Origin of the sequence: Muricoprocola aceti (assembly GCF_025567005.1) — a bacterium.
In the GTDB taxonomy this organism is placed as follows: Bacteria; Bacillota; Clostridia; order Lachnospirales; family Lachnospiraceae; genus Marvinbryantia; species Marvinbryantia aceti.
Map to the genome: position 1 here is coordinate 173,014 of NZ_JAOQKE010000004.1, position 57,011 is coordinate 230,024.

The window sequence follows — 57,011 nt, forward strand, 5'->3', positions numbered from 1 at the left end:
TATTTTTAAAATGTCTTATTTATCTCTCCAGATAATACGTCCTTTGGATAAATCATATGGAGACAGTTCAATCGTTACTTTGTCTCCTGGAAGGATACGGATAAAGTTCATTCTCAGCTTACCGCTGATATGAGCCAGTACCACATGCTTGTTTTCCAGTTCTACTTTAAACATTGCATTTGGTAATTTTTCCAATACTGTTCCTTCTACTTCAATAACATCTGCCTTAGACATTTGAAAACCTCCTGATTACTTTTCTGATCTCTTCATTTTTAATTGTTTCCTCGGTCAAACTGCACAGTTCTTCCGGTATTGTTTTTCTGACCTGAATATGTTTCCATTTCTTTTTTTTCGGACGCTCTACTGGTTTCAGGCGGCCATCAGAAAGATATACATATTCACCTTCTGTTTTTATGATTACATAAAGTTTGTCTTTATCATGCCCTGCCATGGACCAGGCGAGCATTCCAAATTCATAATCCATCTTTACCTCCCGGCATTGTCACTATATCTGACCTAATGTCAGGATCTCAGGTTCTCCATCTGTGATCAGTACGGTGTTCTCGTAATGAGCTGACAAAGATCCATCTTCTGTTACAACTGTCCAGTCATCATCCAGCCAGCAGACATTATAGCTTCCGGCATTGATCATTGGTTCAATCGCAAGTGTCATTCCTGAAACAAGGCGAATACCGCGCCCTCTCTGTGCAAAATTCGGAATCTGAGGATCCTCATGCAAATGAGTCCCTATTCCATGTCCAACTAGATCTCTGACTACTCCGTAGCCAAAGCTCTCAGCATAAGCGCCGATCGCTGCAGATATCTGATACAGGTGATTACCTTCTCTGGCATACTCTATTCCTTTAAAGAAACTGTCCTTTGTGACCTGAATCAGCTGCTGAGCTTCTTTGGATATCTTTCCTACTGCATGAGTTCTTGCCGCATCTGAATGATACCCTTCATAAATAAGTCCGGCATCCAGACTGACAATATCTCCCTCCATCAGAATATGTTCATTATTCGGGATTCCATGCACCACTTCATCATTTACCGATACACATATGGATGCAGGATAACCGTTATAATTCAGGAAATTCGGAATACATCCCATATCTCTGATCAGTTTTTCCCCATACCGGTCAATGTCTTTGGTAGAAATTCCCGGTTTTACATATTCTTCCAGTTTGGCATGAACAAGTTCAAGACGTTTTCCAGCTTCTCGCATAAGCTGTATTTCTTTCGCAGACTTTATTGATACCGACATATTATTCTCCTAATATCTGCACAATGCTCTGGAAGACATCTTCCATGTCCACTGTACCATCCACTTCTTTTAAGATACCAGCTTTTGTATAGTAATCAATCAGTGGCTGAGTCTGTTCGTGATATACGCCAAGACGCTTCTGAACAGTTTCTGGCTTATCATCATCTCTCAGGATCAGCTTTTCTCCGCATGCATCGCAGATTCCTTCTACTTTGGTTGGATTGTAAACGATATGGTAAGTCGCACCGCATCCTACACAGGCTCTTCTTCCTCCCATACGTGTTACAATGTTCTCATCCGGTACATTGACATCAATGGCATATTCCATCTTTTCGCCATTTTTTGCAAGAGCTGCATCCAGACACTCTGCCTGAGGAATGGTTCTTGGGAAGCCGTCTAATACATACCCTTTTTTGCAGTCATCCTGCTGTAATCTGTCTACTACCAGATCCACAACCAGCTCGTCTGGGACCAGAAGTCCCTGATCCATATAAGTCTTAGCTTTTTTACCAAGTTCTGTACCTTCTTTAATGTTCGCACGGAAAATATCTCCTGTGGAAATGTGTGGAATACCATATTTTGCTGCAATCTTCTTTGCCTGTGTACCCTTACCAGCTCCAGGTGCGCCTAACATAATAATCTTCATAATGAAACCTGCCTCATTTTATATTTTTTACCATTAAACACATATAGTGCACCATCTCATCCGGTACAGATGAAACGGTACACTCTATCTTTGTCTACTCGCTTAAAAAGCCTTTATAATTGCGAACTACCATCTGAGATTCGATCTGTTTGATTGTCTCCAGCACTACTCCAACGATAATGATAATGGAAGTTCCTCCAAATGATACATATGCTCCGAAAACTCCATTAAAGAAGATTGGAATCAATACCACAATCGTAAGACCAAGTGCACCAATCAGTACAATGTAATTTAAAATCTTATTTAAGTAATCGCTGGTTGGTTTACCTGGACGAATACCTGGAATGAAACCACCCTGCTTTTTCATATTATCCGCGACCTCAATTGGATTGAAAGTAATGGATGTATAGAAATATGCAAATGCGATAATTAATGCGACATAAATGATCAATCCGATGGAATAGATTGGCTTGGATGGACTAAACCAGTTGTTCTGACTTAAAGAAGCAATGATCTTTCCGCCTAAACCTTCTTCAGAAATCCCCGCAAACGCTGCAATCATACTTGGCATACTAAGCAGAGAAGAAGCAAAGATAACAGGGATAACACCTGCTGTATTTACTTTCAATGGAATAAATGTGGACTGACCACCAACCATTTTTCTGCCCTGCATTTTTTTTGCATACTGGACAGGAATTCTTCTTGTTGCATCGCTTAATAAGATAACCAGTACAATCGTAACAATAATAACAGCCAGAATAATAACACCGGCCAGAACACCTTTGGCGAGTGTCGTTCCTTTGATGAATGACTCGTACAGAGAAGCCATATCAGACGGTACTCTGGACAGAATGTTAATCATCAGGACAATGGAAATACCATTTCCAACACCATGCTCTGTGATCTGTTCACCGATCCACATCAGGAATGTGGATCCAGCTGTCATTGCAGCAATTACAGTCAGACCTGCCAGGAAGTTCATGTTCGGAATCAATCCCTGTCTTCCAAAACCAATGGTCATGGCAAGAGATTCTGCCAGAGCCAGTCCAACTGTCACATAACGGGTAATGGCAGTAATCTTCTTTCTGCCTTCTTCTCCATCTCTATGCATTTCTTCCAGTGCCGGAATGGCAATGGTAAGAAGCTGCATAATAATAGATGAAGTAATGTATGGTGTGATATTCAAAGCAAAGATAGACATTTTCTCAAATGATCCGCCTGTAAATGCACTAAAGAAATTAAATGCATCACCGGTCTGATTTGCAAACCAGTTTGCCAGGTAGTTACGGTCCACACCCGGAACCGGGAGCTGTGAACCGAATCTGACAACAAGGAGCATCAGAAATGTATATAACATTCTTTCTCTGATATCTTTAACCTTAAACGCATCACGAAGTGTCTTTAACATTAGATCACCTCAGCTTTTCCACCAACTGCTTCTATTTTAGCTTTTGCGCCTTCACTGAAAGCATTTGCTTTAACAGTAAGCTTCTTGGTAAGTTCACCGTTTCCAAGAATCTTAACACCGTCTTTGGCACTCTTAATGATACCAGTCTCAATCAGAGTATCGATTGTTACTTCTGTATCATTATCAAATCTTTCCAGTACGCTTACATTGATTGCTTCGATATCAAGAGTATTTCTGTTTGTGAAACCTCTCTTAGGAAGACGTCTGTACAGTGGCATCTGACCACCTTCGAAACCTGGTCTAGTAGCGCCTGAACGTGCTTTCTGTCCTTTATGTCCCTTACCGGCAGTTTTGCCGTTTCCTGAACCATGTCCGCGACCTCTTCTGAAGTTATCGCTCTGTCTGGAACCTTCAGCAGGTTTTAAGTTTGATAAATCCATCATGGCACCTCCTTATTCTAATATCAATCTAAATTAAACTTCTTCTACTTTTACTAAATGCTGAACCTGTTTTACCATTCCCATTGTTGCTGCATTGTTTGGAAGCTCAACAGATTTGTTCAGTTTCTTCAGTCCAAGTGCTGCAACAGTAGCACGATGCTTTGGAATAGCTCCGATTGGAGATTTAACAAGTGTAACTTTTACTTTATCTGCCATTTTTTACCTCCTGTGCAAATTACGCACGAACTTCTTCAACAGATTTTCCACGAAGTCTTGCAACTTCTTCAGGGGACTTCAGCTGTTTCAGTCCTTCCAGTGTAGCAAGTACAACGTTCTGTTTGTTTCTGGATCCCAGACATTTTGTACGGATGTTGCGAATACCAGCAAGTTCCAGTACGTTACGTGCAGGACCACCAGCGATGATACCAGTACCTTCCGGAGCTCTCTTCAGAACGATCTGAGATCCACCGAATTTACCGTCAAAGTTGTGTGGAATACTTGCATTTTCATCTAATGCAACAGTGATAAGTTTCTTTGTAGCATCTTCTTTACCTTTACGGATAGCTTCTGGAATTTCAGCAGCCTTTCCAAGTCCGGCACCAACGTGTCCGTTGCCATCACCAACAACTACCAGGGCTGTAAAACGCATATTACGACCACCTTTTACAACTTTGGTAACACGCTTAATTGACACTACTTTTTCTGTTAATTCTAACTGATTAGCATCAATAATTTCACGTTTCATGTGTCTACCTCCTAAAATTCCAGACCAGCTTCTCTGGCTGCATCTGCTAATGCTTTGATTTTACCCTGATATATAAAGCCGCCTCTATCAAAAACAACTTCTTTAATGCCTTTTTCCAGAGCTCTCTCTGCGATTACTTTTCCAAGGTATGCTGCTGCATCAACGTTATTAGTCTTCTCAACTTCTGCTTTTACTTCTTTCTGAAGTGTGCTTGCAGAAACCAGAGTATTTCCGACTGTATCGTCAATAATTTGAGCATACATATGATTATTGCTTCTGAATACTGCGAGACGTGGTCTCTGTGCAGTACCTGCAAAACGATTACGAAGTCTTCTGTGCTTCTTTACACGAACTTCTGTTCTAGATTCTTTACTAACCATTTTCACACTCTCCTTACTTATTTCTTACCAGTCTTACCAACTTTACGTCTGATAACTTCATCAGCATACTTAATACCTTTACCTTTATAAGGTTCCGGAGCTCTCTTTTCTCTGATTTCAGCTGCGTACTGGCCAACTTTTTCTTTGTCAATACCCTTAACAGTGATTACGTTTCCGTCAACAACTGCTTCCAGGCCTTCTGGATCGATCATCTCTACTGGATGAGAATATCCAAGAGATAATACCAGTTTCTTACCCTGCTTAGCTGCTTTGTAACCTACACCATTTACTTCCAGCTTCTTTTCGAATCCTTCGCTGACACCAACTACCATGTTGTGGATCAGTGTTCTTGTCAGACCGTGCAGAGATTTCATTTTCTTCAGATCGTTTGGTCTGCTTACTACTACATGACCATCTTCTACTTTGATATCCATTTCAGCAGGCAGTACTCTTACCAGAGTTCCTTTGCTGCCTTTTACTGTAACTTTGTTGCCTTCCGCAACTTCAACGGTAACGCCTGCAGGAATTGCTACAGGCAGTCTTCCTATACGTGACATTCAAATGTCCTCCTTACTTAGATTTTCGGAGAGAGAGCATTGTCTCTCTCTGTTTTCAGTAACTTTTACGGGGTATCCTACCAAACAAATGCCAGAACTTCTCCACCAACTCCAAGCTTACGAGCTTCTCTGTCAGTGATAACACCTTTGTTTGTAGAAAGAATAGCTACACCAAGACCACCAAGAACTCTTGGAATATCTTCTTTGCCTGCATGCACACGAAGACCTGGTTTAGAAATTCTCTTAATACCTGTAATGACTCTCTCATTTTTATCAGCACCGTATTTCAGTGTGATGCGGATAACTGGGAAACCGCCTTCTTCAACGATGTCATATTTTGCAATATAACCTTCATCTACCAGAATGTTTGCAATAGCAAGTTTCATTTTGGATGATGGAACATCTACTGTATCGTGTTTTGCAGTATTTGCATTACGGATTCTTGTAAGCATATCTGCAATAGGATCACTCATTGTCATCTGGATTTTCCTCCTTATATTCTCAGATCATTGCTGACCAATCAAGTTGTATCGGCTTACCAGGAAGCTTTCTTAACTCCCGGAATTTCACCTTTGTAAGCCAGTTCACGGAAGCAGATTCTGCAGATTCCGTATTTTCTCAAATATGCATGTGGACGACCACAAATTCTGCAGCGGTTGTATTCTCTTGTGGAGAATTTCTGTGGACGCTGCTGTTTAATCTTCATTGCTGTCTTAGCCATGAAATTTCCTCCTATATTCAATCACATTGACTGTTAACAATTCAATTATTTAGAGAATGGCATGTTGAACTGTGTTAAAAGTTCACGTGCTTCTTCGTCAGTCTTTGCTGTTGTAACAAAGATAACGTCCATACCTCTTACCTTGTCAACCTTATCATATTCGATTTCAGGGAAAATTAACTGTTCTTTGATACCAAGAGCGTAGTTACCTCTTCCATCAAACGCATTCGGGTTAACACCTCTAAAGTCACGTACTCGAGGTAATGCAAGGTTAACCAGACGGTCAACGAATTCATACATTTTTTCTCCACGAAGTGTAACTTTACATCCGATTGCCATACCTTCTCTGATCTTGAAGTTAGCAACAGAATTCTTTGCTCTGGTCAGAACCGCTTTCTGGCCTGTAATAGTTTCCATATCCTTAACAGCTGCTTCCAGTAACTTAGCGTTTTCTTTTGCTTCGCCAACGCCCATGTTTACTACAACTTTGTCCAGCTTCGGAACTTCCATAATATTCTTATATCCAAACTTTTTGATCATAGCATCTACGATCTCGTTCTGATACTGTTCTTTCAGTCTACTCAACTTCTAGTGCCTCCTCTCTTACGATTATTTATCGATAACTTCGCCTGTAGCTTTTGCTACACGAACTTTTTTGTCTCCGTCCATCTTGAAGCCAACTCTTGTTGCCTTTCCATTATGGAGAAGCATTACGTTAGAAGCATCAATGAAAGCTTCTTTGTTTACAATACCGCCCTGCTGATTAGCAGCTGATGGTTTTGCATGTTTCACAACCATGTTGATGCCTTCAACGAGCACTTTATGGTTCTTCACATCTACTTTGAGGACTTTGCCCTCTTTATCTTTATCTTTACCAGCGATAACTTTTACTGTATCGCCTGTCTTGATTTTTAATGCTGACATTCGGGTACCTCCTTATAATACTTCCGGAGCCAGTGAAACAATTTTCATAAACTGTTTATCACGAAGCTCTCTTGCTACTGGTCCAAAAATACGAGTTCCTCTTGGATTCTTGTCATCTTTGATGATGACTGCAGCATTTTCATCAAATCTAATATAAGAACCATCTTTACGACGGGTTTTGTTTACTGTACGAACTACGACAGCCTTTACAACATCACCTTTTTTTACAACGCCGCCTGGTGTTGCATCTTTAACCGTAGCAACGATTACATCACCGATAGCTGCATATCTTCTGGTAGATCCGCCCATAACTCTGATGCAAAGTAATTCTTTTGCTCCAGTGTTATCAGCAACTTTCAGTCTACTCTCCTGCTGTATCATGCTGATTACCTCCTATACTATTTCACTCTTTCAGTGATTTCCACAAGTCTCCATCTCTTATCTTTGGATAAAGGTCTTGTTTCCATTACTTTTACTGTATCACCGATGTTACATTCGTTGTTTTCATCGTGTGCTTTTAATTTATAAGTACTCTTTACGACTTTTTTGTAAAGAGGATGTTTCACATGGTTCTCAACTGCAACAACGATTGTCTTATCCATCTTGTTGCTGACAACTTTACCAACACGGGTTTTTCTAAGATTTCTTTCCACGTCTATTTGCTCCTTTCGTGGTAATTCACTTACGCATTAGCTTTCTCAGTGATAACGGTCTGAATTCTTGCGATGTTCTTACGAACTTCTTTGATTCTGCTTGTGTTATCCAGCTGATTGGTTGCATTCTGGAATCTTAAATTGAAAAGTTCCTTTTTAGCAGCTACTAATTCTTCGTTTAATTCTGCAGCTGATTTGCTTTTTAAATCTTCTACATACTTATTAATTTTCACTGTTATCACCGCCTTCTAAATCTGCACGAGATACGATTTTGCATTTGCACGGTAATTTGTGCATAGCAAGACGTAACGCTTCACGGGCTACTTCTTCCGGAACTCCTGCCAGTTCAAACATAACACGTCCCGGTTTTACAACTGCTACCCAGTATTCCAGTGTTCCTTTACCGGAACCCATACGGGTTTCAGCTGGTTTTGCTGTTACAGGTTTGTCTGGGAAAATCTTGATCCAAACTTTACCACCACGTTTGATATAACGAGTCATAGCAACACGGGCAGCTTCGATCTGGTTTGATTTAATCCAGCATGGTTCAGTTGCAACAAGTCCATATTCACCATTGGAAATTGTATTTCCTCTTAACGCCTTTCCAGCCATGCTTCCACGGAACTGTTTACGACGTTTTACTCTCTTAGGCATTAACATTATTTATCGCTCCCTTCCTTTACATTTTTGGTTGGAAGGATTTCGCCGTTGTAAATCCATACCTTTACGCCCATTTTGCCGTAAGTGGTATCTGCTTCTGCGAATCCATAGTCAATATCTGCACGAAGTGTCTGAAGTGGAATAGTTCCTTCACTGTAGAACTCTGTACGAGCCATATCAGCTCCGCCAAGACGTCCTGAAACAGCAGTCTTAATTCCCTTTGCTCCTGTTTTCATGGTTCTTCCCATTGTAGATTTCATAGCACGACGGAAGGAAACACGGTTTTCCAGCTGCTGAGCAATGTTTTCAGCTACTAACTGAGCATCTCTGTCCGGTCTCTTAACTTCTTTGATATCTACAAGAAGTTTTCCTGTAACGAACTTCTGAACTTCAGCTTTTACTTTTTCGATCTCTGAACCGCCTTTACCGATTACAACACCCGGTTTAGCTGTGTAGATGATCACTTTTACTCTTCCTGATGCTCTTTCGATTTCGATTTTTGAAACACCAGCGCTATATAACTTCTTCTTCAGGTATGTTCTGATCTTGTTGTCTTCGATCAGGTAATCAGCAAATTCTGACTCAGCATACCACTTGGAGTCCCAGTCTTTAATAACACCGACTCTTAAGCCGTGTGGATTAACTTTCTGTCCCATGCTTTACCTCCTATCTTTCATTCAGCACGATTGTGATGTGGCTCATTCTCTTTTCGATACGATAAGCTCTACCCTGTGCTCTTGGTCTGATTCTCTTCATTGTAGGTCCTTTGTTAGCGTAGCATTCTTCTACGTAAAGGTTCTCTACACTCATTCCGTTATTGTTTTCAGCATTTGCAATTGCTGACTCTAATAATTTTTTAATTAATGTAGAAGCGTATCTTGGGTTGTAAGTTACAATACCAAGTGCTGTCTGCACATCTTTGCCTCTAATAGCATCTAAAACGAAGCATGCCTTCTGAACTGAGACTCTCGCATAAGATAACTTTGCGGATGGTCTTGTGTCCTTCTGAGCATTTCTTTCTCTCTTGATTTGGGATCTATGTCCTTTTGCCATGGATGAAGCCTCCTTTCAAATATTATCCTTAACGAGATTTCTTCTCGTCTTTACCATGTCCTCTGTATGTTCTGGTTGCAACGAACTCTCCAAGTTTATGTCCAACCATATCTTCTGTTACATATACAGGCACATGTCTTCTTCCATCATGAACTGCAATTGTATGTCCAACCATCTGTGGGAAAATTGTAGAACGGCGGGACCAGGTCTTGATAACCTGTTTAGATCCTGCTGCGTTCATTTCGTCAACTTTTTTCAGTAAGCTTGCGTCCGCAAACGGTCCTTTTTTAAGTGAGCGAGCCATAGGTTCTAACCTCCTTATATTTCTCGATTAATATTGTTATTAGTTGATTGCTTTACCATCGCGTCTTCTTACGATGAGCTTGTTAGAAGCTTTCTTCTTGCTTCTGGTCTTAAGACCCAGTGCAGGTTTGCCCCAAGGTGTACATGGACCTGGACGACCGATACCGGTCTTACCTTCACCACCACCGTGTGGATGGTCATTCGGGTTCATAACAGATCCGCGAACGGTAGGTCTGATACCCATGTGACGTTTTCTACCAGCTTTACCAATATTAATCAGGTTGTGATCACCATTTCCTACAACACCGACTGTTGCGCGGCAGATGATCGGAACCATTCTCATTTCTCCTGAAGGGAGACGAAGTGTTGCATATTTTCCTTCTTTAGCCATCAGCTGTGCGCCGTTACCAGCTGCACGAACAAGCTGACCACCTTTTCCAGGATAAAGTTCAATATTGTGAACCATTGTACCAACCGGGATCTTGGATAATGGCAGGCAGTTACCGATTCTTACTTCGGCTTCCTCACCGCTCATAACCTTCATTCCATCTTTCAGTCCCTGTGGTGCAAGGATGTAAGCTTTTTCTCCATCAGCATAAGTAATCAGAGCAATGTTAGCTGTTCTGTTTGGATCGTATTCGATACCAGTTACTACTGCTGGGATACCATCTTTTTTATTTCTCTTGAAATCGATGATTCTGTATTTTCTTCTGCTTCCGCCTCCGCGGTGTCTTACAGTAATTTTTCCCTGATTGTTACGTCCGGAGTTTTTCTTAAGAGATACAACAAGGCTCTTTTCCGGAGTAGTCTTTGTAATTTCAGAGAAATCAGATCCCGTCATGTTTCTTCTTGACGGTGTATATGGTTTATAGGTTTTAATTCCCATTTTTGTTTCTCCTTTCAATATATTTCGCATGCATCCTGCGATGCATATACCTTATATATCGTCCGCCCATATTCTGAATCAGAACTGACGGAGCTCATCTGCCAATCTTATAATCCCTGGAAGATCTCAATATCTTTGCTGTCTTCTGTCAGAGTTACGATTGCTTTCTTTGTCTTAGCTGTTTTTCCAACGGTCATTCCACGACGTCTGGTTTTTCCATCCAGGTTCATTGTGTTAACGCGTTTTACTTTTGTTCCTTCGAACATCTTTTCTACAGCTTCTTTGATCTGAGATTTGGTTGCCTCAGTGTGTACCTGGAAAGTGTATTTCTTTTCTGCCATAGCATTCATACTCTTTTCAGTTACGATTGGTTTAAGGATTACATCATAATACTGAATTGCTGCCATTATGCGTACACCTCCTCGATTGCCTGTACGGCTTCTTTTGTCATAACCAGTGTGTTATGTTTCAGAATGTCGTATACATTGATGGTATTTACCAGAGATGTCTGAACATCAGCAATGTTTCTTGCAGAAAGCACTACCTTTTCATCATTCTCTTTCAGAACAACGATTGCCTTTTCAGCTTTTACATTGTTCAGTACATTTACCATAGCTTTTGTCTTAATCTCATCAAATTTCAGTTCATCAAGAATTACCACCTTGTTTTCCTGAACTTTTGCAGTTAATACAGACTTAAGAGCTGCTCTCTTTTCTTTCTTGTTCATCTTGAAAGAATAGTCCCTTGGAACTGGTGCGAATACAACTCCGCCGCCTGTCCACTGTGGAGCTCTTGTTGAACCCTGTCTTGCATGACCGGTTCCTTTCTGTCTCCAAGGTTTTCTTCCGCCTCCGGAAACTTCAGAACGTGTTTTTGCTTTCTGTGTTCCCTGACGATTGTTTGCCAGCTGCTGAAGCACTGCCATGTGTACCAGATGTTCGTTTACTTCTACACCAAACACAGCATCGTTAAGCTCCATTGTGCCAACTTCTTTGCCTTCCATATTGTAAACAGATACGTTTGCCATCTGTGTGTTCCTCCTTTCCTACAAGGCCTATTTGCCAGATTTTACTGTTTCTTTGATAGTAACCAGAGATTTCTTTGGTCCAGGAACTGCTCCCTTAACCAGAATCAGATTGTTCTCTGCGTCAACTCTTACTACTTCCAGGTTCTGGATTGTTACACGTTTGCTTCCCATATGTCCTGGCATTCCTTTTCCTTTGAATACCTTACTTGGGTCAGAACAAGCACCGTTAGAACCCTGATGACGATGGAACTTAGAACCATGAGCCATAGGACCTCTGTGTTGACCGAATCTCTTAATCGCACCCTGGAATCCTTTACCTTTGGAAATTGCTGTAGCATCGATCTTGTCGCCAGCTGCAAAAATATCAGCTTTGATTTCCTGTGCTACTGTAAATTCCTCAGCATTTTCAAATTTGAACTCTCTGACAAATCTCTTGCAAGAAACTCCTGCTTTGTCAAACTGACCTTTCATTGGTTTGTTAACCAGATTTTCTCTCTTGTCAGCAAAACCAACCTGTACTGCGCTGTAACCATCATTCTCAACTGTCTTGATCTGTGTCACTACACAAGGGCCAGCCTGAAGAACGGTTACCGGAGTTAATACTCCATCTTCGTTGAAGATCTGTGTCATTCCGACTTTTGTTGCTAAAATCGCTTTCTTCATCCTTTTTACCTCCTGTTTTTCTACAGCGGATTACACTGTGTTGTGCAATCATCCTAGTCAAACAGTCAATATAAGTGGAACTTTGGCTTTCGCCACTGTTGCTTCTATATCAACCCGTAGGATAATTAACTCTCAACTCAAGAACTTATTTGTTCTTCATCTTGATATCGATATTTACACCTGCTGGCATTTCCAGTCTGGACAGTGCATCAACTGTCTTCTGTGTTGGTGCAATGATATCGATCAGTCTTTTATGAGTTCTCTGTTCGAACTGTTCTCTGGAATCTTTGTATTTGTGAACGGCACGAAGAATTGTAACAACTTCCTTCTTAGTAGGAAGAGGTACCGGTCCACTTACCTGAGCTCCATTCTTTTTTACAGTTTCGATGATTTTCTTAGCAGATGCATCAACCAGCTGATGATCATATGCCTTTAATGTGATTCTCATTACTTGACTTGCCATAAAAAAAGTCGCCTCCTTTTCGCACTTTTATTGCTAAGTACGACAAGCGGTGACTGTACACGCTCCCGTGTGTATCTCAGAGCATGCTCCGTTTCTCCACACGTTGTTTCCGGTCATAGCCGGACAGTTAATTTGTACAGTGACTTGTCGCCAGTTTTCTAACTTGACATTCGCTCCACGGAAAACCTGTAGAATTTCTACAGCAACCTCACGCTTCAACGCTATCAAGGTCACAACGATTGAATTATAAATGATATTTTCTTATTTTGCAAGGGTTTTTTGATTTTTTTTGTATTTTTTCTTATACACTATTTTTCAATATCGAAATGGGTATTGCATTCCACAGTCCCCATCCCATATAATGAATACAGCAGATGCACAAAACGTCTATATTCTTACCTTATTATATAGGAAGAAACACAAATTACAATACCAAATATGATGCTATTATGAAAGGAATATTTATGTGGATTGCTGATCATTGGAAAGATTACGAAGTATTAGATACGTCCAAAGGAGAAAAACTGGAACGCTGGGGCAGGTACATCCTGGTTCGTCCTGATCCTCAGGTCATCTGGGATACCCCAAAGGTTCTTCCTGAATGGAAGCACATGAACGGGCATTATCACCGCAGTAAAAAAGGCGGCGGCGAATGGGAATTTTTTAATCTCCCTGAGCAGTGGACGATTCATTATCATTCCCTCACTTTTAATTTGAAACCTTTTAGTTTTAAGCATACCGGTCTTTTCCCGGAGCAGGCTGCCAACTGGGACTGGTTTTCCCGTAAAATCACAGAAGCAGGGCGCCCTGTTAAGGTTCTGAACCTGTTTGCATACACCGGTGGCGCTACTCTCGCCGCTGCCGCTGCAGGTGCTTCAGTAACCCATGTAGATGCTTCCAAGGGTATGGTCACCTGGGCAAAAGAAAATGCCCGTTCCTCCGGCCTGGAAAACGCACCAATCCGTTGGATCGTTGATGACTGTGTAAAGTTTGTAGAACGCGAAATCCGCCGGGGCAATCATTACGATGCCATTATTATGGATCCCCCATCATACGGCCGTGGTCCAAAAGGTGAGATCTGGAAGATTGAGGATGCCATCCATCCGCTGGTAAAACTCTGTGCTCAGTTACTAAGTGATCAGCCGCTCTTTTTCCTGATCAATTCCTATACAACAGGTCTGGCACCTGCGGTTCTGACTTATATGCTGGCTACTGAATTAAAACCATTTCACGGTCATGTAGATTCCCAGGAGATTGGTCTTCCGGTATCTTCCAATGGACTGGTACTGCCATGTGGTGCTTCCGGGCGTTGGGAGGCATAAAAGCCAAAGGGACTGAACTTATATTTCTCATTAGTTCAGTCCCCTTTTATTCACCTCAAATTTTCTCTCAATGTATTTTCATCTGCCTCATATTCAAATATGCATCTTTCATAGGCGTTGATAATATTTGTCTCATGATACTTATCATATCTCTTATGCTGTCTTCCATAACTCATATGTACATGCCCATGAATAAAAAATTTGGGGCTATACTTTTCCATCAGTTTCACAAATATGCGAAACCCCTGATGTGGCAAATCTCTGCCATCGTTAATTTCATATGCCGGTGCATGCGTGAGTAAAATATCAAACCCTCTGTGTCGAAACAACTTCCATCTCATTTTTCGTACACGCTTGTTCATCTGTGCATCCGTATACTGATGCTCTCCTGCATGATACCGCATAGAACCGCCAAGCCCCATAATACGTACACCCTGATAGACATATATATCATCCTCGATGCAAATACATCCTTCCGGTGGCTTATACTTATATTTATCATCATGATTGCCATGTACATACAGAACCGGCGCTGATGACATTGTAACCAGAAAAGACAAATAATCCGGTGACAGATCCCCTGCTGAAAGAATCAGATCTATTCCTTCCAGCTTTTCTTTTTCATAGAAATCCCATAAATACCTGGATTCTTCATCCGCAATAGCAAGTATCTTCATCTTGTTGCCTTTCCAGTACCTCTATTCTATCTCACCGCTGATTCCCTGTTCCATAACAACCGGTATCGCGTGTTCTGTCAGTTCTGACATCTTTGGAATTCTACCGATAACGTTCTCACACAACCAGTCCATTGTAATAATTTTCTCCGGAGTCAGTGTTTCTTCTTTATCTTCCTGTACTACTCCGTTCTGCGAATATAGCACTCCGGAAAATGGATTAAATTCTCCTGCGCAAATCGTCTTACGCAACAAGGCAATCAGCCGTTCTGTACCAGCTGGCAGGCTGTTGGAACAAATCACATCCACGATTCCCGCAGACATTCCCCACCAGTAATTCAGCGATTTCTGCCCACTGCTTTCTGCATTTTTCCAATCGCCTTCCATAATATTCTGAATCATCTGTTCATAGAATTTACCCCAGTGCAGAATCGGCATGGCGATATTATGATGAGTTTCGTCCCCTAGTTCAAATAGCCCAAAATGCCTGGATCCCATATTCTTATTTGGAATGATTATGTTCCTTCCACATACATAAGATACCCCATGTTCCTGAAAACGCTCTACATAATCAATGTCTTTTTCTGACTCCCATTCTACGTATACTTTTGCCCGTGGGTTAATCATCTGTGCACCCAGCGCAAATGCATTAATATTAGATACCGTTCCATAGATCGGATAATCAGCAAGATACCCCAGTTTATCGTTCGTGGTCATCGCTCCGGCTATCGCTCCAAGAATGAACTTGGCTTCATAAATGCGCGCATTATAATTCCGAATGACACCCTTATCAGACATGAGAGAACAATTTAATATCTTCACATCTTTATAATCCAGTGCCACCTTCAGACTTGCATTATAAAGAACCGGTGATGTTGTAAAAATAATGGAATTTCCATCCTTTACAGCCTGGCGCACACTATCCTCCAGACTTGGATACTGTTCTGCGATATAGACACTCACTTTAACCTGATCCGGGAATGCCTGTTCCAGATGCATCCTTCCCAGATCATGAATATAAGTCCATCCCGACTTATGCGGATCTACTTCGTGAACGAATGCGATATTCTGAACCGGTGCACTGGTTGGGATCAGGCGCTGCAGTAACGGCTTTTTCACCACTTCCGGATTCATCCGGATGTCCAGGCTTTCTTCATTCCCCTGTGTTTCGAAAACTTTGGCACTTCTCGCAATCCTCATCTGCATCTCAGATGCGGTCATCTTTCTCACTTCATCATATCCATAGATCTCTATAAAGGTCAACAGAGCGTCTCCGACTGTCCGTTCTTCGTTCTCTTTCACCAGGGTACGGAACACACTCTCAAAACAGGAATAGATGGAACTAAAGTTCATCCTGTCTTCATCCGTCCACTTCTCATCTGGCTTTTTTCCAATCAGGCTCTGCAACTTTGCAAAACGCCCTTCCTCTGAAAAATAAATATAATTGATAGAAGACAGTTCATAAAAATCCATAAATTCATAATAAATCTTGTTCTTCTTCTCTTCTGTACGATAAGGTACGATTCTGGTAACTGTTCCCGCAATAGACACGGCATCAAAGAACTTCAGTACACTGACTCTCTTGTTTCCTTCCAAGACATAGAATTCATTCATATATTCGTAAGCCTTGATCGCATCATGAATTCCCTCTTTCAGATGCGACTCACAGAGCGTTGACCACTTCATTGCAAATTCTGTATGATCATCCAAGACTGGCATAAAGTTGCACGCAAATGCCTGCGCTCTTCCGGCAGTCTTAGTTCCTACAATTCGTTCTGCAGGAATCTGTACCAGTCCAAGTGGATATTCCATCACTGAATTAGCAGCTTCCGGTATCTCATCCAATACTTTCAGATGCGGGTTCCCCTTTTTCGCATACTGCGCCATCATTGCCCTTTTTCCAGATTTTACTGCTTTCAGATAAAGCTCCATTCCTTCTTTTCCCATGCTTGTACTCCCCCTTTGCCAGGTCAATTTGTGATACAAAAAAATTATATCCTGTCTTTCGCCCTTTTTCAACTGTCCGTCATAAATTCTGTCATATGCTTTCGATAACGCAGAGGCAGCATCGTTCGCTGGCATTTTGGATTCTCCCTTTCTCTGATCCCCACTGTAGTAAAAAACTCTTTCCAGAGATCGGTATACAAGTCCCTCACTTTTTCCGTCTCTCTCAGGAGCTGCCACTCCCCGTCTGATAATTCCGTATAATAAGCGTTCTCATTCTTTGGGTGAATCAGTGCTTTTTTCCGACCATCATCGATGATCACCCAATATTCTGATGGCATACGATTGGTAAACTGTTCTTCCAGCATCAGCAAAATATCATTCTCCGGCTCTATATGGCATACATAGACCTGATTCCTATGGCAGGTAAACCGCGCAATCTCTTTGAAATAATGCGCTTCATTTCCTACCTTCCTGGATAATTCAAACAGACTCATCACAACCGGATCCGTCATCATATCTGTTACCCGCTTTCCAAAATGAAATCCATAAATCAGGAAGCGGTATATACTGTCCAGTTTCTTTCTGTCTTTACTGTGTGCTGCATAAAATACCCATTGCCATGCCTGCCAGGATATCTTCTTTCGGATAGATGCTGTAACTTTCGCTGCTTTTTCCGGTTCTCCATCTATATGAACATAATTACAAAATAATTCCTGCTGCAGCACCGGTTCCAGTTCCAGTCGGATATTCCGATGCCCAAGCCCACTCTCCCAAGCTCTGTATATACAGGTCATCATAGCCTCCCATTCATCACTGCATGTAAAAACTGTCATATTCTCTCCTTTCTTTTTATGTACCTGTTATGCAAGATGAAAATCATCAAACAAGGACATCTGTTGATAATCCTGCTGATGTTGAATCTGCCAGTTATCCTTCCGATTCATATCTGTTAATTGTCTCATAATATAGGTTTCTTCCAATGGAATAGCATACATCATCTTTCCTTTACAGGTGATAAAGAAATGAGCCCGCTTCAGCACTACGCCCATTCTTTTCAGATGTTCAAATTCAATTGTTCCACTCCTTCTTGCCTGCATAATTCTGAGTGCTGACTTAGGTCCGATCCCCGGAATTCTCAGCAGCATATCATAAGGAGCTCTGTTCACCTCTACCGGGAAAAACTCCATATGGCGCAACGCCCAGTCACACTTGGGATCTAGCTGTTCATGAAAGCCTGGATGCTGCTCACTGAGCAGTTCCTCTGCCTGGAAGCCATAGTAACGCATCAGCCAGTCGGCCTGGTACAGACGATGCTCCCGTAACAATGGTACCTCAGTCCCCGGCTGTGGCAATGCAGAATCCTCATTCAGTGGAATATAAGCCGAGTAAAAAACTCTTTTCAAATCATACTTCTGGTACAGGTACTGGGTAGTCTTCACCAGCTGATAATCAGTTTCCCCGGCAGCACCGATGATCATCTGCGTACTCTGTCCTGCTGCCGCAAAAGAACGCATCTCCAGTCCCTTTCTCTGTTCAGAAGGCAGTAATAGTATGCGCTTCAACTCTTCTACGTTTTCCTCGCCCGTAGTTCTGGTAATTCGCCCTCTCTCTTTTTCTGAGAAAATACTGTGTTCCAGATAGCGATTTCCCATACTGCGTTCCATCTGTCCGCTTTTTCCAAGTGCAAGCCGACTGACCGCTATCGTTCTGGCTACCATACTCATTGGCTTCAGAATCGCTCTGTGATTCTTATTCGGTGCCAGCTTCCGCATTCCCTCTTCTGTAGGAAGTTCCAGATTAATACTCATGCGATCTGCCAGGTAACCTGCTTCTGCCAGCAATTCCTCCGGCGCTCCAGGTACCGCTTTCATATGTACATACCCCCGAAACCGATACTTTGTACGCAGAATTCTGACCGTACGACACATCTGCTCCATAGTATATGCCGGACTGCGGTCCACTGCCGAACTCAGGAACAGTCCCTCAATATAATTTCTCTTATAAAATTCCATAGTCAGCTCACAGAGTTCTTCCGGTGTAAAAGAGGTACGTGGCACATCATTCGATACTCTGCTGAGACAATACTTACAGTCGTAAATGCAATGATTCGTCTGCAATACCTTTAGCAAAGAGATACATCTTCCATCTGCAGCAAAACTATGACAGATTCCATCCGCACAGGCATTCCCCAGGTACCCTTTTTTTCCGTTTCTTTTTGCACCACTGGATGTACACGCCACATCAAATTTGGCTGCATCTGCAAGAATATGAAGTTTTTCCTGTAAATTTAATTCTTTATCTATCTTCATCTTCTCCCCTTCTTTCGAACATGTGTTCTGTATTTAAGATATCATGTTTCTTTTCCGGTTGCAAGAAAAAGATGTTTTTGTGCTGAAATTCTGATATAAATATGCTATACTGGGTAACATAGAAATGAAATCGGGAGGTTATATCATGGCAGAAAAAACTATAGACGTAACTGCACTTGGTGAGTTATTAATCGATTTTACCGAAAATGGCACAAGTGCTCAGGGCAATCCTATTCTGGAGGTCAATCCCGGCGGTGCACCATGTAATGTACTTGCAATGCTGCAGAAGCTAGGTAAACAGACTGCATTTATCGGGAAGGTCGGAGATGATATGTTCGGTCGTCAGCTGACAGAAGCGGTCTCTTCCGTAGGCGTTGATACCCGTGCTCTTCTGGTCGATAAAGAAGTTCATACTACACTGGCTTTTGTCCATACCTATCCGGACGGAGACCGTGATTTTTCTTTTTACCGGAACCCAGGAGCAGATATGATGCTGACAAAAGAGGATGTAGATGAAGACCTGATTCGTTCTTCCAGGATTTTCCATTTCGGCACCCTTTCCTCTACGCATAAAGGAGTAAAAGAAGCCACCAGATATGCTATCGATGTGGCAAAAGAAGCCGGAGATCTGATCAGTTTTGATCCAAACTTACGACCACCACTCTGGTCTTCACTGGATGACGCTAAAAAAGAGATCGAATATGGCCTTGGGAAATGCGATATTCTGAAGATTTCCGACAATGAAGTGGAATTCCTTTTTGGTACCACAGATTACGATCTTGGTGCAAAACTGTTAAAGGAGAAATACAACATCCCTCTGATTCTCATTACTTTGGGACCGGATGGCAGCCGTGCTTATTACAAAGATATGCGTGTAGAAGTGGCTCCTTTTTTACAGGACAACACCATCGAGACTACCGGTGCAGGCGATACATTCTGTGCAAGTTCTCTGAATTATGTGCTGGAGCATGGACTGGATCATCTGACGGAAGAAAATCTGAAGGAACTTCTTACCTTTGCCAATGCTGCCGCATCACTGATTACCACCAAAAAAGGTGCCTTAAAGGTTATGCCTGAAAAAGAAGAAGTTCTTGCCTTTATCGCTTCCCGTTCATAAATATTAGGAGGAATTCTATTCTATGAAATTTATTTATCCAGCCATCTTTTCCAAAGATGCAGATGGTGTATTCCATGGTTATTTTCCAGATCTGGAAGACTGTCTCTCCACTGGTGAGACTCTGGATGAAGCCATCGAAAATGCCAATGAAGCAGCCTGCAACTGGCTTTCCGTCGAACTGGAAGAAGACGGACATCTTCCACCTGTTTCCGATCCTGCCGACCTGGAACTGAAGGAAGGCGAAATCATCCGCAATATTGCCGCAAATATCCGCTTATTCGATGGATATGATGAATGACAAAAAGGGACAGACTACAACCTGACGGCTGTAGTCTGTTCCCTTTTCTATTTCTGCATATTCTTTAAGTAGCATCTGCAGTATCTTTCTTTTTCAGCAATTCCAGATAGACCTCCACGATCTGTGGATCAAACTGTGTTCCTGCGCATTGCATCAATTCTTCCCTGGCTTCTGCTTCACTGATCGCCCTATGATAAGGTCTGTCATGAACCATCACATCATAGCTGTCTACTACCGTAATGATCCTGGATAATAATGGGATCTCTTCTCCCTTTAAGCCAGAAGGATATCCGGTACCATCCCACTTCTCATGGTGATGCAGAATCAGTTCTGCAATGGCTTCCAGTTCCGGACTTGCTTTTGCAATCCGATATCCTTTACTGGTATGAGTCTTCATAATCTCCCATTCTTCTGCATCCAGCCTGCCTGGCTTCAACAGAATGTTCTGCGGAATGGCGATTTTCCCTATATCATGAAGAATACTTAAAAGAGCCAGTCTGCCAATATCCTTATCGGACAGTCCCATACATCCCCCCAGTTCCATTGCTGCATCCCGTGTTCTCAGTACATGCTCTTCTGTCTCATAATCGCTTTCCAGCAGTGTCTGTGACAGAGAATGAATCACCGAACTTGTCTGAGAACTGTCACTGAGCAGTTTTCTGTTTTTCAGACTCTCCATTGTTTCCTGAATTCCGTCAAATATATTCTCGTCTTTTTCTCCAATCTCAGCAAGACCATATTCCAGTTCAAAAGTCAGATTCATAGTTGGCACACTTAACGGCTCTTCTTTTAGCTTTTGCGCCAGTTCTCTTGCTCTTTCATACGTTGTCTGCAAAAGTACTGCCAGAAAGGATCCATTCTCCATCTTTGCCATATACGTACCTTCTGGCAAAATCTCGCGCATTTTCTCTACGGTACGAATCATGACTTCATTGCCTTTTTCTCTTCCCAACGCATGATTGATCACATTCAGTCCATTGACATTCACAGCAAGCAGTTGCATTGGATATACTCTTTCCCGATCCAACTCAGACAGGTACTTCAGCATACCACCAGAAAGCTCCAGACCGGTAATCATGTCCTTCATATAGGTCGTATCACGCATAATCAGGGTACTTCCGACCACTGCATTATGGCGCTCCTTCAGGCCGGAGATTTCGCAGCAATAATTCCGTTCCTCTTTTCCGTTCTTATCTTTCCATTCATAGATTTGATTTTTTCCCTGAAATGACGGCATTTTCCTCTGCTTTAAAAAATCCTCCAGCCGAACCGGATCCTCAAGATTCTTATTCAGCTCCGGGAACATCTGCTGTATCTCCTGATTGCAGTCAAGCAGATACCCTTCATAATCAAAAAAAGCAATCTTCATACCGCAATGTTCCATCAACATCTCTCTGGTCTGAATCAATGTTTCTCTTTCCTGATAATGAAATACATTTATGTATACCATAGCGCCACAGAGACTGTAAAAACAAATGGACACATCAAATTCAAACCTGCTTCCGCCAAAAAGGAACAACATATTCAATCCAATCGTCACCAGAAGGCTATTGATAATGCGCATATACTTGGAACAATACATCTGTGGGGTATGTGCGCACTTCCACAACAGCGTTCCAATTGTCAACGCAAGTAAAATATAACAATAGATCAAATGACAACGATACAGTATTCCCGGCAGATAATGATACACCACATAAGTATCCCTGTTAATTGTTTCATAGGAAAGTGCGATCTCATAAAATGGATTGATACACAGAATCACTGTATCTGCTGCTGCATATAACCATAAAGCCATTCTCACTGTCTTCCACTTTTGCATTCTCCTCGGTAATTTTGTAAAACGGATCACAAAATAGAACAGCAGAATCAGTACGTAATCTATCCCTATAAACAATCCACTGCTAAAAAAAGAGTTCCAGAAATAACTCTGAGAACTGATCGCCAACAGATAACAGAAACTGATCCCAACTCCCAGACTCATAATCTTTCCCAGATGTTTCCCGTTAGCATTTTTCATTTGAAAACATCGAACTGCTATCCAACAGTCCAACAGAATAACTGCGCAAAACAACGCCTGATACTCTACCATAGTTTTTACCTGCTTTCCCCTTACCGGAGCTTTTTCACCTGATCTTTTTCACAGATTTTCCGGATTCTTCCATTCTCAATCAGATAACCTTCTCCGTGTAATACCTCTTCCCCATCTCTTTTTAAAATATAACTTCCATCTGTCAGCACATAAAATCTTCTTCCCACGCTGTCTACACAGGCAATATCTTCTATGACTCTCTTTCCATCCAGATAATCATCCCGAATCGCCTGATAATGAGGTATCACACGAATATTGGTAAGTCCCAGGCCTTCCATAAATCTGCGGTAATGCGGATCGGTTGTCTCCCCTTCCAATTCCGGTTGCGCATATACTTCTTCTGCACAGTTCATACTTCCTGCACTGATTCCCATCAGTGAACCCTTAAACTGATGAAGCAGATGTCTTAAATGAATAAATTCAAAAAACTGATTCTGGGTAGGTACATGCCCACCCCCAAGAATGATAAAATCGTATTCTGACAGATTATGCATCACAGATTCCACATTACGGTAATCACATACCGTAAAAGAACAGATATCCAAATCTGACTTCAGCAGCCTATCCTCCAGGAATTCTCCCATTTGATCATTCTGTTCATATGCCTTCGGATCTGCACAGATCAGAAGACATCTAGAATTCTTCTTCCAGTCCTTATACAGTTCCTCTAACAATCCATTGGAAGGGTCCAGCCCTTCAAATGTACTTTTTTCTCCCCGATAGGCTCCTGTCGGGCTGCTTGTCAGATATAATGCCATTCTACATGCCTCTCTTTTATAATAAAATTTCAAGCAAAAAATGATCAAGGTACTGTTTTTATTATACCTCTTATTTCCTTTCTATGCCACCAGAAAAAGCTATTTTCGGACATAAAATTAGCCCGATCGATTCTTTTTCTCTCGACCGGGCTTTTAATGAAATTCCAGCAACTTCATTGTCTACACCTTCACTTTCTCAGATTATGGAGTACTACGTTATGTTTTCTTTGGACCGTACCTCCTGCTTTTATTCTGCTATATGTTCTGCATTTTCTATTCCAATGGATCGTACCTCTTTCTTTATTTTCTATGGGATAAACATTCTCATCTCATTGGAGTGTACCTCTTTCTTTTATTTTTTCCTTTGGAATGTTCTTATGCCATTGGACTGTACCTCGCTTTATCTTTTACTATGGAGCTCTTTCTTTCATTCTGATCATCTTCTTTTTAATAGTGTCATCTATGTGAACTCCTAAGAGATTATCAATCGAATATTATCAACGTCCCAACGGTAACACCTCTTTCTTTTTTATTTTTCTATTTATTTTCTTCTTATCTCTCTTGTTTTGTTATCTGTATATTATCATGCATTCTTCTTTTTGTCAACTACTTTGTTTTATTTTTTAAAATATTCAGACTATTCTGTCTATTTTTTGTTTTTATTGTTATTATTAGTGTCAACTACCTGTTCCAGACTGCATGACTTCCATCCCGTCCTTTGGTTATCACCAGTTGTTCTTCCATCTCCTGCTTCAGCTCTGTCACATGAGAAATTATGCCGATCATCCTAGAACCACCAGCCATTCTCTTTAAAACCTTTACTGCCTGATTTCTGGAATGTTCGTCCAGAGAGCCAAATCCCTCATCAATAAACATCATATCCAGTTGAATAGCAGCACAGCTCTGCTGTATCTGATCCGCCATCCCCAGTGCCAGAGAAAGGGCTGCCATAAAGGATTCCCCTCCTGACAAAGTTCTTACTTCCCGCTCCTTCCCGGTTACTGTGGAATATACCATCAGATCCAACCCGTGATTTTTCCCTGTACCAGCCTTATCCAGCTGATACATTCGCAGTTCATACTGTCCTCCTGACATTTCTCCAAACCGTCGATTAGCCGCTATCAAAATATGTTCCAGATAATACCGTTGCACAAATGTCTCAATGTCCATCCGGGCACCTGATATATTTCCGGACAATAGCTGATACAGATGTTCTGCCCTGCTATAATCCTCCACGATTTTCTTTCGTGTTTCCTGATTAACTTTCAATCGCTCCAATGCTTTCCGGTTCGTCTGGTATCTGGTACTGCACTCTGTCAGCTGTTCTCTCAGTTTATTTAGCAGTTCCTCTGATCTGGCTTTCTGCTTCTCCAATTCTTCCAGGTCTGGAATAACATTCTGTCCGATTTCTTTTTCCGCCGTTTTCTTTAACTGCTTTGCGGCTGCAATTGCTTCCAGGTCGCGCTCTAGTCGCATTTGCATTTCTTCTGCATCTGTCTGCGAATATTGCTTTGCAATCTGCACCCATGTTTCTTCTGTCATCTGCCGTCTATCCAGCAGACTCTCATATTTCTTTTCTTTTTCCTGTTCTTCTTCCTGCCTTTTCGGCAGGTCCTGTTCAAACTGCTCAATCAGAATCTGTGCCTGCTTCTGCCTGCCGTTGCTTTCCTGCGCCTGTTTTCTCGCCTCCTGAAAACAAGATTCTTTTTTCTTTCTCCTGGCTGCTGAAAGTTTTTGCTCATTCTCTGCTTCCACTTCTGTCTGATAGGTTCCATCCAGTCTCAACTCTGCCATCCTGGCAAAACATCCTTCTAATATGGCTTTTGTCTGTGCCTGCTGATCCTTTATCTGAGTCAGTTGATTCTCTCTCTCCTGTTTTTGCTCTCTGTTTTTCTCCATCTGACATCTCAGTGTATTCCATCTGGTCTTTTGGGCCTCCAGACCGCTTCCTTTCATTCTCAGTTCTTCCGCCCAGGCAGCAAGATACTTCCCAGCCTGTTCCCAGTCTAATTCTTCCGGCATTTCTGCAATACTTTTTCGCATTCGTGTCCAAAGTTTCTCACGTTCCTGTATCAATACCTGTTCTTTTTCTTCTGCCAGAGTTCTCTGCACTTCTGCCCTGCTGGCATTCTCTTCCTGCTTTTTCTGAAGCTTATGCATCTCTTCCTGAAGCTTCTTCAGTTCGTCTCTGGTCAGTATCTCGCCATCCTCCTGATCCATACATGGTGCCGGATGCGACAGTGATCCACATACCGGGCATGGTTTCCCAGGCTTCAGCTGTTCCCGCGCCAGAAGTCCTGCCTGTGCATCCAGAAATGCTGTCTGCTGCTCCAGGTATTCTCCACTGCAAACCCTCCATTCCTTTCTGCTTTTCTCGTAATTCTTCCTGTTTTTTTCTGCCTCTTTCTGCGTTTTTTTCCACTCTTCTTCCAGAGATTCTGTTTTTTTCAGTTCACTTTCCAGTGCTTTAGCCTCTTCTGTCTGCACATTCCACAATGCCATCTGCGTCTCTGTATCATGCAGCGACTCCTCTTCACCCTTCCAGTCCTTATACTGTTTTTCCAGTTGCTCCAAACTTTCCAGAGACTCTTTTTCGCTTTTTACCAGCTGTTGTAACTTCTTCTTCGTTTTCTCTGCTTCCGTCTCTGCCTGTCGGCGTCTCTCCAACGTCTTCCGTACCTTTTCCACTTCCTGTTCCACTCTGGTATTCTGTTCCAAAGCCAGCTGGTAAGCTTCTTCCGCCTTTTGCTCTTCCTTCTGGGCCATCAGGCTTTCTTTTCTCAGACGTGGAAGTATCTCTCTTTGCTCCTGCAGTCCCTGTTCCGCCTGTTTCCTCCGTTGTACTGATTCCTGCCATTGCTGATATTTTTCCCGGATTTCTCCAGCCTGACGAATCTGTCCAATTTTTCTTTTTACTGCCTGCCGCTCCTCTTCCGTCTCCTGGTATTCTTTCAGCACTTTTTCCGCCTGCTCTTTCTGCTGAAAATACCGCATCTGATTCTTTCCATGAATCACTGCTTCTCTGTCCTCATCCCGCTTCCGTGACAGTTCCATGCAGCGTTTTTCCAGTTCCTCCTGCTGCCTGTCAGATACCTCGCACAACTTCTCCAGTTCTTTCAGCAGAAGCTCCAGGTCCGTTACCGACAAACGGTCTGATGAGAGAATTCTTCTACGGATCTGTTCCAGCTCATCTGTGTGTTCATACTCCTTCGGCAACAGAATGTGGGCTGCCTCTGTCTGACAGATGGTACGAATTTTTCCGATTTCACTCTGTTTTTCTTTTCTTTTTCCTGCCAGATTCTCAGTTAGCTTCTGGTAGAACTCTGTCTGAAACAGTTTTCGGAAAATCATTTTTTTGTCATCAGATTTTGCCCGCAGCAATTCCATAAACTCACCCTGGGCAATCATGGCCACCTGCATAAACTGTCCCTTTGTCAGTCCCACCAGTTCTTCCAGTTTCCGATCTGCTTCTTTTTGTGGATACTCCGTTCCATCCGGCATATACAGTGCCACACTTCCTGATACCTCCAGACTGCCATTTCCTCTTTTTTTCGGACGTGTATGTCTCGGACTTCTTCTCACAATGTAGATTTCTTTTTCCGATCCTCTCGTTTTTTCAAATTCAAGCTCCACATACGGTTCCAGGCTTTCACTTCCATATTGACTCTGTAGCTCTGCCCCGTCCTTTTTATTACTTCCAGAGCTTGCTTCTCCGTACAGCGCAAATACAATCGCATCAAACACTGTCGTTTTTCCAGCTCCTGTATCCCCGGTGATCAAAAACAGATTCTGACGCAGCCCGGAGAAATCGATCTCCGTTTTTTTTCCATAAGAGCCAAACGCCTGCATCGTCAGTTTTCTTGGTCTCATTCCTGTTCCTCCTGTACTTCTCCGATTACCTTTTTTAACAACGCCTTTTCTTCTTCATTCAGATCCTTCAGAAATGAACAGCACAGCAGATATGGATCCATATCCATTTCCACCTGGCTGTCAGCCATTTCATAATCCAGTCTGTCCCACCGTTCTCTTCGAATCTCCAGGAGATTTGGAAATGCTGTATACAGACGATCCTGCATATCACAAATATCCAGATCCATCCGATCCGTCAGAAGCACGGATACATAATCCTCACATTCCTGTTTCAGGATCTCATTTAATTCTCCTTTTATGATTCGTACCTCATGTGGCGCATTAAGTGGAATCGGTGTTACACTGTATGTCCCTTTTTCTTTTAATTCCACCATCAGAATTGCCTTCTTCTGTCCTGCCTCACTGACAGAATACTGCATTGGCGTTCCACAGTACCGGATTCGATCCCCACCCACTTTCATAGGTTTGTGAATATGTCCCAGCGCACTGTAGTCAAACTGTTTCAATATCTCTGCGCTCACCTGATCGATATTTCCCACAGTACAAATCTCCGAATCCATTCGCTGTACCTGTTCTGCTCCTGTTCCCACCGGGAGGTAAAACTGATGACTGACACAGACATTTCGCTCCTCTTCCCGGATCTGTTCCCGCTCCATCATACGCCTCAGACTTTCCTGATAGGACAAAAGATTTCCATTTTCTTCTGTTCCAACCACCGCTTTCACCATAGATGGCTTTACAAATGGCAGCAGATAAAAGTTCACATTCCCCCATGCGTCCTGCAATGTCACCTTCTCTATCTGTTCTTCCGGTCTCTGTGGCGGCATTCCGACCATATAGATCTTCTGTTCTTCCAGAATATTCCGGTATAGGTTTACTCTCGGTGCACTGTCATGATTTCCGCTGATCATCATAATCACCGCATTCGGCACTGTTCTTCTTAAGTTTCTTACAAACTGGTCAAATACTCCCACTGCCTCCACAGAGGGAATCGCTTTATCATAAATATCACCGGCAATCACAATCGCATCCGGGCACTCTTTTCCAGCCTGCTCCACGATTTGCCGCAAAACAATTTTCTGATCTTCCAGAAGATCTCTGTTATACAACTTAATGCCAATATGTAAATCTGACAGATGAAAAAATTTCATAGTCACAGGTTTCCTTTCCTATATTCATTCTTCTTTTCAGTTTAACTTTAAATACCATTTCTTTCAACTCCCTGATATAGAAAAAGATACCGGCTGTCTGCGGTATCTTTTTCCTTCATACAATAAAATGTACACTCTGAGTTCATTCTGTTGTCACGAATTGAGCATTATACAGGCTGGCATAGAAGCCACCTGCACGCAACAGCTCTTCGTGATTTCCCTGCTCTACAATATCTCCATCTTTCATCACCAGAATCAGATCTGCATCCCGAATCGTGGATAACCGGTGTGCAATCACGAAACTGGTTCTTCCCTTCATCAGATTATCCATGGCTTTCTGGATCTCAATCTCCGTTCTGGTATCTACCGAAGATGTTGCTTCGTCCAGAATCAGGATCTTATTGTCAGCCAGAATTGCTCTGGCAATCGTCAACAGCTGTTTCTGTCCCTGTGATACATTGCTGGCATCTTCATTTAATTCCATCTGATATCCACCTGGCAATGTCTGTATAAAGTGATGGGCCCTTGCTGCTTTTGCTGCTGCAATGACTTCTTCATCTGTTGCGTCCAGCCGTCCATAACGGATATTTTCCATAATAGTGCCCTTAAACAGCCAGGTATCCTGAAGCACCATTCCAAAAGCATCCCGGAGCTCCCGGCGGTTAAAGCTTCGAATGTCATCCTGTCCCAGACGGATCTTTCCACTGTTCACGTCATAGAAACGCATCAGCAGCTTCACCATAGTGGTTTTTCCCGCACCAGTCGGACCTACGATGGCAATCTTCTGTCCTGGTTCTACATGGCAGCTGAAATCATGGATAATGATCTGATTTGGTACATAACCAAACTGTACATGATCAAAGGTCACTTCTCCAGTTACATTCTCCAGGCTGGCCGGATGCTCACAGGCCTGATCTTCTTCCTCTTCCTCCAGGAATTCAAATACTCTCTCCGCTGCTGCGGACATAGACTGTACCTGGTTGATGACCTGTGCGATCTGCTGAATCGGCTGGGTAAAGTTCTTCACATACTGGATGAATGCCTGAATATCACCAATTGTGATGACATTTCGGATAGCAAGAAGGCCCCCGATAAGAGCCACACAGGCATAGCCCAGATTTCCCACAAAGGTCATGATCGGGTGCATCATACCGGAAAGGAACTGTGATTTCCATGCGGAATCATATAAAATCCGATTGGTTTTCTCGAATTCTTCCAGTGTTTCTGCTTCTTTGTTAAACGCTTTGATAACCAGGTGGCCGCCGTAGACTTCCTCCACCTGACCATTGATCTGACCCAGATAATCCTGCTGTGCAATAAAGTATTTCTGAGACCTGTGTGTTACGAACTGGATCAGTCCCATGGAGATCGGCAAAATCACCAGTGCGATCAGAGTCATAAGTGGAGAAATGCTCAGCATCATAATCAATACCCCGATCAGGGTAGCCGTTGCCGTGATGATTGTGGTAATACTCTGGTTCAGTCCCTGTCCCATAGTATCCACATCATTGGTAATACGTGACAATACCTCGCCATAAGTACGGCTTTCAAAGTACTTCATCGGCATACGATTGATCTTCTCTGAGATTTCCTTTCGCATACGATAGCAGACCTTCTGCGTCACTGCTGTCATGATCCATCCCTGGATAAAACTGAAGACAGCACTTCCCAGATACAAAGCCAGTACAAAAAGTAAAATCTTTCCAATCCTGGTAAAATCTATACCACCCTGCCCCTGAATCTTACTCATCAGCCCTTCCGTCAGAGCTGTCGTTGCCTTTCCCAGTATCTTCGGACCTGCCACATTAAAAATAGTGGAGCAGGCAGCAAATATCATAACCAGCACAATCGGTAACTTATATTTTCCAATATAACCCATCAGCTTGCCCAGTGATCCCTTCAGATCCTTTGGTTTTTCTCCCGGGTGCATGCCACGTCCACCCATCATCCCTCTGTGCGGTCTCTGTCGGTTTGTCTGATTCTGAGTGTTATTCATGTGACTTCACCTCGCCTTCTTTTTTGCTGTCATCTTCCTCACTAAGTCCAAGTTCTCTGGCAGAAAGCTGTGATTTCGCAATCTGCTGATACACCTCACAGTTCTTCAGCAGTTCTTCGTGGGTACCTTTTCCCACAATCTTTCCATCATCCAGCACCAGTATCTGCTCTGCATGAAGAATCGTACTGATACGCTGTGCTACAATAATGGTCGTGCGGTTCTGTACTTTTTCTGCCAGTGCTTTACGCAGTGCTGCATCCGTCTTCAGATCCAGTGCAGAAAAGCTGTCATCAAAAATGAAAATCTGTGGATCCCTGGCAATCGCTCTGGCAATCGCCAGTCTCTGCTTCTGCCCTCCAGAGACATTACTTCCGCCCTGGGCTATCGGACTGTCATAGGCTTCTTCTTTTTCTTCAATAAAATCTGCTGCCTGTGCAATCTCTGCCGCCTGATGGATCTCTTCTTCCGTTGCTTCTGCCTTCCCAAAACGCAGATTCGACGCAACAGTTCCTGAGAAAAGTACCCCTTTTTGTGGCACAAAGCCAATCTCTTCCCGTAACTCGTGCATGGCGATCTTTCGAATATCTTTTCCATCCACCATAATCTCACCGCCAGTCACATCATAGAGACGTGGAATCAGGTTCACCAGTGTAGACTTACCACATCCGGTACTGCCAATAATCGCCGTAGTCTGTCCCGGTTCTGCCACAAAATTAATATCATGAAGCACATCCTCTTCCGCACCTGGATACCGGAAGTTCACATGCTGAAAACATACACGGCCAGAATGCTCATCCAGATGCTCTGGCTCTGCTGCGTCCTGAATAGAGGACTGAGTACGAACCACCTCATCGATTCGTTCAGCAGCCACTGCAGCACGCGGAAGCATAATCGACATCATCGTCAGCATCAGGAAAGACATAACGATCATCATCGCATACGTAATAAAGGCTGTCATAGCCCCCACCTGCATGGTACCGCCATCAATCTTATGAGCTCCAACCCATACAATTCCCACCGTAAGCACGTTCATAATCATCATCATTCCCGGCATCATAAAGGTCATCACACGGTTGGTAAACAGATTCGTTTTGGTCAGCTGCTTATTTGCTTCATCAAAACGTTCTTCTTCTTTTTTCTCGCGGACAAACGCCCGAATTACCGGCAATCCGGTCAGGATCTCTCTGGATACCAGATTCAGATTATCTACCAGCTTCTGCATCAGCTTGAACTTCGGCATAGCTACACACATCAACGCCATCACATAGCCAAGAATAACCAGAATCGCCAGAATAATGATCCATTCCATCCCTGCCCCTGTCTGCATTACCTTCAGGACACCGCCAATTCCTAAGATCGGTGCATACGCAATCATACGAAGCAGTAAGACAGATACCATCTGGATCTGCTGAATATCGTTCGTACTCCTGGTAATCAGTGATGCCGTAGAGAACCGATCCATCTCTGCGTTGGAAAAGCTGACCACCTGCCGAAATACCTTTTCCCTCAGGTTCATACCGATACCTGCAGCTACTCTGGAGGCAAAGAAACCTACCAGTACAGTTGCAACGCCCATCAGAAGCGCCATACCTGCCATCTTCAGTCCAGCTTTGATCAGATAATTCTGCTGAATCTGATGGATATCTATCCCTGCCTGCTTGTCACAGGAAACTGCATAGGCAATTCCCATGGATTTGACCAGCGAACTTCCCATGGTATCTACAGTATTCTCCACCTTCTGACGCAGTACCAGCAGGGTCTGTTCATCCATCCCATTTGCCATCATGGCTTTCATCTGCTCCATCTGCTGAGGATCTGCTTCATCCATAGTTCCCTGTTCTTTCATCTGAATTACCTGATAATTCATCAACAATGGAAGCAGCAATTCTTCATCCAGCTGATCCAGTTCATCTTCCGTCAGATCTGCCCGGTCATAGCAGTCTCCATCCTGTTCATAGATGCTCTCCCAGGTATCCTGTTCTTCTTCTGTCATAAACATCTTGGCTGCCTCATAATCCTCCCTGGTCATCTTCATGGGAATGACATGCTCCACGCCACTGTTCTGAATCCCCACATCAATAATATCTGAAGTGTAGGAAGGCAGAGACAGATCACACCATGCCTGTAAAAACAGTAACGCAAGAATGATGATGACAGACTTCCAGTAAGGTATCATATTTTTAAATATTTTACTCATCCTTTTTTCCTTTCTGTTTTATTTTATATAATTATCTAACACTGTTATATAATTACATTCGTTAAATAATAACACCGTTTATTTGTCCTGTCAAACAAATAAACGGTGTTTATATTTTTTTCATTTTTACAGACAAATTCTTTTCGCCAACATCCAGATCACTCTGATCATCGCCAGGAATCCTACTCCAAACAGCACATCATTGACCAGACCGGAGGAAGAAAGTATCCTTATTCCAAAGTACTTCTTTGCCGGAAAGAAGATCCGTTCTCCTTTTTTATTAAAAAAATCCAACAGCAAATGTGTGGAAAATCCCACTGTGAAGTAGCCAGCCGCTGCTGGAAGAAACATCCACAGACACCCAGTCAGAAGTGCCATAGCCAGAAAGGAATGCATAAAAGTCCGATGTCTGCTCTTCATTCCCATTGCGCAGATAGTAAGAAATGCCTGTACTGACAGCCAGATCCGTACCAGATTTACATGCTGTATCATACGGCTGTAAATCCCGATCTGCCAGATATAATCTGCCACTCCCACTGCGGCCACCGTCGATACCATCAATGCGATCATTTTATTGGCATCCCGGTGGGATCCTGAAGTTCCCACATCAATATCACTGATCACAGATCCAATCAGTGCTCCTGCTGTTCCTACTACTAATTCTGTCATGTTCCTCGGCTGCAGTACCAAAAGTCCTGTGGTAACTCCCACTACTGCATGTGTTTTTCCTAACATAAATCTGTCTTTTACAATTACTGAATCTGTCCAATAATCCCATGCAGGTATTCGTAACAGTGTTCCAGTCCTTTCTTTCCTTCTTCATCCAGAGGGAGCTGCAACACACGGTCAATTCCGTTTCTGGAAATGACACACGGCATGCTCATGGCCACCTCAGCCAGTCCATACTCCCCATCCAGTACTGTGGATACCGGCACAACTGCCTTCTCGTTTCTCATAATTGCACCTACCAGGCGGCAGACGCTTAAGGCAATCCCAGAACTGGTATATCCCTTTAATTCTACAATATCCAGTCCACTAACCTTCACCTCATGAAGCAGCTTTTCTTTATCAATCGGCTCCTCCAGTTCAAACTGTGACTGAAATTCAGAAAACGGAATTCCCACAATATTCACACAATTCCATGGAATAAAGCAGGTTCCCCCATGTTCTCCCATAACAAAACCGGTTACATTCTTGGCATCCACCTTGCAGATATCCGCCAGCATCTTGTTAAATCTGGCCGTATCCAGCAAAGTTCCTGTTCCGAATATCTTATTCATGGGATAACGGAATTCATGCTGTGCTATGTAAGTCAGAATATCCATCGGATTGGATACATTGATCAGAATCGCATCTCTGGTATAAGACACGATCTTCTTCATAGTCTCCCGCATCACTTCCACATTGGTCTGCAGAAGTACCATACGGTCTCTGGAATTACCAGGTTGAATACTCGGTCCGGCTGTATTGATAATAATTTGTGCATCTTCACACTCTTCAAAGCCTCCAACCCGGATATTCGTATTCGAACTGTAGGCAAAGGCAGTGGTATGGCTGGCATCCAGTACTACCCCCTGTGCCTTCTTCTCATTCCGGTTGATCACCACAATCTCATCAGCCAGATTCATGCGAAGAATGGAATCCAGTATGGCAGATCCCACATGACCTGCTCCAATCAATACAATTTTTCCATAATTTAAGTGCTTCATTCTCTCTCCTCTTTTCTCTTACCGACATAATTTTTTCAATAGATCTGTCAGCTTCTGATAGTCCACCGGCTTGGCCAGATGTTCATTCATACCTGCCTTGAGACATTTCTGAATATCTTCATGGTAAGCATTGGCTGTCACCGCTATTATTGGGATCTCTCGAGCCTGCGGATGATCCAGCTTGCGAATCGTTCTGGCTGCTGTCGGGCCATCCATCACCGGCATCTGCATATCCATCAGTATCGCATCGTAGGTACCAGGCGCAGACAGACGGAATTTCTCCACACACGCCTGACCATTATCTGCCCGACTGCACTCCATTCCCCTTATGGTCAACAGTTCTTCTTCTACTTCATAACTCAGATCATTATCTTCAGCCACCAGTATCGATAACTGCTTCAGACTGTCATCCATATTTTCCTCTTCCGGATATTCTGGTGCTTTCTCTATCCACGGGAAGCTGAAGGTCACACAAAATCTGGTTCCATGCTCTGGTTTGCTTTCCACTTCTACGGTGCCATCCATCAGATCGGTAATCTTCTTAACAATCGCCAGACCCAGACCACTTCCTCTTACTTTATTCACTCTGGTATCTACTGCTCTGGAGAATTCCGAATACATTTCCTTCATGAATTCTTCCGTCATACCAATTCCTGTATCACTGATCACAGATATCAGCTGTACCTTTCCAGGTTCTTCCGCCGGCTTTTCATATAATTCAAAGGACACCATTCCACCATCCGGTGTATATTTTATGGCATTGGATAACAGATTCATATAGATCTGCTCCAGACGCAGCTGATCTGCCAGCAGACACGGATGGAAAATATCATGCTGTACACACTGAAATTCCAGTTTTCGCTTTAATATACCTGGATCCAGCATTTTCTGGACACTTTCAAACAAATCTGCAAGCTGCATCTCTTTTGGATGGATCTCAAGTTTACCACTCTCGATCTGCTTGAGATCCAGTACATCATTTACCAGGTTCTGAAGATTCTTTCCTGTCACACTGATCTTATCCAGGCACTCCTCTATCTTCTCTTTCTCCCCCGGATGGGCTTTCGCCACACCAACCAGACCGGTAATCACATTCAATGGTGTACGGATATCGTGAGACATACGCGACAGAAACTCTGACTTAGCCTCATTTGCTTTATTTGCTGCATCCGCAGTCATAATCCAGTATTGCTCCCGGCGTTTCTGGTCACTGATCAGACTTGTTACATAGAGCACATTCTCTACTTCTCCATATTCATCTCGCTTTTTCACGATAAATCTGGCCAGATGCCAGTTGTCATCCTGCGCCAGATATTCTATGGCAATGGTCTCTTCTTTCTTCATTCGCTCTTGCAAAGTAGACAGATCAAAGAATTCCATCACACGGTCACTGTACTCGGGTGCTACAAACTTGCGGCACAATTCCGTCATGCGGTCAGACGCTTTTCCACATGTTCCGGACAGTGAATGCACTTCACTGTCACTGGACACTTCTTCATAAAAGTCCTTTTTCAGATCAATTCGGTAAATGGCAAAATAGATCTTGCTGATGGCAGAAATGATCTCATTATTCAGTCTTGCCTCATCCAGTGCCTTCTTCAGCGCCTGTTGCTGTATTCGTTCTTCCAGAATAATATCATCAATATGCCGAAAGCCCATGATGATCATCCGCTCTTCTTTCTCTGTCTGCACTCTGGTAATCTGTACTTCAAAGAACTCTTTTCCATATGCATTCGGGAAAGTATGATAACGATAAGAGATCCGCTCTTTCCTCTTCAGTTCTTCCATCAGATTTTCTGCACTCAGCATTTCTAAAAAATGCGGATACTCCTCTTTGATTACAAAACGATCATAATAATCCTTCAACAGTCTGGAATAACAAATGATCTTTTTCTCTTCTCTGCCTACCAGCTCGGTAACATTCGATTTTTCCCTCAGCTTGATAATCTCAGCCCAGTCTGCCCGCAGATCCACCATATACACTGATGTGTATTCATAGCAAAGTACATTCAGAATATTTCTTTCCCGCTCCTCTATCTGAAGGCTGTTCTCCAGTATTCTCTGCTTCTTTTTCAGAAGACTCATCATCCGAATGTTTTCCCTGTTGCTGCCCAGATGATTCCCCACCAGATTCAGAAGCTGCAGCAGGAGTTTCTGATCTTTCATAGATGGATTATCCAGCCCAATGAATCCGGTCAGCCTGTCCTTATAAAAAATCGGCACTGCAATTTCTGAATAAACATCCTGTATTTTCAGCATATTGTATTCTGACGGCATCTGGTCTGCAATCTCTTCCAGATCTGGAATCACAATACTGTCGCCTTTTTCAAAAGTCTTATTCCAGTAAGGCATCATGATACTCGGCACATGCTGCAAATATTCCATCTGCGGCTCTACCCCTTCTGCGCACCATTCATAAGAGTTGGTATATTCTGTCTTTGTCTCTCCGATTCGGTCAAATACAAAGACTCTCTCTGCTTCTGTATACTCTCCAATGATCTTCAGCGTCGCCTGAATGGCATCATGTAGTATCTCCTTATCTTTTTCCTTATCAATCATCGAAAGCTGGCGCAGAATTGCTTCTACCTGATTCAGTCTTTTCTCCATATTATCAAATAACTGATGACTGATTGATCTGCTCATATAGACTCTCCTTTATGCGCACTTCCTGACTTCACTTTTTCATTCTTTAGAGTACCATTTTTTCGGTTTTTCGTCAATGTAAAGCAACCCTTCCATCTGCTTCTAAATCTCCTGATTCGCTCTGTTTATTCGGCAGAAACAATGGGAACTACAGTTCTTCTAACAGCCTCAGTCCTGCGGTTTCCGTGACCGGAAGTGAAAATACAATGGCTCCTGCCTTTGTTCCAATTCCAGTCTTTTCCATAATAGCATTCATGATAGCATTTTTTTCTTCTTTCTTCGAGACGATAAAGATCACTTCTTTTTCCGAGACAAGTGACACACCCAGAAACTGTTCTGCCCGCTTCATTCCTACCCCTTTTCCATGAAGCACCGTTCCGCCTGTTGCGCCTCCGGTTCTGGCAGCTTCCATGACTTTTGTGGTATATCCGTAATTGGCAATCGCTATAATCAGTTCATGCTTTGCATCCTTCAATTCCGTTTCCTCCTCTTTTTCAAATTCCTGTCCATCCAGAAAAAATGCCAGTGTCCGCTTTCCACCAATACTGGAGAGCGGAACCGTAAAGGCAATACCCGTTCCCGGAATATCAATCTTCATTTCTTTCTGCAATCCCTTTTGCATCTTCTGCCAGATTGGTTCTGTTATTATTGAGAAAAAAATACCTTTTTCTTCATCTTCCATCCCCAGACAATCCAACACCTCACTGGATGCAGTTCCTCTTCCAAGAGAAATCGTCCCGGTTTCTACCTGATGTGTTTTATAAAATTTTACAAATTCTGATATTTTTTTCCGACTGCTGATCGTAACCAGCATCAATACTCTGTTCATATCTGTGCTTTCCTTTCTCAGAATTCAATGATTTCATCATCCTCATACTCTGCAAACAGTTCGGAAATATCCACCTGGTATTCCACACCGGTACTTCTGTCGGCTGACTGTGTTTCTCTTCTCACGTACAATACACCCAGAATCTGTATCGTAATCAACGGTGTCATAGCTACCATCGCTACTACACCAAAAGCATCACGCACTACATCTCCCCCCATGGCGATACAGGCTCCCTGTGCCAGTGGAAGCAAAAATGTCGCAGTCATAGGTCCGGATGCCACACCGCCTGAGTCAAAAGCAATCGCGGTAAAGATCTTTGGCACCAGAAATGTCAGTCCCAGCGCAATGACATACCCTGGTATCAAAAACCACAAAACAGATATTCCTGTCAGTACACGAATCATGGAAAGTCCTACTGATACCGCAACACCAATAGATAAACTGATCTGCATGGCTTTTCCTGATATAGCGCCATCGGTCAGTTCTTCTACCTGCTTCATCAGCACATATACAGCCGGTTCTGCTTTTACAATGAAATATCCGATCAGCATACCGAGCGGTATCAGAATCCATGAATACGGAAGTGCTGCCAGCACTGTCCCCAGTGCATTTCCGGCAGGGATAAATCCCACATTTGCACCTGTCAGAAACAATACCAGGCCAATATAGGTATATACCAGCCCAATCAGTATTTTGCTCAGCGTTTTTTTCTCCAGCTTCAGAGAAAACATCTGGAAAAGTCCAAAGAAAACCGTAATCGGAAGAAGGGATACCGCAATCTCTTTCATATAATCCGGAGTTGCCTCAAAAAAGAGTTGTCCCACTTCCACTGAAGTAGCAATATTCCTGCCGATTTCCGGTGAAAAGCTTCCTTCCGTCTGATACACCAGACTTAAGATCAGAACCGCAAGAATCGGTCCAATCGAACACAACGCTACCAGACCAAAGCTGTCATCTTCTGCATGACGGTCATTTCGAATTGCAGAAATACCCACACCCAGAGCCATGATAAACGGTACCGTCATCGGTCCTGTCGTTACACCTCCCGAATCAAAGGCGACTGCAAGAAAATCTGCCGGTGCCAGCATTGCAAGCAGAAAAATAAGCAAATAAAACAAAATCAGCAGTGGTGCAAGCGCAAAGCCCACCAGGATACGGATCAGCGCAATTGCCAGAAATAAGCCTACCCCCAACGCCACTGATAAGATCAATACCATATTCGGTACAGAGGGTACCTGCCGTGCAAGTACCTGAAGATCCGGCTCAGATATGGTAATCATCATCCCCAGCACGAATCCGGTTCCGATAATAAACCACAGCTTTTTGGTTTTTACCAGATTACCGCCTACCCGTTCTCCCATTGGAGTCATGGATACTTCTGCTCCAAGAGAAAAAAACGCCATGCCGATAATAACCAGCACAGCGCCTGTCATAAATTCCACCATAATGTCAGGGGAAAGAGGCGCTATCAGAAAACTCAATATCAGTACTATCACCATCACCGGAAGTACTGCCTTTACGGATTCCTGCGCCTTCTCTCTTATCTTATCTTTTAATGTGTTTCTGTGTGTCCGTAATTCTCTGACAAATTCTTTTCCCGCCAACGAAATCCCCCTTGTCTCATAATCTGCTGCTGTTTGTTGGTTTCCATTCACACCTTTTCTCTGTCAAACCGTATTCTTCTTAATATCCTATTTTCTCAAGAATCTGATCGGTTATACGTGCATTTGCCAGAGAGAATTTCTTCGTGACCAGCGGACTTTTCTCACCTGCCACACATCTTCCCATCTGTTCCACTTCCAGACGATAATTTTGTGGTACCGATACTTTTTTGATCTCTTCTCTTCCATCAGCGTCTGTCACGATATAGCTTAATTCTCCATCTCGGTTAAACGCAAATTCTATTCCCTTTATACTTCCTTTTGTTCCATGAACTTCCAAATGGTCAATTCGCTTATCCTGATCGGTAGCCAATACCATTCCACAGGTAAATACTGCCTTTTTACCATCCTCATACTCCATGACAACCGAGGTAAGCTTATCGATGTTATCTTCTGAAAAAATAGCACTTGCCTGTATCTTAACCGGTTCTTCCTCCAACAATGCTAAAGACAGACTGATATCATATACCCCAAGATCATAGGTACATCCCCCCAGTGTTTCTCTTCGCATCCTGATATTGCTCTTGTCATAATCGGAGGTAATAAATTCAGATTCCATATAACGGATTTCTCCAATTGTTCCCTTCTGTATTTCTTCTCTGATTGCAGCAATGTATGGGCTGTGCAGATACGCAAACGCTTCCATCAAATACACATGTTTTTCTTCTGCTGTGGCAAACAGTTCTTTCGCCTGTTCTTCTGTCGGTGCCAATGGCTTTTCACAAAGCACATGTTTTCCACTTTTCAGTGCCCTGATCGTCCACTCATAATGCAAAGTATTTGGAAGTGGAATGTACACTGCTTCCACTTCCGGATCCGCAAGCAGTTCCTCATAGCTTCCGTAAGCTTTTTGAAAATGATACTTTTCTTTAAACTGCTCTGCTTTTTCCATATTTCTTCCGGCAATTGCATACAACTCACAATTGTCTGCCTGCTGCATTCCCGGAATGGTACATCCCGCACCAATATTGGCTGTTCCCATAACGCCCCATCTGATTTTTCTCATGATTATTCCCCCATAAATTAATCTATAAATGTTTTTGACATTCCTTTATTTCAATGCTTTCTCAATCGCTTCAATTACAATCTTCAATGCCTTTATTCGTGCATACTTCTTGTCATTTGACTCAAGTACATGCCATGGCGCATAGGTTGTATTCGTCTTTTTCAGCATTTCATTAACTGCGCTCTCATACAAATCCCATTTTTCTCTGTTGCGCCAGTCCTCATCCGTAATCTTCCACTGTTTCTCAGGTGTATTCTGCCGATCCTCAAAGCGCGCAAGCTGCGTATCCTTGTCGATCTGAACCCAGAATTTGATAATAACGGCTCCCCAGTCTGCTAATTCTTTTTCAAACTCATTCATTTCATTGTAGGCTCGCTGCCACTCGTTTTCATTACAGAATCCTTCTAGTCTCTCAACCATTACCCTGCCGTACCAGGTACGGTCGAAAATAGCAATATGACCTGTCTTTGGAAGGCGGTTGCAAAATCTCCACAGATAATGTCTGGCCTTCTCATGTGGCTCCGGACTTGCTATCGGATGCACTTCAAACCCTCTCGGATCAAGTGCCTCCGTAATTCTTTTTATATTTCCGCCTTTACCAGCTGCATCCCAGCCCTCATAGGCAATGATCACCGGAATCTTTTCTCTGTACAGCCTGTTATGCAGCTCACTGAGCTTTGTCTGTAGTTTTTTAAGCTCCTTTTTGTATTCTTCTTCAGAAATCTCCTTATCCAGGGAAATTTCACTTAACTTTGGTATTTTTTCCAACGGAAAAACATTCTGTAAAAGAGGTACCGCAAGATCACTGTTTTTTAACGCTGTCTCTATGCCACTGACCAGCGTTTCCAGAACCTGAAGCTCTGCCCACTTTCTGTTTTTCGCATCTATGATATACCATGGATCTGCCGCAGCATTGGTGTCATTCAGATATCTGTCAAATACATGAAGGCATTTATCATAATGTTTATTCTGCCAGTCATCATTGCGGCTGACACGCCATTCGGTATTCTTATCAGCCCTAAGATGCTCAATTCGCTTTTTCTGCTCCTTCTGACTTATCTGAAAGAAAAATTTCAGAACAAGATACCCATTATCTGTGAGCTGGCGTTCAAAGCGCTTTACACTCTCTATTTTTTTCTTATATTCTTTTTCTCCCATGCGCTCGTGCAGACAGTCATTTACGATCTCGTCCATCCAGCCGGAATCAAGAAACTCAAACTTTCCTTTCTCCGGAATTTTAATAAAATAACGGTAAAAGAACGGCTTACGTCTTTCTTCCTCTGTCGGCGCATCCATGGTCGCAACCTTAAAGAAACGTGGATCAATGTTTTTTATTACTTTACCAAGTACACTGCCTTTTCCGGCGGTTCCCCAGCCTTCAAACAGTACCAGTACCGGCAATCCGTGTTCTTTTATCTGCATCTGCAGTGCAGACAGCTTTGCTCTTGCCGTGCTCAGACGTTCCTCAAGTTCATCTGTTTCAGGTATTTGTGGTTTCGTCCAGTTTTCTAACATAAACTACCTCCCCGGTCATACTCAAATTCAAGTCGAACGCATGTGAGACCTGATTATAATCTCTAATCAGATCTTTTGCCTTATGCCACTGTGACAGCAATTCTGCATCTCCGTAATCATACAGTTCTCCTGCCAGCATTTTTTTCTTTCTGTCATCGCCACCTCTGTCAAATACATCGTCAGACATTTCATCACAGTTTAACTTTGATACACAAATAGTCGGTTCATTTCCTCTTGCCATGGATATTCAAATTCCAGATATACAATTTCTTTTCCAAATCGTGCGAATCTGTCTTTCCAGTACTTTGTAGTTGTCTTCATTTTTCATTCACTTTCGATTTCATATCAGCACATTCATTTTGTAGTGAGTTCTGAACTGTTACATTCTATCTATGATGATGATAATTCACATGAGCCTGCCATGTCAATGTGTTTATCATCATAAACTTTTTCCTGATATTTTGCGCCATCTGTTTCCTGACCATTTGCAAGTATTTCCCTGCTTTTTTCCATATAATCTGCTTCTGTTGACCGAATCTGCTGATTTAGTTTTTTACTGTCGATTACCAGCATCAGCTCTGTATCCAGATACGTGCTTCGTATATCCAGATTATAGGAACCCACCACAGAAAGACGCTCATCAATCAACACTGCTTTCTGTAAAAAGCGGTACCAGCACATTTATCAGTATGATCATCCGTAATAAACAGATACAGACTTTCCATATTCGTTTTAATCGTTTTTTATTTTGCCCCTCCTGAGACAGGCAAGTCCACCCCACTGTATATTGTCTTACTCCATATTACTGCGTTTTTTTCTCGCGTTCTTATATTGATACATATCCCGATCGGCTCTTTCTTTCACCTCAACAATGTCCTCACCTGAAAACGAGGCTGATCCATAAGAAACGGTAGGTAAAAATGTGATCTTCCTTCGTTTCTCCTCCATACACCATAAAAATTCCTGTCTGCACTTGCCTTCCTTCGCACTGTTTTTCAGCAATACACAAAACTCATCTCCACCTATGCGATAACAATAGCCATCGTTTGCGTAGACCTTTTTGATGCATTCTGCAATCTCAGCCAGACAGACATCCCCTTGCACATGACCATAGTGGTCATTAATCTGCTTGAAATCATCCACATCAAACACCACAAGTACTCCTCCATTACATCGTCTCCCACTAGTTCGCTTCAGATAGCTGTTCTGGTTTAAGAGCCCGGTGAGCGCATCCAGTTGATTCCACATCTCATTACAATAAATAAAATATAATACAGACAGTAACGTTACACATAACCATGTAACGCGAAGTTCAGGAAGGGCAACCTGGATGATTGTCTCCGCCATCACAAAAAGAATCAGCGGATAGATCAGCAGTCTGCTGCGGTTCTGATACTCCCTGGCCGTGACAATCGTAGATACCGAAAGGTACAAAATCGCCCCGAAATACATGATGACATATATGTAAAAATGTGGACCTCGTGAATAAATATTATCTGCGTTCACGGAGAATACCATTCCGTATGGGATAGAACAAAAAAGAAATATCAAATATCCTATTTCACAGCACATCGCTGTCCTGATTTTACGTCGAAAAACTGTTTTTCTGTCCAGGACATACACAAGACAGATCGACACTGCCGGTGCCAGACCAAATCCCAGATAGTTGGCTGCAATATTCAGCCAGCGATAGCCTGACGGCAAGCCGTCCACTGTAAGCCTTACTATGTCTATATGACTGCAGGTGCCAACAAGTTTCTAAGAATCTACTACGGACGAGTGAAAAAATATCTTTCATCTCTTCCAGAATCTTAATTATCCACTAATATTTTCAGACCAGCACTGGTGTGGTGGTCTTATTTTGATACCCAATTTCAACCTGTATAAAATTTTCAATGTTCTTTCAATTTAGCCTTGACTTTTTATTTGCAGGCTCGAAAAAAATAACAGCCTTACGTTTGATTTCGTAAGACTGTCTCATAATTTCTTTATTGAATTGTAACTGCTTAATACTTAAATATAACTGTTTTGCACTCTTCACAAATTGAAGCAGCTACCCTTGTTCTATGACTTGGTTTAAGCTCTGTGATTTTCACAAAGCCCTCTGCATTTTTCGCATTTTCGAATACTCCCGGTACTTTATTTGCAAAGCTAAAAGCACCATCTTTGCTGCAAAACAAGTATCCATCACGCATCTCTTTACCACATTCAGGGCATTTCATTGTATGCACCTCCATTTCATTCATTTGTCATTTGCCTACTCAATTTTAATGCTTCTTGCACTCGCTGTTCAAAGACATCTGCCTTAACAAGAGCAATGCCTTCTGCATCATCTCCGAGAACAACTAATCTGTCGCCTTCATTTAGTTCAAATGTTTCCCTTGCCGCTTTCGGTATTACAATCTGACCTTTGCTGCCGATAGTGACTGTCCCCCATAAATGCTTACCTATCGGGGCAGGAGCAATCTTTATATCATCGACTTTATTGTCCTGATGAACAAGTGAATCTATCGTAACACCATAGTATTTTGCCAGCTTGTCACACTTATCAATATCAGGATAAGTTTCTCCCTGTTCCCATTTAGAATAGGACTGTCTGGAAATTCCTATCACTTCTGCGACCTGTTCTTGCGTCAGTCCTTTGATATTACGAAGAAATATCAGGTTATCTGCCAACACTTACTTCACCTCCTCGTCTACTAATATTATACGTCTGAGAAAGTACACTTTCCACCATACAAACTTGTCAGAAAAGTATTTTAAATGTTAATTTTACCTGCATTACTCAGATATCTTCTTAGCGACAACAACAAGCCTGCCATTGTTTCTTGAATGTTCACAAGTAGGAATGATCAGGTCGCCTTTTTCATCTCCCTGATATCCTGTAATTTCCGCTGTTCCATCGTCTAACACGATATACAGGAAATCACTCTGTGTTTCTTCGATATTTTCCTCTGCATATGTCTGTATTGGATCCACAGTTTCGCTTTCATCCAATATCTGTTCTTCTACAATGCTATCTTGTACACTCTGCCCTTTCACTGGCAGCATTCTGCAAGTATAGTCGTTGTCCGTACAGGAACTGGCTATGCTCTTACCATAATGTTGATTATTTGTAATTATTTATCAGCATGGTTACGCTTTCTTCTTTCCCCTTCTTTCTTTATCCACATTCAGCCCTTTCTATCCACAGAGACAGGGTACTCTTTACAGACTCTCACTGATTAACAGTCATTAACCGCCCTGCACAAGTACATAGATTTTCCTCATTACAATAACCCCAAAAAGAGACAGCCGATCAAAGTTGTCTCTTCTTCTACATAATTCTTTATAACTTTTTCTAAATCTCGTTCCAATTGGTACATAATTGGTACAGATGTCTCGGTTTTGTCCGTTTTGACCTCTGTTTTTACCAATATTTCTTCCCTCTTAGTACAGCTTTGCACCTGCCGGGATATGGTCATCAACCATCAGAAGATGAAGTTTTTCTTCGCCCTCTTCCTCATGGATTGCACTAAGTAACATTCCACAAGAATCAATTCCCATCATAGCTCTTGGCGGCAGGTTAGTGATAGCGATCAGTGTTTTTCCAACCAGTTCTTCTGGCTCATAATAAGCGTGAATACCGCTTAAAATGGTACGATCTATGCCTGTTCCATCGTCCAGAGTGAACTGTAACAGCTTCTTGGATTTCTTAACTGCTTCACATGCTTTTACCTTTACAGCTCTGAAATCTGACTTGCTGAAAGTATCGAAATCAACCATTTCTTCGAATAGTGGCTCAACTTTTACTTTGGAAAAATCAATCTTCTCAACTGGCTTTGTTTCCTGTGCAGCATTGTTTGCTTCGTTCTTTGCTGCCCCCTGTGACTTCATTGTCGGAAATTTTTTTGATTTTTCTTCATTACCCTTCGTGATTCTTCGCTGAGCTATTCCTATTAAATTGTCTTCTCTTCATCACCATTCATGATGAATCATTGTCAAATCATATCTGTTGTCAATTTGATGTCATTTGGTTATTTCTGTTGTCAGATGAAAGGGTTCATAAGCCCTTCTTAAAATACATCCATTGTTGCAGCCAAATGTTCAAATGTTTCCTGTTTTTTCTCCTCTGTCGCCTCTGCATAGATATCCATAGTGGTCTGGATATCCTTATGCCCCATGATCGACTGGATAACCTTCAGGTTGGTTTCTCTTTCACAAAGCCTTGTACAGAATGTGTGTCTCAAACTGTGCGCTGAAAAGTTCGGCAACAGCACCGGCTCCCGATGCTCTTTCTTTGCTTCTACTTCTTCCGTCGCATTATAGGCAGAAGATATTCTCTTGATTGCCCGATTGACTGACTGAGCATTCATTACATTTCCATAACGGTTACAGAAAACAAAGCCTGTCATCCCGTCAATCTCTGCATCTGTCCAGCCATTTTCTTTCTGCTCTTCCCAGATCATTTCAAAAGCATCCTTCACAGCCAGTTGAAAAGTGGGATGTAATAACGTATGAACTGTTTCCAGTGTGTTAATCTGCAATTCCTGTTTCTCAATCAGGTGATTGTAGAACTGCACCACATCAGAATACTTAATTTCTGCTATATTCCGCTTTCCAAATGTGTCCCGGATAAATCGGTCATACATATAAAGATAATTACTCTTGGTTGTCGGTTTCAGATTGCTTTTGAGACTCATATAACGGTCAAATACAAAATTTACAGTCGCCTTTCCTGCAACGTAGATATCCAGACCGTCCATCTGATCTTTCATAAGCTGTGCTTCTTTTTCCCGAAGCGTTACAAGGTCTTGTGCATAAACATACTTACGTCTTCCAAGGGGATCTGTATAAGTATATACATACCTATCATCAGAACGTCTCTGTGATTCACCTTTCCGCAGGACTCTGCCCCGCAGATCTTTTCTTGTCTGTGCCATATAAAATCCTCCTTCAAATAAAGGAAGGACTTCATGTTATTCAGGTCTGTTCAATATTTTTTCCAGTCCCTGCAGGACAACTTCTGTCACAGTCATTTTGTGTTTTCCGGCATAATCACAAATACGCTTATACATAGAATCTTCCACTCGGATACTCAATACTTTCTTTTTTACATTGTCCGACTTTGGTCTTCCTGTCTTCGCCATATCTGTTCTTATTCCTCCACATCTTCATTATAGTTTTCGTATGACAAAAAGTCAATCCCTGTTTTTCGTCCTTCCACAGTTTTCTTCTCTCCACTACGCAATCCGGAATGTCTCCAGATACTTTTCAAATATCTCACAGTTTACAAGAGCAACTTTGTCAATCTTATACACTGCTTTGGCTTCTTTCGCCAGCTCCTGGAATTTCGTCAGCCCAATGCTGTAAAGCTCTGCCCCTTCCTGATAACGGACAAATTTCTTCGCTATTTTCTTTGTTTTCTCTACATCTCTACGTGCATATCCCATACACGGCACCTCCTTTTTTGCATGAAAAAAGCAGCTAACCTATTTTTCATAGACTAACTGCTCATGTTTTAGTTCCATATTCTGTTTTAATTTACTGAAACGTATTCTGTTTGACTTAACTGTTTATGAACATCACGTCCACCATACATAATTCGCACTACATATACTATTTCAGTTTCTTCATCTGTTTTGTAAAATACCAGATAATTACCCACCGGAAAGAATCGAAGTCCTCTTCTGTGCCACGGTTCTTCCTCATAGAGCCGATTTCTGTTCGGCATAGTATCCAGCTTCCGAATTGCCGTCATAATCCGCTCTGTCTGTCCTGCAGCATTCTCCGGAGCTAACAGTTCCTCTGAAATATATCTGAAAATATTTCACAGATCTTTCTTTGCTCCTGCTGTATACATCACTTTATATTTCATATACCAAATTCCCGTTTCATTTCTGCTTCAACTTCATCTGCTGAATACACTCTGCCAGCCTTAATATCTTCCATGCCTTTTTCTATTTCTGCATTGAACTGTTCCTTTGTCAGAGAGCCATATGCAACAGGCTCCTCATAAGCTGGAAGTTTCATCTCAAAAGGAATTCCTCTCTGGAGTACAATCTGTCTCAGAAACATTCCTACTGCATTGGACATTGGAATTCCAAGTCGATCAAGCACCTGCTCTGCCTGTTCTTTTACTTCAGGTTCGACACGTGCAAATACATTTGCTGTTCTTGCCATAGATATCGCCTCCTCTTTTTTCTTCATTATATCTTGTTTGATTGCAAGTTGCAAGCGTTTCGCAATCTATTTTCGTAATTTCATACACCGGCAGACGGCAGGTGGCAGATAGGGTATCTATAAAAATCTGCATTTGCTTCGATGACTCTGCCACCCATCATTCTTTTAATCGAATACTATTCTCCTGCTTTTCATTTACTTGGTACTCCAACTCATTCTTCATTCTGCTTCTCACATCACGCATTGTTCGCCCGGAAATCCCCTGTTCCTTTGCTTTTTTATCTAATTCCCTGATTGAAATTTCTTTTTTATCAGCAAGCAGTTCCCTGATTAACTTTGCCCCTCTCTCCAGCTTTGTTTCTGTTGCTTTTCCTTCTTTTCCATCTAACAATTCATCTGCGGAAATCTCATAGGCTCCCACCCATCGGAAGCCTTCTTCATCTCCCAGTTTAAATGCCATCGTCTCCCCCGGTGGTGCAAGAGAGCTTTTTTCATGAATCAATACCCTTGTGGTTGGATCTTTTCTTACTTTCCAGATGAAAATCAAGCTTCGCACTGCTGCCATAATATCAATAGAACCAAGTCCTCGATACGTGCTCTGCGTCCCGGAAGATTTATTCAGATGTCCAATCAGTACAATGGCACCCCCGGTCTTCTCTGCAATCATTCCCAGTTTTCGGAACACCGGACGCACTTCATTCGCACGGTTCATATCCACATCTGCTCCAATAAACGCCTGTACCAGATCAATAATTACAAGCCTCACATGGTTCTGCCTGACCGCCTTTTCAATTCGATCATCGGATGAAGTCAACGCTTCTTCCGAATCATCAATCACCATAACCCTGCTTAGATCAGCACCTGCTTCCACCAATCTTGGCTTAATGGTATCGCCCATGCCATCCTCCGCAGTCTGATAGATTACATTGAATGGTTCGATATCTTCCATATTCGGAAACATTTTTTGGTTGGTACAGGCTGCCGTAAGCATCATTGCAAAATAAGTTTTTCCTTCTCCCGGATTGCCCTGAATGATTGTCAGTTTTCCAAATGGAATATAGGGGAACCACAACCAATCCACACTGGTCTGCTCAATATCTTCATAACACAACATCGGCACCATCTCTTCTGATTCCGGTACTTTGATTGTGATTGTTTCTGCAATTGCTTTCTTTCTGTCGGCGTTTTTATCACAGAGAATTTCGTTCCAGTCTTTTCGTGATGGTTTCAGACGAATTACACTGTACCCTTCCAGAATTTCTTCTGCCAGTTTCTCACAAGCCTCATTCCCTGCCTGGTCATTATCCAGGCACAGGAAAACAGAAGTAATTTGAGGGGTTCAGAAAGAAAAGTCATCAGTGCCGAACTGGAGACTCCACCCAGACTCAGATAGCTACGTTTCTTCCAATCTTTTGGAAATAACTGGATAAATGAAAGCAAACCAATAGCTGCTTCAAATACAAACAACTGATTATCCGTTCCTCTGTAACCGAATCCATAAGATTTATCAGAACCTACTACATCTCCTCGATATTTTATTTCACCAGTTCCCCGGCAGTGTGCATATCTCGGAATACTATCTGCATCTCTGCCGACAAATACAACATTATGACGCTTCTTTTCTTCGTATATATCTCCTCTGGCAATCCATTCCATTACCAAATTTTTCTCAAGTGCTCTGCTTTCTGTCAGATACTTTACGATCAGCTCATCATCCTCATTTTTCTCTGGTAATCGGAAGTCTTGGGACGGGGCGGGGCAGGACTTCTGCTTGCCTTCGCCTTCTTCCCCGATCAACATCTTCATTGTTTCCGGAAATGTAGCATTATAAAACTCCATCACAAAATCCACAGGATAACCGCCCATACCCTGACTGTGCCGATACCATCGATTTCCGGATATCGTTACACTGTCATGCTTTTTCCAACGGTATTCCCTACTACTTTTCACCAACTGTTCCCCTTGTGCGTTCAGAAAAGACACAAGATCGGTCTGGTTTGCTCTTGCAATCTGTTCTTCTGTATACTGCATTTTCATCATCCTTTCCTGCCTGTCCTGCTGACAGACTTCTATAAACTCATATCATAGTTCCGTTTTTTCCTCACTGTCTGTTGTTTTGCATCACGTTCTTCACACTCTTTCTTCTTTTCAGCCAGTTGTTTCCGAATAGAAGTCTTCTTTTCTGGTTTCCGCTCCGTCTCATTCACCGACTGTTGCTCTACTTTACTTTTTTTTTCAAGAATTTCTTCTGTCTGAACTGCGTGAAATATCGGGAACTTCACCTGCTCCTCCCTTTTTTCTTCTGAACTCCCGGAGGTATCTGTTTCTGCTATTTCCCGGTCACGTCTGGCAATGTCTGCACAACTCTGTACCTTTTTTACAAATGCAAGTTCATCCTGATAAGGCTGATTATCTGCTTTCAGCTCTTCGATCACAGATCGGAGTTCTTCTTTCTCTCGTTTCCACCTGGCTGTTGGCATCTTTCCATTTTTATCCAAATGCTGTTTCAGTTCCCGTTCACATTTGCGATAATAATTGATTTCTTTCTTGTGCTGCTGATAGTATTTCTCCCGTTTTTTCGAGAAAAAGAAATGGTTGTACTCGTCTATCAATGGCTGGTTTGTCTTTATTACTTCTGCCATCTTTTCCAGATTTTCCAATTTCTTTAACTGCTCTCGCTTTTCGGAAATTTCTTTTTTGCTGACTGATACAACACCATTCAGTTCATCAATCCTTTCCTGCAGATCCTCCATTGTCTCTATCTTATGCGTCTGGAGGTAATTGATGGATTTTGCAAACTCCTGTAAGTTGGAGAGACTCTTCCCTCTCCGTTTCATCTCCGCATAGAAATTTGGGAACGGTGGTCTGCCCTGCGTTTTCTTATCATAATAATCTTGCAAGCTTTCCAGAAGTGTCGGATTCTGCCTGCGATCCAGTTCGACTTTCATTTTCTCATACGCTGTCTTCATCCACTGAATAGATTCTTTCAGAGAAATAAACATCTGGTTGAACTGCTGGATAGCTCGGTTCAGTTCCCCAATCAATGTTTTAATTCCCTTTTTCTCCATTGCCCGGACTTCATACCCTTCATGGATCGTCGGAATCAGATCAATTCCCTGCTCTTTGTAAGAGCGGTGATCAATTCTTGCTGCCATGTGACATTCCCGGAATTTTTCGTTCACCTTCTCTGTCCACGCTCTTCTCTATTCCTTTAAAAGCTCCGTATCATTCCATCCGGTAGTAGAAACAGCATTGAATATATCCTTTCCTTTGGCATCTTTAATCCGATTTCCGTCTTCATCCAAAACATATTCCCGTTTCTGCTTGTTACCCCAGCTCCCATCTTCTGCAATAGGACGGATTGGAGCAAGTACATGAAAATGTGGATTATCTGGTTCACCTCATTCTTAGATTTCCCCTCATGAACTGCCAGATCTACAATCATGCCACGAGCTACGAACTGCTCCCAGCAAAAATCTCTCGCCAATTCTATATTTTCATCCAATGTCAGTTCATTTTGTAAAGCAATATCAAAAGAATAAGCTAACTGTGCCCGTTTACTTTTCTCTATCTGCTCTACCTCATTCCAAAGTGTTTCCCGGTCAGACAAACGTTCCGGCACATATTCCGGTGTCAGGATTTCTGTGAAAACCACTCCCGACTTTTTTGTATAATCATGCGTCTGTCCATAGTAATCGTTATAAAGCTTTTGCCCCGAAATATAAGCTGCGGAATTAACCACTGTCTGACCTTTTCCTCTGGAAACTTGCTTTACTGAAAAATGATACAGTGCCATTAGCCGTCATCTCCTTTTTCTGTTTTTTCAACTGTTTCTGCAATTTGCTGTTGTTCTTTGTGTAAGGCTGCTATGTGAACCTGTCGCACAATACTTTTGTTGTAACTACTGTTCTGTAACTGATCCATCTTCCCATGTTATCTCTTTGGGAATGAGCAGTCCGTCCTTTGAAAACTCTGCACCTGAATCCATTCTCACGAAGTCTTGCCGCAACACTCTCAGCCAGAATATAAAGAACAATCTTTACATCCTCATCGCATACTAAATCCTTTGGTGTCGTTGTGCTGTTTCCCACCGATTTAATTGAAGCGTGGGTATTCTCCAGTTTGACAGGTGAATCATCATAGCCATTAGCAAACGACCATAAGATACTGCCCATCTTTCCAAGGTGACTGTTAAGCACATCTTCATCTGCTCTTGCAAGATCACCTATGGTTTTGATACCAAATAATGCAAGCTTTCTGTTCGTACTTTTGCCAACGCATAGAAGATCTGCCACTGGAAGTGACCATGCCTTCTGCTTAAACTCACTCTTATACATAGTAGTTATTGCATCCGACTTCTTATAATCTGAACCAAGCTTTGCAAATATCTTATTGAAAGAAACACCAACACTCACTGTGATGCCAAGCTCTGACTTCATTCTCCTGCTGATTTCCTGTGCAATGAGCAATCCATCCCCTTTAAGGGAGCTGCTCCCTGTCACATCAAGCCAGCACTCATCAATCCCATATGGCTCCTGCCTGTCCGTATATTCTGCATATATCTCATGTGCCATTCTTGAGAACCGAAGATATAAGTCCATTCTTGGTGAAACAAATGTTATGTCAGGGCAGACCTGCTTTGCCTGCCAGAGTGCCATTCCTGTTTTCACACCGTACTTCTTAGCAATATAGTCGGCTGTTAAGACAATCCCATGTCTTGCCTCCGGGTCACCGCCTACTGCCAGTGGCTTTCCTGCAAGCTCCGGATGATGCAAATGCTCAATCGAAGCATAGCAACAATTGATATCTGAATGAAGTATTACCCTGTCTCCCATCTGCATAACCTCCTGCTGCATTTAATCTGTCACTACCATAACCTTTAGTCCAAGTATATGAGTAATGTTCCTTACAGGGCATAGTATAACCCCAAGAATAATCGACTGTCAACGGACACATGTGCCTTTTTTCTCATTATATTGGATTTTTAACTTGAATAATTGGCACTATTGCTATATACTATGGAGTGAAAAGAGACATTTGAAATCAACAAAATGAAAGAAAAGAGGCGTAAGTATGTACTCAATCGGAGAAATCATTTCATCATATAGAAAAAAGAAAGGCTTGCTCCAGCAGGATCTCGCTGATGAACTGGCAAAGGAAGGCATTACCATTTCCTATAAAGCCATATCCAACTGGGAGAGAAATCTTGCTGAACCAAGCGTTACCATATTTTACAAAGTGTGTAGAATCCTTGGTATTACTAACATGTATGAAGCATATTTTGGAGTAAATCCTGCCGATCCTTTCTCATCACTTACTGATGAAGGCAGAGAAAAAGCTATGGATTATATTAATCTGCTCCACGCATCCGGAATGTATGAAAAGCAGACTGCAACTCCTTTGCATTAATTTCTCATAATAATATGTAATGTCGGTTGAAACTGTATTACTACTAGCTAGTATACCATAAACATACTGTTTTTAGGAAGAAATGTCCTATTTCATCCATGTATGCATATTGTCAAGTGTATGTGTCATATTTTATATTCAAAATAAAAAAAGCTGCTACTCTCTAAAAAATAACAGCCTTTCTTACTATATCAGCCTTTTGGAATTTGACCATCGACATACAGAATGTGATTAACTAACCACTCTGTGAGATATTTTAAAATTCCCATAATCTGTTCATCTTGATCTTCTACCTCATCATTGTGTTGTTCTGTAACCTTAATATGTATAAATGCTTTTAGCATTTCCATAATCCATGCAGGTTACAATATGCATATACTTCTTCTACCTGTTCACCATCGCAAAGACAAAAATCTGCTACCGGCTCCTGCCCTGGATTTAACTGTTTTCTGTATATTCCATGGTTTGTATTTAATGTAATCCACTCAATGAAATGCTCTTCAAGCATTGGATGTTTTGTCTCTCCGACCACGACATGAACATGACTGCCTTCTATCGTATATACAGGTACATGCTTCTCGACAGCAGCATCTGTCACTCCGGCTTTTAATTCCTGCATAGGTTCTCCGCAACAAATTACAGGTACACCCTTATCCTTTACCTTTTCAACAATGTTTCCACAATGCTTACAAATATAATACCTTACTTCCATGCCTTTTTCTCCTTCCATGTGTAAAATTTATAATTCAATTGTCTCCATAATCTTTTTCAATGAATCTGCAGATTCCTTAAGCTTTAACGCTTCCTCGCCACGTAAATTAATAGGTATATCAGACTCAATACCATCTGCACCTACAATAGCTGGCATACTTAACGATACTCCGTCAATATCATATACTCCATGAATCATGTGTGATACAGGAAGTATTGATTTTTCATCTCTCATAATCACTTCGCAGATTCTTTTTACAGACATTGCAATTCCATAATATGTAGCGTGCTTTTTGTTTATAATCTCATAAGCACTGTTCTTGACTGCTGTAGCTATTTCTGTCGTGTTTTCCTTGTGCTTGTAATGTCCTCGCATTTCACACATTTCACTTAATGGAACACCAGATACATTGGCTGATGACCATGCTACAACTTCGCTGTCTCCATGCTCACCTACTATAAATGCATGAACACTCCTGCTGTCCACAGATAAATGCTCACCAAGCTTATATCTTAATCTGGCACTATCTAACACAGTACCCGATCCAATAACCCTGTTTTCTAGAAGTCCTGATAACTTTATGGCTACCTGAGTCAGGATATCTACCGGATTCGCAACTACAAGCATGATACCTGCAAAATTTCTCTTTGCTATTTCAGGAATGATTGACTTAAATATTGCTACATTTTTATTTACGAGATCAAGCCTTGTCTCTCCCGGTTTCTGTCCCGCTCCGGCAGATATTACAACAATTGCAGCATCAGCCACATCATCATAATCTCCGGCATATATTTTCATCGGACTTGCAAATGGAATACCATGACTGATATCCATCGCTTCTCCTTCTGCCTTGTTCTTATCTGCATCGATAAGAACAATCTCTGTAAACAAGCCACTCTGCATCAGAGCAAATACCGATTCAGAACCAACAAAGCCACAGCCTATCATTACTGCTTTTTTGAATTAATCACTTTCTTCTTCGTAATAATCTCATCTCCTTAATAATTCTCTTCATGTACTTCAAAATAGCTCTGTGGATGATTACATACCGGACATACTTCAGGTGCCTTAGTTCCTACCACAATATGTCCACAGTTACGGCATTCCCATACCTTAACTTCGCTCTTTTCAAATACCTGTGCAGTTTCAATATTCTTAAGAAGTGCACGATATCTTTCCTCATGGTGCTTCTCAATCTCACCTACTGCCCTGAATTTTGCTGCAAGCTCAGGGAATCCTTCTTCCTCAGCTGTTTTAGCAAAGCCATCATACATATCTGTCCACTCATAATTTTCGCCTTCAGCCGCTGCCGCCAGGTTTTCCTTTGTATCACCAATTCCTGCTAATTCCTTGAACCACATCTTTGCATGTTCTTTCTCATTATCTGCAGTCTTTAAAAACAATGCTGACATCTGCTCGTAACCTTCCTTTTTCGCTACAGAAGCAAAATAGGTATACTTATTTCTCGCCTGTGATTCCCCTGCAAATGCCTCCTGTAAATTCTTCTCTGTCTGTGTTCCTGCATATTTGTTTTCTGCCATCTCTTTTACCTCCGTTTTCTTTACTACTTTTTCAAAATCTGATGCCGGGTGCTTGCACAAAGGACATATAAAGTCATCCGGTAATTCCTCGCCTACATATTCATATCCGCAAATTCTGCAACGCCATATTGTCTGACCGTCCTCTGTTTTTCCAACCTCCTGTGGCTTAGGCTTAATATTATTCTGATAATAATCATATGTTACTGAAGGAACATTGCTTAAAACTTCCATATCGGTTATCTCACCGATAAACATCGTATGTGAACCCAAGTCCTCTGTTTTAGTAACTGTCACAGAAATGTATGCATTTGTACCTTCTGTAATATAATAAATACCATTCGTGCCCCTGGCACACTGCTCAAATGCTTCAAACTTATTGGTATCTCTTCCTGATTGGAAGCCAAAATGTTTGAACAATTCAAATTGTGCCTTCTGACTTAAGACTGATACAGTAAATTTTCCGGTTCTTTGAATCATATCATGCGTATAATTTGCCTTATTTACACAGATACTTAACTGGTTTGGTTCCGACGCTGCCTGTATGGCTGTATTAATAATACATCCATTGTCTTTTTCATCTTCCCTTGCAGTCAGTACAAACAATCCATAACTCAGCTTATACATTGCTTTCCCATCCATATTTTTCTCCCTTTATCTTCTCCATGTATTTTAAATGGTATTCTCTAAATAGCCATTTATTCTTATTAATTATGATTAATTGACCATAATTATTATATAGTATAATAATATTTTAGTCAATATAAAACAGTAATCATTCCTATTTTAAAGTTTAATATTATCATTTATTTTCAAAGAAACGCAAAAAATCAGGTTTAAAATTCATTAATTCAGACTGTAGACAAAGCCCTGCTTTTGCAGGGTTTTGCTATTGTTGGAACCGCTTTTCTGATATAATAAATATCAGAAGGGCGGTGTTTTTTATGATGACGAAAAATACAGATAAAAAAAGAGAACAAATGATGATGTTTTCCATGGATGACATGGTACCTCAAAACCATATGCTGCGATTGATTGATAAAGCAATCAATTGGAACTTTATTTATGATCTGGTTGAAGAAAAATACTGTCCGGATAACGGCCGTCCCAGTATGGATCCCGTCATGCTGATAAAGATACCATTCATTCAGTATCTCTATGGGATAAAAAGCATGCGTCAGACCATGAAAGAGATCGAGGTAAACGTTGCATACCGCTGGTTTCTCGGACTAGACATGTTAGATCCAGTACCTCATTTCTCTACATTTGGAAAGAATTATACCCGCCGTTTCAAAGATACAGA

62 protein-coding genes and 7 pseudogenes are annotated in these 57,011 nt (G+C 42.1%); 5 read left to right on the forward strand and 64 right to left on the reverse strand.

Annotation, left to right across the window (positions count from 1 at the left end; translation table 11 throughout):
• Positions 1-15 precede the first annotated feature (15 nt).
• The 26 genes from infA to rpsJ all read right to left on the reverse strand — a co-directional run bounded on the left by infA (position 16) and on the right by rpsJ (position 12,793).
• Positions 16-234: a translation initiation factor IF-1 gene (gene infA, locus OCV47_RS05955; protein ID WP_005428560.1), complete on the reverse strand. Its 219-nt coding sequence runs from the start codon at positions 232-234 to the stop codon at positions 16-18.
• On the reverse strand, positions 227-484 hold the full coding sequence (locus OCV47_RS05960; RefSeq protein ID WP_262654322.1) for a KOW domain-containing RNA-binding protein: 258 nt from the start codon (positions 482-484) through the stop codon (positions 227-229). Before OCV47_RS05960 ends, infA begins: the two co-directional genes overlap by 8 nt.
• A 21-nt stretch (positions 485-505) precedes the next feature.
• Positions 506-1,264: a type I methionyl aminopeptidase gene (gene map, locus OCV47_RS05965; protein ID WP_262654323.1), complete on the reverse strand. Its 759-nt coding sequence runs from the start codon at positions 1,262-1,264 to the stop codon at positions 506-508.
• A 1-nt stretch (position 1,265) separates the two neighbouring features.
• Positions 1,266-1,910, reverse strand: coding sequence for an adenylate kinase (locus OCV47_RS05970; protein ID WP_117447692.1), 645 nt, complete (start codon positions 1,908-1,910; stop codon positions 1,266-1,268).
• A 94-nt stretch (positions 1,911-2,004) separates the two neighbouring features.
• A complete protein-coding gene (secY, locus tag OCV47_RS05975) occupies positions 2,005-3,318 on the reverse strand; it encodes a preprotein translocase subunit SecY (protein ID WP_262654325.1) in 1,314 nt (437 codons plus the stop codon).
• On the reverse strand, positions 3,318-3,758 hold the full coding sequence (gene rplO, locus OCV47_RS05980; protein WP_262654372.1) for a 50S ribosomal protein L15: 441 nt from the start codon (positions 3,756-3,758) through the stop codon (positions 3,318-3,320). The genes secY and rplO overlap by 1 nt, the downstream gene beginning before the upstream one ends.
• Before the next feature lie 33 nt (positions 3,759-3,791).
• Positions 3,792-3,974 (reverse strand): 50S ribosomal protein L30, encoded by a 183-nt coding sequence (rpmD, locus tag OCV47_RS05985; RefSeq protein ID WP_117447689.1) that lies wholly within the window; start codon positions 3,972-3,974, stop codon positions 3,792-3,794.
• A 19-nt stretch (positions 3,975-3,993) separates the two neighbouring features.
• Complete coding sequence (rpsE, locus tag OCV47_RS05990) at positions 3,994-4,503, reverse strand: 30S ribosomal protein S5 (RefSeq protein WP_117447688.1); 510 nt, start codon at positions 4,501-4,503, stop codon at positions 3,994-3,996.
• Positions 4,504-4,514: 11 nt separating this feature from the next.
• Positions 4,515-4,883, reverse strand: coding sequence for a 50S ribosomal protein L18 (rplR, locus tag OCV47_RS05995; RefSeq protein WP_117447687.1), 369 nt, complete (start codon positions 4,881-4,883; stop codon positions 4,515-4,517).
• Between the two features lie 17 nt (positions 4,884-4,900).
• Positions 4,901-5,440 (reverse strand): 50S ribosomal protein L6, encoded by a 540-nt coding sequence (gene rplF / locus OCV47_RS06000; protein WP_117447686.1) that lies wholly within the window; start codon positions 5,438-5,440, stop codon positions 4,901-4,903.
• 77 nt (positions 5,441-5,517) lie between these two features.
• A complete protein-coding gene (gene rpsH / locus OCV47_RS06005) occupies positions 5,518-5,919 on the reverse strand; it encodes a 30S ribosomal protein S8 (RefSeq protein ID WP_117447685.1) in 402 nt (133 codons plus the stop codon).
• A gap of 56 nt (positions 5,920-5,975) precedes the next feature.
• A complete protein-coding gene (locus OCV47_RS06010) occupies positions 5,976-6,161 on the reverse strand; it encodes a type Z 30S ribosomal protein S14 (RefSeq protein WP_117447684.1) in 186 nt (61 codons plus the stop codon).
• Between the two features lie 45 nt (positions 6,162-6,206).
• Positions 6,207-6,746 carry a 50S ribosomal protein L5 gene (gene rplE / locus OCV47_RS06015; RefSeq protein WP_256297033.1) on the reverse strand — a complete coding sequence of 180 codons (540 nt, stop codon included), beginning with the start codon at positions 6,744-6,746 and terminating at the stop codon, positions 6,207-6,209.
• Positions 6,747-6,770: 24 nt separating this feature from the next.
• A complete protein-coding gene (gene rplX / locus OCV47_RS06020; protein WP_117447682.1) occupies positions 6,771-7,085 on the reverse strand; it encodes a 50S ribosomal protein L24 in 315 nt (104 codons plus the stop codon).
• Between the two features lie 12 nt (positions 7,086-7,097).
• Positions 7,098-7,466, reverse strand: coding sequence for a 50S ribosomal protein L14 (rplN, locus tag OCV47_RS06025; RefSeq protein WP_117447681.1), 369 nt, complete (start codon positions 7,464-7,466; stop codon positions 7,098-7,100).
• A gap of 17 nt (positions 7,467-7,483) precedes the next feature.
• Positions 7,484-7,738 carry a 30S ribosomal protein S17 gene (gene rpsQ, locus OCV47_RS06030; RefSeq protein WP_117447680.1) on the reverse strand — a complete coding sequence of 85 codons (255 nt, stop codon included), beginning with the start codon at positions 7,736-7,738 and terminating at the stop codon, positions 7,484-7,486.
• Positions 7,739-7,767: 29 nt separating this feature from the next.
• The gene (gene rpmC / locus OCV47_RS06035; protein ID WP_117447679.1) at positions 7,768-7,971 is read right to left on the reverse strand and encodes a 50S ribosomal protein L29; all 204 of its coding nucleotides are present in this window, start codon (positions 7,969-7,971) and stop codon (positions 7,768-7,770) included.
• Positions 7,961-8,398, reverse strand: a complete 438-nt coding sequence (gene rplP, locus OCV47_RS06040; RefSeq protein ID WP_117447678.1) for a 50S ribosomal protein L16 — start codon at positions 8,396-8,398, stop codon at positions 7,961-7,963. The genes rpmC and rplP overlap by 11 nt, the downstream gene beginning before the upstream one ends.
• Positions 8,398-9,054 carry a 30S ribosomal protein S3 gene (gene rpsC / locus OCV47_RS06045; protein WP_117447677.1) on the reverse strand — a complete coding sequence of 219 codons (657 nt, stop codon included), beginning with the start codon at positions 9,052-9,054 and terminating at the stop codon, positions 8,398-8,400. The genes rplP and rpsC overlap by 1 nt, the downstream gene beginning before the upstream one ends.
• Positions 9,055-9,064: 10 nt before the next feature.
• Complete coding sequence (gene rplV / locus OCV47_RS06050; protein ID WP_117447676.1) at positions 9,065-9,451, reverse strand: 50S ribosomal protein L22; 387 nt, start codon at positions 9,449-9,451, stop codon at positions 9,065-9,067.
• A 28-nt stretch (positions 9,452-9,479) separates the two neighbouring features.
• Positions 9,480-9,755 carry a 30S ribosomal protein S19 gene (gene rpsS / locus OCV47_RS06055; protein WP_117447675.1) on the reverse strand — a complete coding sequence of 92 codons (276 nt, stop codon included), beginning with the start codon at positions 9,753-9,755 and terminating at the stop codon, positions 9,480-9,482.
• Between the two features lie 39 nt (positions 9,756-9,794).
• Positions 9,795-10,640 (reverse strand): 50S ribosomal protein L2, encoded by an 846-nt coding sequence (rplB, locus tag OCV47_RS06060; protein WP_256297041.1) that lies wholly within the window; start codon positions 10,638-10,640, stop codon positions 9,795-9,797.
• A 107-nt stretch (positions 10,641-10,747) separates the two neighbouring features.
• Entirely contained in the window at positions 10,748-11,047 is a 300-nt protein-coding gene (gene rplW, locus OCV47_RS06065; protein ID WP_117447674.1) for a 50S ribosomal protein L23, read from the reverse strand.
• Positions 11,047-11,667: a 50S ribosomal protein L4 gene (rplD, locus tag OCV47_RS06070; RefSeq protein WP_117447673.1), complete on the reverse strand. Its 621-nt coding sequence runs from the start codon at positions 11,665-11,667 to the stop codon at positions 11,047-11,049. Before rplD ends, rplW begins: the two co-directional genes overlap by 1 nt.
• Positions 11,668-11,694: 27 nt before the next feature.
• Positions 11,695-12,330, reverse strand: coding sequence for a 50S ribosomal protein L3 (gene rplC / locus OCV47_RS06075; protein ID WP_117447672.1), 636 nt, complete (start codon positions 12,328-12,330; stop codon positions 11,695-11,697).
• A gap of 145 nt (positions 12,331-12,475) precedes the next feature.
• The gene (gene rpsJ, locus OCV47_RS06080) at positions 12,476-12,793 is read right to left on the reverse strand and encodes a 30S ribosomal protein S10 (RefSeq protein ID WP_117447671.1); all 318 of its coding nucleotides are present in this window, start codon (positions 12,791-12,793) and stop codon (positions 12,476-12,478) included.
• Between the two features lie 464 nt (positions 12,794-13,257).
• On the opposite strand from rpsJ, the gene OCV47_RS06085 reads away from it, so the two are divergent.
• Positions 13,258-14,115: a class I SAM-dependent methyltransferase gene (locus OCV47_RS06085; RefSeq protein ID WP_117447838.1), complete on the forward strand. Its 858-nt coding sequence runs from the start codon at positions 13,258-13,260 to the stop codon at positions 14,113-14,115.
• A gap of 50 nt (positions 14,116-14,165) precedes the next feature.
• Here the strand turns inward: OCV47_RS06085 and OCV47_RS06090 are convergent, their stop codons facing one another.
• The 4 genes from OCV47_RS06090 to OCV47_RS06105 all read right to left on the reverse strand — a co-directional run bounded on the left by OCV47_RS06090 (position 14,166) and on the right by OCV47_RS06105 (position 19,045).
• Positions 14,166-14,792 carry a metallophosphoesterase family protein gene (locus OCV47_RS06090; RefSeq protein WP_256297046.1) on the reverse strand — a complete coding sequence of 209 codons (627 nt, stop codon included), beginning with the start codon at positions 14,790-14,792 and terminating at the stop codon, positions 14,166-14,168.
• 21 nt (positions 14,793-14,813) lie between these two features.
• Positions 14,814-16,736, reverse strand: coding sequence for a BMP family ABC transporter substrate-binding protein (locus OCV47_RS06095; protein WP_117447668.1), 1,923 nt, complete (start codon positions 16,734-16,736; stop codon positions 14,814-14,816).
• 68 nt (positions 16,737-16,804) lie between these two features.
• On the reverse strand, positions 16,805-17,569 hold the full coding sequence (locus OCV47_RS06100; RefSeq protein WP_117447667.1) for a TIGR03915 family putative DNA repair protein: 765 nt from the start codon (positions 17,567-17,569) through the stop codon (positions 16,805-16,807).
• A 27-nt stretch (positions 17,570-17,596) separates the two neighbouring features.
• On the reverse strand, positions 17,597-19,045 hold the full coding sequence (locus tag OCV47_RS06105; RefSeq protein ID WP_256297050.1) for a putative DNA modification/repair radical SAM protein: 1,449 nt from the start codon (positions 19,043-19,045) through the stop codon (positions 17,597-17,599).
• Between the two features lie 145 nt (positions 19,046-19,190).
• Here OCV47_RS06105 and OCV47_RS06110 point away from each other — a divergent pair, with 145 nt between their 5' ends.
• On the forward strand, positions 19,191-20,162 hold the full coding sequence (locus OCV47_RS06110; RefSeq protein WP_262654331.1) for a carbohydrate kinase family protein: 972 nt from the start codon (positions 19,191-19,193) through the stop codon (positions 20,160-20,162).
• Positions 20,163-20,184: 22 nt separating this feature from the next.
• On the forward strand, positions 20,185-20,460 hold the full coding sequence (locus tag OCV47_RS06115; protein WP_117447664.1) for a type II toxin-antitoxin system HicB family antitoxin: 276 nt from the start codon (positions 20,185-20,187) through the stop codon (positions 20,458-20,460).
• 64 nt (positions 20,461-20,524) lie between these two features.
• On the opposite strand, the gene OCV47_RS06120 is transcribed toward OCV47_RS06115, so the two are convergent.
• The 29 genes and pseudogenes from OCV47_RS06120 to OCV47_RS06260 form a co-directional block, all read right to left on the reverse strand.
• Positions 20,525-22,552, reverse strand: a complete 2,028-nt coding sequence (locus OCV47_RS06120) for an HD domain-containing phosphohydrolase (RefSeq protein ID WP_262654333.1) — start codon at positions 22,550-22,552, stop codon at positions 20,525-20,527.
• A gap of 20 nt (positions 22,553-22,572) precedes the next feature.
• Positions 22,573-23,310, reverse strand: coding sequence for a Type 1 glutamine amidotransferase-like domain-containing protein (locus tag OCV47_RS06125; protein ID WP_256297055.1), 738 nt, complete (start codon positions 23,308-23,310; stop codon positions 22,573-22,575).
• Between the two features lie 681 nt (positions 23,311-23,991).
• Positions 23,992-27,180: an AAA family ATPase gene (locus OCV47_RS06130; RefSeq protein ID WP_262654335.1), complete on the reverse strand. Its 3,189-nt coding sequence runs from the start codon at positions 27,178-27,180 to the stop codon at positions 23,992-23,994.
• The gene (locus OCV47_RS06135) at positions 27,177-28,331 is read right to left on the reverse strand and encodes an exonuclease SbcCD subunit D (RefSeq protein WP_262654337.1); all 1,155 of its coding nucleotides are present in this window, start codon (positions 28,329-28,331) and stop codon (positions 27,177-27,179) included. Before OCV47_RS06135 ends, OCV47_RS06130 begins: the two co-directional genes overlap by 4 nt.
• 142 nt (positions 28,332-28,473) lie before the next feature.
• Positions 28,474-30,327 (reverse strand): ABC transporter ATP-binding protein, encoded by a 1,854-nt coding sequence (locus OCV47_RS06140; RefSeq protein ID WP_262654338.1) that lies wholly within the window; start codon positions 30,325-30,327, stop codon positions 28,474-28,476.
• A complete protein-coding gene (locus tag OCV47_RS06145; RefSeq protein ID WP_262654340.1) occupies positions 30,320-32,524 on the reverse strand; it encodes an ABC transporter ATP-binding protein in 2,205 nt (734 codons plus the stop codon). Before OCV47_RS06145 ends, OCV47_RS06140 begins: the two co-directional genes overlap by 8 nt.
• Before the next feature lie 126 nt (positions 32,525-32,650).
• Positions 32,651-33,259: a metal-dependent hydrolase gene (locus tag OCV47_RS06150; protein WP_256297063.1), complete on the reverse strand. Its 609-nt coding sequence runs from the start codon at positions 33,257-33,259 to the stop codon at positions 32,651-32,653.
• A 17-nt stretch (positions 33,260-33,276) separates the two neighbouring features.
• Entirely contained in the window at positions 33,277-34,233 is a 957-nt protein-coding gene (locus OCV47_RS06155; RefSeq protein ID WP_117447657.1) for an L-lactate dehydrogenase, read from the reverse strand.
• 18 nt (positions 34,234-34,251) lie between these two features.
• Positions 34,252-36,876: an ATP-binding protein gene (locus OCV47_RS06160; RefSeq protein ID WP_262654342.1), complete on the reverse strand. Its 2,625-nt coding sequence runs from the start codon at positions 36,874-36,876 to the stop codon at positions 34,252-34,254.
• Positions 36,877-37,024: 148 nt separating this feature from the next.
• Positions 37,025-37,705, reverse strand: a complete 681-nt coding sequence (locus tag OCV47_RS06165) for a P-II family nitrogen regulator (protein WP_262654343.1) — start codon at positions 37,703-37,705, stop codon at positions 37,025-37,027.
• A 17-nt stretch (positions 37,706-37,722) separates the two neighbouring features.
• Positions 37,723-39,204: a DUF1538 domain-containing protein gene (locus OCV47_RS06170; RefSeq protein ID WP_334308165.1), complete on the reverse strand. Its 1,482-nt coding sequence runs from the start codon at positions 39,202-39,204 to the stop codon at positions 37,723-37,725.
• A 184-nt stretch (positions 39,205-39,388) separates the two neighbouring features.
• Positions 39,389-40,372, reverse strand: coding sequence for a Gfo/Idh/MocA family protein (locus tag OCV47_RS06175; RefSeq protein ID WP_262654344.1), 984 nt, complete (start codon positions 40,370-40,372; stop codon positions 39,389-39,391).
• A gap of 45 nt (positions 40,373-40,417) precedes the next feature.
• Complete coding sequence (gene pap / locus OCV47_RS06180; RefSeq protein WP_262654346.1) at positions 40,418-41,887, reverse strand: polyphosphate:AMP phosphotransferase; 1,470 nt, start codon at positions 41,885-41,887, stop codon at positions 40,418-40,420.
• A 49-nt stretch (positions 41,888-41,936) separates the two neighbouring features.
• Positions 41,937-42,074 (reverse strand): annotated as a pseudogene (locus OCV47_RS16000) (maltose acetyltransferase domain-containing protein); the annotation flags it as partial.
• 203 nt (positions 42,075-42,277) lie between these two features.
• Positions 42,278-42,568 carry a phospholipase D-like domain-containing protein gene (locus OCV47_RS06190; RefSeq protein WP_262654347.1) on the reverse strand — a complete coding sequence of 97 codons (291 nt, stop codon included), beginning with the start codon at positions 42,566-42,568 and terminating at the stop codon, positions 42,278-42,280.
• Positions 42,569-42,679: 111 nt separating this feature from the next.
• Complete coding sequence (locus OCV47_RS06195; RefSeq protein WP_262654349.1) at positions 42,680-43,591, reverse strand: GGDEF domain-containing protein; 912 nt, start codon at positions 43,589-43,591, stop codon at positions 42,680-42,682.
• 302 nt (positions 43,592-43,893) lie between these two features.
• Positions 43,894-44,109, reverse strand: a complete 216-nt coding sequence (locus OCV47_RS06200; protein ID WP_240578167.1) for a PF20097 family protein — start codon at positions 44,107-44,109, stop codon at positions 43,894-43,896.
• 16 nt (positions 44,110-44,125) lie between these two features.
• The gene (locus OCV47_RS06205; protein ID WP_208913397.1) at positions 44,126-44,566 is read right to left on the reverse strand and encodes a helix-turn-helix domain-containing protein; all 441 of its coding nucleotides are present in this window, start codon (positions 44,564-44,566) and stop codon (positions 44,126-44,128) included.
• A gap of 102 nt (positions 44,567-44,668) precedes the next feature.
• Positions 44,669-44,929 (reverse strand): hypothetical protein, encoded by a 261-nt coding sequence (locus OCV47_RS06210; RefSeq protein WP_262654351.1) that lies wholly within the window; start codon positions 44,927-44,929, stop codon positions 44,669-44,671.
• 387 nt (positions 44,930-45,316) lie between these two features.
• A pseudogene (locus tag OCV47_RS06215) lies at positions 45,317-45,772 on the reverse strand (lysine--tRNA ligase); the annotation flags it as partial.
• Between the two features lie 170 nt (positions 45,773-45,942).
• A complete protein-coding gene (locus OCV47_RS06220) occupies positions 45,943-46,809 on the reverse strand; it encodes a tyrosine-type recombinase/integrase (protein WP_262654354.1) in 867 nt (288 codons plus the stop codon).
• A 36-nt stretch (positions 46,810-46,845) separates the two neighbouring features.
• Positions 46,846-47,016 carry a hypothetical protein gene (locus tag OCV47_RS06225; protein WP_173725598.1) on the reverse strand — a complete coding sequence of 57 codons (171 nt, stop codon included), beginning with the start codon at positions 47,014-47,016 and terminating at the stop codon, positions 46,846-46,848.
• Positions 47,017-47,109: 93 nt separating this feature from the next.
• Positions 47,110-47,319 carry a DUF6462 family protein gene (locus tag OCV47_RS06230; RefSeq protein ID WP_118640798.1) on the reverse strand — a complete coding sequence of 70 codons (210 nt, stop codon included), beginning with the start codon at positions 47,317-47,319 and terminating at the stop codon, positions 47,110-47,112.
• A gap of 86 nt (positions 47,320-47,405) precedes the next feature.
• Entirely contained in the window at positions 47,406-47,693 is a 288-nt protein-coding gene (locus OCV47_RS06235; protein ID WP_262654374.1) for a type II toxin-antitoxin system RelE/ParE family toxin, read from the reverse strand.
• A gap of 47 nt (positions 47,694-47,740) precedes the next feature.
• On the reverse strand, positions 47,741-48,049 hold the full coding sequence (locus OCV47_RS06240; RefSeq protein WP_026649468.1) for a type II toxin-antitoxin system RelB/DinJ family antitoxin: 309 nt from the start codon (positions 48,047-48,049) through the stop codon (positions 47,741-47,743).
• Between the two features lie 157 nt (positions 48,050-48,206).
• Positions 48,207-50,080, reverse strand: a pseudogene (locus tag OCV47_RS16005) (AAA family ATPase).
• Positions 50,081-50,118: 38 nt separating this feature from the next.
• Positions 50,119-51,354: pseudogene (locus OCV47_RS06250) on the reverse strand (MobA/MobL family protein).
• A complete protein-coding gene (locus OCV47_RS16165; protein ID WP_416888006.1) occupies positions 51,261-51,845 on the reverse strand; it encodes a MobA/MobL family protein in 585 nt (194 codons plus the stop codon). The pseudogene OCV47_RS06250 and the gene OCV47_RS16165 overlap by 94 nt, the downstream one beginning before the upstream one ends.
• Before the next feature lie 136 nt (positions 51,846-51,981).
• A pseudogene (locus tag OCV47_RS06260) lies at positions 51,982-52,884 on the reverse strand (DNA polymerase Y family protein); the annotation flags it as partial.
• 238 nt (positions 52,885-53,122) lie between these two features.
• Between OCV47_RS06260 and OCV47_RS06265 the strand changes: the two are divergent.
• Positions 53,123-53,458, forward strand: coding sequence for a helix-turn-helix domain-containing protein (locus OCV47_RS06265; RefSeq protein ID WP_262654357.1), 336 nt, complete (start codon positions 53,123-53,125; stop codon positions 53,456-53,458).
• Between the two features lie 191 nt (positions 53,459-53,649).
• Here the strand turns inward: OCV47_RS06265 and OCV47_RS16010 are convergent.
• The 5 genes and pseudogenes from OCV47_RS16010 to OCV47_RS16020 form a co-directional block, all read right to left on the reverse strand.
• Positions 53,650-53,769, reverse strand: a pseudogene (locus tag OCV47_RS16010) (bacteriohemerythrin); the annotation flags it as partial.
• Positions 53,770-53,795: 26 nt separating this feature from the next.
• Positions 53,796-54,170: a desulfoferrodoxin family protein gene (locus OCV47_RS06270; protein ID WP_262654359.1), complete on the reverse strand. Its 375-nt coding sequence runs from the start codon at positions 54,168-54,170 to the stop codon at positions 53,796-53,798.
• A gap of 27 nt (positions 54,171-54,197) precedes the next feature.
• Positions 54,198-55,118 (reverse strand): L-lactate dehydrogenase, encoded by a 921-nt coding sequence (locus tag OCV47_RS06275; RefSeq protein WP_262654361.1) that lies wholly within the window; start codon positions 55,116-55,118, stop codon positions 54,198-54,200.
• Positions 55,119-55,168: 50 nt separating this feature from the next.
• Positions 55,169-55,711, reverse strand: a complete 543-nt coding sequence (gene rbr, locus OCV47_RS16015; protein ID WP_226969065.1) for a rubrerythrin — start codon at positions 55,709-55,711, stop codon at positions 55,169-55,171.
• A gap of 18 nt (positions 55,712-55,729) precedes the next feature.
• Positions 55,730-56,350 (reverse strand): annotated as a pseudogene (locus OCV47_RS16020) (flavin reductase family protein); the annotation flags it as partial.
• A gap of 302 nt (positions 56,351-56,652) precedes the next feature.
• Between OCV47_RS16020 and OCV47_RS06290 the strand changes: the two are divergent.
• The coding region (locus OCV47_RS06290) for a transposase (RefSeq protein WP_262654363.1) at positions 56,653-57,011 on the forward strand (359 nt) is incomplete at its 3' end.

Bases quoted from the DNA above. Each gene is read 5' to 3' on its own strand.
- infA (WP_005428560.1), bottom strand. From the start codon at position 234: ATGTCTAAGGCAGATGTTATTGAAGTAGAAGGAACAGTATTGGAAAAA.
- OCV47_RS05960 (WP_262654322.1), bottom strand. From the start codon at position 484: ATGGATTATGAATTTGGAATGCTCGCCTGGTCCATGGCAGGGCATGAT.
- map (WP_262654323.1), bottom strand. From the start codon at position 1,264: ATGTCGGTATCAATAAAGTCTGCGAAAGAAATACAGCTTATGCGAGAA.
- OCV47_RS05970 (WP_117447692.1), bottom strand. From the start codon at position 1,910: ATGAAGATTATTATGTTAGGCGCACCTGGAGCTGGTAAGGGTACACAG.
- secY (WP_262654325.1), bottom strand. From the start codon at position 3,318: ATGTTAAAGACACTTCGTGATGCGTTTAAGGTTAAAGATATCAGAGAA.
- rplO (WP_262654372.1), bottom strand. From the start codon at position 3,758: ATGGATTTATCAAACTTAAAACCTGCTGAAGGTTCCAGACAGAGCGAT.
- rpmD (WP_117447689.1), bottom strand. From the start codon at position 3,974: ATGGCAGATAAAGTAAAAGTTACACTTGTTAAATCTCCAATCGGAGCT.
- rpsE (WP_117447688.1), bottom strand. From the start codon at position 4,503: ATGAAACGTGAAATTATTGATGCTAATCAGTTAGAATTAACAGAAAAA.
- rplR (WP_117447687.1), bottom strand. From the start codon at position 4,883: ATGGTTAGTAAAGAATCTAGAACAGAAGTTCGTGTAAAGAAGCACAGA.
- rplF (WP_117447686.1), bottom strand. From the start codon at position 5,440: ATGTCACGTATAGGAAGACTGCCTGTAGCAATTCCTGCAGGCGTTACC.
- rpsH (WP_117447685.1), bottom strand. From the start codon at position 5,919: ATGACAATGAGTGATCCTATTGCAGATATGCTTACAAGAATCCGTAAT.
- OCV47_RS06010 (WP_117447684.1), bottom strand. From the start codon at position 6,161: ATGGCTAAGACAGCAATGAAGATTAAACAGCAGCGTCCACAGAAATTC.
- rplX (WP_117447682.1), bottom strand. From the start codon at position 7,085: ATGTCAGCATTAAAAATCAAGACAGGCGATACAGTAAAAGTTATCGCT.
- rplN (WP_117447681.1), bottom strand. From the start codon at position 7,466: ATGATACAGCAGGAGAGTAGACTGAAAGTTGCTGATAACACTGGAGCA.
- rplP (WP_117447678.1), bottom strand. From the start codon at position 8,398: ATGTTAATGCCTAAGAGAGTAAAACGTCGTAAACAGTTCCGTGGAAGC.
- rpsC (WP_117447677.1), bottom strand. From the start codon at position 9,054: ATGGGACAGAAAGTTAATCCACACGGCTTAAGAGTCGGTGTTATTAAA.
- rplV (WP_117447676.1), bottom strand. From the start codon at position 9,451: ATGGCAAAAGGACATAGATCCCAAATCAAGAGAGAAAGAAATGCTCAG.
- rpsS (WP_117447675.1), bottom strand. From the start codon at position 9,755: ATGGCTCGCTCACTTAAAAAAGGACCGTTTGCGGACGCAAGCTTACTG.
- rplB (WP_256297041.1), bottom strand. From the start codon at position 10,640: ATGGGAATTAAAACCTATAAACCATATACACCGTCAAGAAGAAACATG.
- rplW (WP_117447674.1), bottom strand. From the start codon at position 11,047: ATGGCAGCAATTCAGTATTATGATGTAATCCTTAAACCAATCGTAACT.
- rplD (WP_117447673.1), bottom strand. From the start codon at position 11,667: ATGGCAAACGTATCTGTTTACAATATGGAAGGCAAAGAAGTTGGCACA.
- rplC (WP_117447672.1), bottom strand. From the start codon at position 12,330: ATGAAGAAAGCGATTTTAGCAACAAAAGTCGGAATGACACAGATCTTC.
- rpsJ (WP_117447671.1), bottom strand. From the start codon at position 12,793: ATGGCAAGTCAAGTAATGAGAATCACATTAAAGGCATATGATCATCAG.
- OCV47_RS06085 (WP_117447838.1), top strand. From the start codon at position 13,258: ATGTGGATTGCTGATCATTGGAAAGATTACGAAGTATTAGATACGTCC.
- OCV47_RS06090 (WP_256297046.1), bottom strand. From the start codon at position 14,792: ATGAAGATACTTGCTATTGCGGATGAAGAATCCAGGTATTTATGGGAT.
- OCV47_RS06095 (WP_117447668.1), bottom strand. From the start codon at position 16,736: ATGGGAAAAGAAGGAATGGAGCTTTATCTGAAAGCAGTAAAATCTGGA.
- OCV47_RS06100 (WP_117447667.1), bottom strand. From the start codon at position 17,569: ATGACAGTTTTTACATGCAGTGATGAATGGGAGGCTATGATGACCTGT.
- OCV47_RS06105 (WP_256297050.1), bottom strand. From the start codon at position 19,045: ATGAAGATAGATAAAGAATTAAATTTACAGGAAAAACTTCATATTCTT.
- OCV47_RS06110 (WP_262654331.1), top strand. From the start codon at position 19,191: ATGGCAGAAAAAACTATAGACGTAACTGCACTTGGTGAGTTATTAATC.
- OCV47_RS06115 (WP_117447664.1), top strand. From the start codon at position 20,185: ATGAAATTTATTTATCCAGCCATCTTTTCCAAAGATGCAGATGGTGTA.
- OCV47_RS06120 (WP_262654333.1), bottom strand. From the start codon at position 22,552: ATGGTAGAGTATCAGGCGTTGTTTTGCGCAGTTATTCTGTTGGACTGT.
- OCV47_RS06125 (WP_256297055.1), bottom strand. From the start codon at position 23,310: ATGGCATTATATCTGACAAGCAGCCCGACAGGAGCCTATCGGGGAGAA.
- OCV47_RS06130 (WP_262654335.1), bottom strand. From the start codon at position 27,180: ATGAGACCAAGAAAACTGACGATGCAGGCGTTTGGCTCTTATGGAAAA.
- OCV47_RS06135 (WP_262654337.1), bottom strand. From the start codon at position 28,331: ATGAAATTTTTTCATCTGTCAGATTTACATATTGGCATTAAGTTGTAT.
- OCV47_RS06140 (WP_262654338.1), bottom strand. From the start codon at position 30,327: ATGAATAACACTCAGAATCAGACAAACCGACAGAGACCGCACAGAGGG.
- OCV47_RS06145 (WP_262654340.1), bottom strand. From the start codon at position 32,524: ATGAGTAAAATATTTAAAAATATGATACCTTACTGGAAGTCTGTCATC.
- OCV47_RS06150 (WP_256297063.1), bottom strand. From the start codon at position 33,259: ATGTTAGGAAAAACACATGCAGTAGTGGGAGTTACCACAGGACTTTTG.
- OCV47_RS06155 (WP_117447657.1), bottom strand. From the start codon at position 34,233: ATGAAGCACTTAAATTATGGAAAAATTGTATTGATTGGAGCAGGTCAT.
- OCV47_RS06160 (WP_262654342.1), bottom strand. From the start codon at position 36,876: ATGAGCAGATCAATCAGTCATCAGTTATTTGATAATATGGAGAAAAGA.
- OCV47_RS06165 (WP_262654343.1), bottom strand. From the start codon at position 37,705: ATGAACAGAGTATTGATGCTGGTTACGATCAGCAGTCGGAAAAAAATA.
- OCV47_RS06170 (WP_334308165.1), bottom strand. From the start codon at position 39,204: ATGGTGATAGTACTGATATTGAGTTTTCTGATAGCGCCTCTTTCCCCT.
- OCV47_RS06175 (WP_262654344.1), bottom strand. From the start codon at position 40,372: ATGAGAAAAATCAGATGGGGCGTTATGGGAACAGCCAATATTGGTGCG.
- pap (WP_262654346.1), bottom strand. From the start codon at position 41,887: ATGTTAGAAAACTGGACGAAACCACAAATACCTGAAACAGATGAACTT.
- OCV47_RS06190 (WP_262654347.1), bottom strand. From the start codon at position 42,568: ATGTGCTGGTACCGCTTTTTACAGAAAGCAGTGTTGATTGATGAGCGT.
- OCV47_RS06200 (WP_240578167.1), bottom strand. From the start codon at position 44,109: ATGAAATGCCCTGAATGTGGTAAAGAGATGCGTGATGGATACTTGTTT.
- OCV47_RS06220 (WP_262654354.1), bottom strand. From the start codon at position 46,809: ATGGCACAGACAAGAAAAGATCTGCGGGGCAGAGTCCTGCGGAAAGGT.
- OCV47_RS06225 (WP_173725598.1), bottom strand. From the start codon at position 47,016: ATGGCGAAGACAGGAAGACCAAAGTCGGACAATGTAAAAAAGAAAGTA.
- OCV47_RS06230 (WP_118640798.1), bottom strand. From the start codon at position 47,319: ATGGGATATGCACGTAGAGATGTAGAGAAAACAAAGAAAATAGCGAAG.
- OCV47_RS06240 (WP_026649468.1), bottom strand. From the start codon at position 48,049: ATGGCAAGAACAGCAAATGTATTTGCACGTGTCGAACCTGAAGTAAAA.
- OCV47_RS16165 (WP_416888006.1), bottom strand. From the start codon at position 51,845: ATGGCACTGTATCATTTTTCAGTAAAGCAAGTTTCCAGAGGAAAAGGT.
- OCV47_RS06265 (WP_262654357.1), top strand. From the start codon at position 53,123: ATGTACTCAATCGGAGAAATCATTTCATCATATAGAAAAAAGAAAGGC.
- OCV47_RS06270 (WP_262654359.1), bottom strand. From the start codon at position 54,170: ATGGAAGTAAGGTATTATATTTGTAAGCATTGTGGAAACATTGTTGAA.
- OCV47_RS06275 (WP_262654361.1), bottom strand. From the start codon at position 55,118: ATGATAGGCTGTGGCTTTGTTGGTTCTGAATCGGTATTTGCTCTGATG.
- rbr (WP_226969065.1), bottom strand. From the start codon at position 55,711: ATGGCAGAAAACAAATATGCAGGAACACAGACAGAGAAGAATTTACAG.